Consider the following 57,258-nt stretch of genomic DNA (forward strand, 5'->3'; position numbering starts at 1 on the left):
GCAATAAAGGGTGCAAACGCTGACGGCTCAATTCCTGTCTACAGCGATGCGCCCACTCAGCCACCGGCGGGCTTTTCCGGCGAGGCCGGGCACTATCCAGATCCATTTGCCAACGAAAAGCCGCTGTACTCTGTGAGCAACGGTAACCAGGGCCAGTATGCTGACGTCCTCACTGACGGCGTTAAAGAACTTCTGAAACGATTCCCCAGCTATCGAGTTGATGTTTACCCGACCCATCGTACCCACCGCTATTCGACCTGGGAGCTTCAGCAGATTGCCAAGAACGCCACTTCAGCCAAGTTGGTAGGTGAAGGGGATGGTGTCGAAGGTTCCTACGGCCCCGTGCCGTTTCCTAAACCGAGCAACGGTTATGAAGTGCTGTGGAATCATTACAACCGGTCGGAACCGGCAGCCTTCCAGTTTCGTGCATGGGGTTACTTGGTGGATGCTTCGGGTCGGCCGACCCTCATCGAAGACCTTTCTCTAAAAACCCTCAAGCTGGTTCATGATCAGCGCAAGACTAGTCTGGAGGGCCCTTACAAGCAGAAAACTCGCATGACCTACCAAGGGCCTGCGTCTCAGTCCGGCACGCAGTTGCTGTGGTTCTACTCGCAGAACTACAGCAAGGATAATCAGATCTTTTATTCGTACACGCCTGGTCAGCGACGTGTGCGAATAGCTCCGGAGTTTGCCTATGACACTCCGGTAGCCAGCAAGGGAGGGGCAATTGTCTATGACGAAGTATCTCTTTTCGAGGGGCGTCCGGATCGCTTTGATTTCAAGATTGTAGGCCGCAAAGAAATAATTGTTCCCTATAACAACAACCGCATGAACGAACCATCTGCTACTAAGGAGTCCGTTCTCGGCAAGAATTTTATAAGCCCCGACTGGATGCGTTGGGAGAAGCATCGGGTATGGGTGCTTGAGGCGAACCTAAAACCCGGAAAGCGCCACATTTACAGTAAGCGCCGATTTTACGTGGATGAGGACAGCTGGGCGATCTTGGCTTCTGAATCCTATGATCAAGCTGGAAAGCTTTACCGTGTGGGTATGATGAACCCTGTACTGATGTATGACACCGGTACTCAATGGTGCAATTCGTTCATCATTTATGACTTAATCAAGAACAACTACTCAATCTCGGTTTGGTTGGGCGGCAACGAACGCAATTTCCTCAAGGCTCAAAAAGAGCTGTTTGCAGAGAAGGAGTTTACTCCCGAAGCAGTTCAGGCATCTGGCGTGCGTTGAAATTGCACAAAAAAGGCCCGCGTAACATTGCGGGCCTTTCATGGGATCAGGAGAGAGGAATGAAAGCTCTTGTTTATGCCGGGCCTCGGAAAATTACTTATACCGACATGCCTGACCCGATTATTGAAGAAGATCGGGATGTCATTGTGCAAGTCAGTGCCTGCAGTATTTGCGGTAGCGATCTTCATATTTATGCAGGTGAATCCTTTACAGGTGAATCGGGCGGCTTTTGCGTGGGGCACGAAGCTGTCGGCGAGGTGGTGGCAGTTGGCTCAGGGGTGCGTCACCGAAAGGTAGGCGACCGAGTCATGCTGCCAGCGGCGGTTGGTTGCGGCGAATGTCGTAAATGCCTGGCGGGCGATGTCCTGCAGTGCCTGAATTTCCGGCAGCAGTGCTACGGCTTGGGATCGGCTTTACAGGGTTGCCAAGCGCAACTGGTTCGAGTGCCAGTCGGTGACCTCAACAGCAGCATTATTCCCGATGGGCTGAGTGACGAGCAGGCGTTAATGCTGACCGACAGTATGGCCACGGCATGGTATGGCTGTCGCAACGCTGCAATTCGTCCTGGGGCGGATGTGGCTATTGTAGGGCTCGGTCCTATAGGTCTGATGGCTATTGAGGGCGCCTTTGCCATGGGGGCTGCCCGGGTGTTTGCTATTGACCCGGTGAAGGAACGGCGTGCATGGGCTCAGTCTCTGGGTGCCATTGCTCTGGAGCCGTTGACTGCAGCTGAGGTGATCCGCGACGCGACCGCCGGACAGATGCTGGATTGTGTTGTGGAGGCAGCAGGGACTACCCCTGCGTTGACGAACGCTTTGAAGTTGGCCGGACGAGAGAAAAATGTATCGGTTATCGGCGTCAACCTTTCACCCAACTTCCCCTTTCCACTTGGTGAAGTGCTCTTGCGTGGCGTGAATCTGGCGATTGGTACCTGCTCGGTCCCGCGTTACTGGCCCGAGCTGATTCCGCTGGTGCGGGAGGGACGGCTTAACCCCCATCGTTTCATCACCCATCGCGCTCCTCTGGCAGAAGGCGCCGCAATCTACACAGCTTTTGCCGAACGTCAGGAAGGCATATTGAAGGCGGTCCTTAGACCCTAAGGGGTCACAACTGAGTCCGCGGGCTCGGTACGAGGATTTGCTTGGTGCTTCGTGTCCCTCTTCAGGGGGGCAGACAGATCATGTGCCTTGCCTGAAGCTGGGGTCACGAGATGATGGCTGTGAATCGTGATTGCAGCAGATTTACCCAACCAAGGGCGCTCAAGTTCGAAGCTTGTGAAGCTGACTGACTTGTCTAGATCCGCTTGAATACGGCGCCACATTACAAGAACAACAGATGGTCCGGAGTGATGGTAGAGTGAAGAGCCTGCCTGGTAATACCTTTTCTTTGCGCCTGTTCCACCGTGGCGCATGTTCGTTCGGGCTGCGCAGCGGCGTTTTTATGGGTTTGCTGCTTAGCACAGCCACCTTGCTTGCGGCCGATTATCAATTTCGCGATCCATTGAGTCAGCCCGCATTATTTTCCCAATCGCCTCAAACACAGCCAGCTTTCGCGGTGGCCGAAGCGGGTACACGGCTAGTTGCTGTGGGGCCGCGTGGAATGATCTTGGTCTCTGAGGATAAGGGTACCAGTTGGCACCAGTCGCCCGTTGGGGTTAGCTCGGATTTGACATCTGTGTACTTCATCAACGGTCAGAAGGGATGGGCCGCAGGCCACGATGGAGTGATCTTACACAGCGAAGACGGCGGCGAGTCCTGGGTCAAGCAACTTGACGGGCGTCAGGCCGAATACGAGTTCATCCAGCATTACAAGCGCCGCGTGGACGCCGGCCAACTGGGTTACCAAAGATACTTGGACGAACTGGCGGCAAACTTCCGCAGCGGTCCTAGCCTTCCATACCTTGGCATTTGGTTCGAGAACGAGATGGTGGGCTATGCATTGGGTTCCTTCGGCATGCTCGTGGCCACGTTTGACGGCGGCAAGAGTTGGAAACCCTGGCTGGACCGCATTGATAACCCTCAGGCTCTGAACCTCAATGCCGTACGCGCTATCGATGGTGAACTCTACCTGGTCGGTGAGCGTGGCGCAGTGTTTCGTCTGGACCGCAGCCAGGGGCGCTTTGTTTCACTGCCCACTGGATATCAAGGAAGTTTCTTCGGCATCACTGGCGGCAGCGGGGTGCTGTTGGCTTTTGGTTTGCGAGGTTCTGTCTGGCGCAGTGCCGACAGCGGGCGGAGCTGGAACCGGGTAGAAAGTGGAGTCACTGGCTCCATTAGCGACGGTGACAGCAGCGCCGACGGAAGAAAAGTGCTGCTGGTCAGCGCCACTGGCGACGTGGTGGAAAGCCTTGATGCCGGACTTTCATTTCATTCGCTGACGGTACCGCCCAAGGCCTACACCGGAGCTCGGCTACTGCCTGGCAGCGCGGTGCTTGCCACCCTGCAGGGCATCTACCTCCTGCCGCTGAACCCTTGAACCATTGGCACCGAACTGAGTGGGACTTTCTTATGCGACCTGACAAACAGCAACCTGATGCTATGCCAACGGTGCCTCGTTTTGAGGATTTCAACCGGCATTCGGGAAATGTGATCGAGCGTATCGTGTTCAACAATCGACGGTCGATCATCTCGGTCTGTCTGTTGATCAGTTTGCTGCTGGGTTGGAACGCACTGCAACTGCGGATGAATGCTAGCTTCGAGAGAATGATTCCGCAGTCCCATCCCTACATCCAAAATTATTTGAACAATCAGGACGCCTTACGTGGTCTGGGCGACTCGGTTCGCATCGCAGTAGAGAATACCCAAGGCGATATTTACGATCCTGCGTACCTGGAAGTTTTGCGCACCATCAACGACCGGATCTTCCTGTTACCCGGTGTCGACCGTGCCTTCATGCGTTCGCTGTGGACGCCGCTGGTACGCTGGACTGAGGTCACCGAAGAGGGTTTTACCGGTGGTCCGGTTATGCCCGAGAGCTACGACGGTTCTGTAGCGAGTCTGGCCCAGCTGCGTGGAAATGTGCAGCGCGCAGGTATCGTCGGATCCTTGGTTGCCAACGATGGCCGCTCCAGCTTGGTCCTGGTGCCGTTAATGGAGCGCGATCCGCATACAGGGGAGCCACTAGACTACGCGGCGTTTTCCCGAGCGTTGGAGCATGAGGTCCGCAGTCTTGAGAACGCTCAGATCAAGATCCACATCATTGGTTTCGCGAAGCTGGCGGGGGATCTGATCGACGGCCTGGTTCAGGTGACGCTGTTCTTTGCTGGTGCGGCATTGATCGCACTGCTGATTATTTACCTCTACACCCGCTGCGTGCGTAGCACCTTGATTGTGGTGCTGTGCTCGGTGGTGGCAGTGGTCTGGCAGTTAGGCGTCATGCAAATCCTGGGGTTTGTCGCTGATCCCTATTCGATATTGGTGCCGTTCTTAGTGTTCGCCATTGGTGTATCTCATGGTGCGCAGAAAATGAACGGGATTATGGAGGACATCGGCCGTGGCACCCATAAGTACGTGGCTGCCCGATACACCTTCCGCCGTCTGTTCATTGCTGGCGTCACCGCATTGATAGCCGATGTCGTGGGTTTTGCGGTTCTGACCCTGATCGACATACCCGTGATCCGTGATTTGGCGCTCAGCGCCAGTATCGGCATCGGCATTCTGGTATTCACCAACTTGCTACTGTTACCGATACTGCTCTCGTACACGAGCGTCAGCCCTAAGGCTGCGGCGCGGAGTCTCAAGGCGCAGGCGAAGCAGGGCGGAGTCTACGCCGTCCTGGAAGGCTTTTGCGGGCGGCGGGGTGCGCTGCTAGCGGTAACGGCAGCGGCTTCGCTGTTACTGGTGGCTTTAGTCATCCGCACTGATTTGCAAATTGGTGATTTGGACGCCGGTGCGCCGGAGTTGCGCGCGGACTCACGATACAACCGCGATAACCAGTTCATTACCCAGAATTTTGGCCTGTCGAGTGATCAGTTCGCAGTTATCGTCAAATCTTCAGATGGTGGCCTTGGCCAGTTCCCCACGCTGATCGAGGAGGATCGCCTTGAGCAGTTACTGCTTGCTACGCCTGGCGTCCAGACCACAATGGCGGCGGCGAGCTTAGTGCGGCGCACCACGCCTGGCTTCTTCGAAGGCAACTTGAAATGGTTCACCCTGAATCGCGACCCAGCGGTAATCTCCGACGCTCTGAATCAAGTCAGTCTGGCCAATCCGGAGGTGATCAGCGAGGACCGCAGCGTCGGAACGGTAATTGCCTATCTTTCTGATCATAAGGCCGAAACTCTTCAGCGGGTGGTCAAGGCTACCGAGGCCTTCGCTGCTGCTAGTGAGGGCGGGCCGGCGCAGTTCTTGCTGGCCGCAGGCTCTTCCGGTATCGAGGCGGCGACCAATATTGTTGTTGCCGAGGCCAATCACCGTATGCTGTTGCTTGTATACCTGGCTGTGATGCTGTTGTGTTTTATCACTTTCCGGAGTTGGCGCGCAGTGATAGTGGCGGTGCTTCCGCTGATCGTGACCTCGATTTTATGTGAGGCGCTAATGGTGCTTCTGGATATTGGCATCAAGGTTGCTACCTTGCCGGTAATCGCCTTGGGTGTAGGGATCGGCGTGGACTACGCGCTGTACCTGCTTAGCGTGCAGTTGGCGCACCAGCGTAACGGCGTACCGCTGCGTGAGGCCTATAGCCGCGCCTTGCGCTTCACAGGCAAGGTCGTGGCGCTCGTGGGACTTACTCTGGCTGCGGGCGTGGTGCTCTGGGCCGTGTCACCAATAAAGTTCCAGGCAGATATGGGCATCCTGCTGACGTTCATGTTCCTTTGGAACATGGTTGGGGCCTTGGTCTTGATTCCGGCGTTGTCACATTTTCTGCTGCGTACCGAGCATGTATTCAAGCCGGGCTCTGTGAGCTTGACGGCCGCTTCCGCGACCTGAGCAGGCTTTCTGCGGGCTCGGGCTCTGTCCGAGCCGTGCCAGCTCAGCACACGTTCAGTGGTAGTTTTTCCACCAGTACCATAGTAGGGTGATTGCTAGGACGTATCAGCGCGATGGATACAGGCAAAAATAAGAATTACAAGCAATCGCTTGGGAGAATCCTATGCGAAGTTCTCACTTGGAGTCTCGCCAGAAATCAGGCCCGGTTGTCAGGATATTGGATCTGTTCCCGAATTCCTCTCAGCGTGCTACTCCTGGTGGACCGATAATCAACCGCGGCCGTCAGCCAACCCCTGCCAATCCTTTTGCCTTTAACGGATTCCTCGATCTAGTCAGCGCGATCGGCACGTCACGTATGCCTGAGAAGCTGCTGACTGTGCTGCAGGATGTTTGCGGTGCAGACCATTGCGCGGTGTTTGAGCAGCGTGCCGACCATCTAATACAACATGACTCTGCTGGCTTTGACGGAGGAAATCGCATCCTAGAAATGGGCATCACCTACGTCGAGGAGCAGTATTGGCGAGGCGATCCTGTCTACCAGCAGCTGCTGCATAGCCCCCAAGCGCAGGCGGCGGTTGTCTCAAGAATCAACACTGAGGCACTCGAAGACCAAAAATTGCGCACTCTGTACAGTCAAATCAATGCTGAACGCTTTGTCATTAGCGGTCTTCAGTCCGGAAGCGTGTATGGTCTGCATGTCCTGCGTGAGCGTCGTCGTGAAAGCATCAGCGACCTTGAAATCTGTTCCCTCAGTGGGATTGGTTCTTCGCTGATCAGCATTCTGGCCAAACACATCGAAGTGCTAGGGCAGAGACAGCGTATAGGTCGGGTTTGGCAGCTGTCGGAAATCGAGCTGCTGATCAACCAGCAGCCCTCCGATTTGAGCCTGCGAGAGCGCAGCGTATGCGCCAGGATTATCTACGGGATGTCGTCGGCAGGTATTGCGTTGGATTTGGGGATTGGCGAGGAAAGTGTGAAGACCTACCGTAAGCGCGCGTACCAGCGTCTGGGTATCGGTAGCTCTTATGAATTGGGTAAGTGGTTCACCACCTTGCAAGGCATTGCAATGGTCGAATGAGTACCGAAGATTGACGCAACGAGTCATCACTCCTCTCTGATTCCCCTAGGGCGCCGCGACAAACGCGCGCGGCGTTCTTGTTTTTTGCTCAAGAATCTCGCGATCGTAACCCGGTTCGTAAGCGTCTGCCCAACTCACCTTGCGTGAGTTAGGCGGGCTCCCACTGATGCGGCAGCAATTGCTCGATCTCACTCGGCCGCTGCGTCGGCAGCTGTGTGAGCACATCCTTGAGATAGGCATACGGATCGTGCCCGTTGAGGCGTGCTGACTGGATCAAGCTCATGATCGCCGCCGCCCACTTGAGCTGGCTGGTGCCTTTCGCAGAACGCCTGGTTCCTCTAATACTCCCCCCCCCGCTTTAGCACCCTTCTTGACGTCCCTAGCTAGGGGGACAGACAAGTTCTGTCCGCCAGCCGACCATTAACCCAACGAAAACGCCCTCGGGTGTCTCTCCGAAAAACAACAACATCGTTGGGTATTGATTATGGCTATTGCAACGCACAAAAGGCTTGTGGAACTGTCCAGCGCAGAACTCGGCTTTGATCCAGATTCGCTTCGCGAAAAATATCGCCAAGAGCGCGAGAAGCGACTCAAGCCTGAAGGCAATGAGCAATACATCGAGACTGGCGGGGAGTTTAGTCACTACGTTGATGATCCCTATGCCTCACCGGGCTTCACTCGTGAAGCATTGGATGAGGAAGTTGACGTGCTCATCGTCGGCGGTGGATTTGGAGGCTTGATTGCTGCGGCGCGTCTTCGCGAGGCAGGGCTGCACAACTTCCGAATTGTCGAGAAGGCTTCTGACTTCGGTGGTGCTTGGTACTGGAATCGCTATCCAGGCGTGCAGTGTGATATCGATGCTTACATTTACCTCCCCTTGCTTGAGGAAACCGGGTACATCCCCAAGGAGAAGTATTCCTATGGCCCCGAGATTTTCCAGCACGCGCAGCGTATTGGCAGGCATTTTGAGTTGTACCCAGTGGCGCTGTTTCAAACTCAGGTTTCTGGCGCTCAGTGGGATGAGAGCGCTGGTCGCTGGATCGTCACAACTGACCGCAATGACCGAATCCGGGCGCGCCATGTCGTAATGTCTGGTGGCCCGCTGAATCGGCCAAAGTTGCCAGGCATTTCTGGTATTCAGAAGTTCAAGGGGCACACCTTCCATACCAGCCGCTGGGACTACGAATACACCGGCGGCAATACAGAAGGCGGATTGCACAAGCTTTCGGATAAGCGGGTAGCTGTGATCGGTACAGGGGCTACGGCGATTCAGGCGGTTCCGCATCTGGGGCAGTATGCCCAGCATCTCTATGTGGTCCAGCGTACGCCCTCCTCTGTGGATGCCCGGGGCAATCGGCCGACCGATCCGGAATGGGTGAAAACCCTTACACCAGGTTGGCAGCGGCGCCGAATGGACAACTTCAACACCATTGCATGCGGTGCCCAGGCCTCGGAAGACCTGGTGCAGGATGGCTGGACAGATCTGTTTCTCAACCTGACCCAGGAAGATTTCGCCGGGTCGCCGCACGAGCTGATGCAGGCCATTGAGCTGGCGGACTTCAAGAAGATGAACCAGATCCGCGAGCGCACAGCATCTATCGTGAGCAAACCTGACACTGCGGACGCGCTGAAACCCTGGTATCGCCAGACCTGCAAGCGTCCAGCGTTCAATGATGGTTACCTCCCGACCTTCAATCGACCAAATGTCACGCTAGTAGACACGGACGGAAAGGGGGTCGAACGCCTCACCGAAAACGCGCTGGTGGTGAATGGGGTCGAGTACGAAGTTGATTGCATTGTGTTCGCCACGGGCTTCGAGGTAGGCACCAGCCAATCGCGTAAGGCCGGTTTCGAAATCGTTGGCAGTGGCGGCAAGACTCTCAGCGAGCATTTCTCCGAAGGGCCGCGCACGCTTCATGGCTACTACAGTCATGGTTTCCCGAACTTCTTCCATCTAGGCATTAGTCAGAACGGATACAAGGTCAACTTCATCGACATGCTCGAAGAGCAAGTTGGCCATGTAGTGAAGGTGCTGTCGCACCTTAAGCAACACAACGCAACTCGCATTGAGCCCACCGCCAAGGCCGAGGCCGAATGGGTCAAAACCATCCGTGATAAGTCCGAAGTCTTTGCAGCTTTCGTCGCCGAATGTACACCAGGGTACTACAACGGTGAGGGGGGCGACGTCCGCAAGGGCTTGCTGGTGGAGTGTTATGGCGGTGGCGCCGGTTCGTTGGAGTTCACTGAACTAATGGCCAGTTGGTATGCCGATGGTCGAATGAAAGGTCTCGATATCCGTTAGGTGCGTGCTGCAAGGCTGTCGTTGAAACAGTGACTACAGCCTTTTGTTTAACTCACCTATTCGGCTATCACATGAGGTCTAACGATGTCTTCGATTAATTATTCAGGTAAGTCCATCGTAGTTACCGGTGCGTATTCGGGGATTGGTGCGGCTCTGGTACCTCTGTTGCAGGCGTTTGGTGCTGAGCAGATCACTGTACTAGATGTGCGGCGCCCCACATATGAGGTGGCGCAGTTTATCGAAGTTGACTTGGGTGATCCTGACAGTATTGACGCGGCATTGCCGCTTCTGCCGTCCAGAATTGACGTTCTGTTTAACAACGCAGGTATCCCGGGAACCAGGCCAGTAGAGCAGGTTATGGGGGTCAACCTATTCGCCGTGCAGCGTCTGTCTCGAGCGTTGCTCCCACGGATCCCTCAAGGCGGTTCCATCGTTAATACCGCCTCCATTGCGGGAATAGGCTGGCCGGCAAACCTTTCGGAAATTCTATCGCTACTTCAGCTGGATGACTGGCAGGAGCAATTGGCCTGGCTGCGGGAAAAATCTGAGTTGGTTGGAAATGGCTACAACTTCTCAAAGGAGTGCCTGCAAGTTTACACGATGCTACTTGGGCGAAGTGCATGGTGTACTCGTGGTGTCCGGGTCAACTCAGTGTGTCCGTCCCCGGTAGATACGCCGATTCTCGCAGACTTCCGCGCCACCATGACCGACGCGGCTATTGATCAGGCGATCAGGGAAGGGGGTGGGCAACTCTGCACTCCCCGCCAACAAGCGCAGGTACTGGCGTTTCTCGGTTCTGAGCTCGCCTCTTACGTGAATGCCATCAATATCAATGTTGATGGTGGATACGGTGCTGGATTGATGCTCGGTGAAGTGCGGATTCCACCGTTGTCGGATTGAGTCGCCAGCACAGTCGCTTTACATTACAAGAGGCTCTCCATGTCTGAAATTTACAATCCGATACTCACCATCGGAGGCGAGTCTGTAAGTACTGCTCGCGCGCTAGAGGTAATAAATCCGGCCACTGGCGAAGTGGTTGGTCGGGTACCTGATGCTGGCCTGAAAGAACTGGAACAAGCGGTGCAAGCTGCACAGCAAGCGTTCCTTGTCTGGCGAGCGGCGTCCCTCGATGAGCGAAAAGTAGCGCTCAATGCCTTCGCCAAAGTGCTTGAGGATAACGTTGATGAACTGTCTCGCCTCCTGACACTTGAACAAGGACGTCCGTTAACCCTGGCAAGGGATGAAATTCTTGGTGCTGCATTTTGGATCAGAGGAATTACTCTCCTAGAACTTCCAGTCGAAGTTCAGTTGGAGACTCCGCTCAATCGAGTTGAGGTGCACCAGGAGCCACTGGGTGTGGTCTGCGGAATCGTACCGTGGAACTATCCGGTGATGCTGGGGGCTTGGAAGATCGCCCACGCGCTCTTTACTGGCAACACGTTGGTGCTAAAACCGTCCCCATTCACACCACTGACTACCCTACGGATCGGTGAACTTACCCGAGAGATATTGCCGCCGGGTGTGCTGAACATTATCAGTGGTGGAGATGCCTTGGGCCCAATGATGACCGGACATAAGGCCTTCGCCAAGATTGCATTTACCGGCTCGACCGCCACCGGTAAACGCATCATGGCTTCTGCAGCACAAGACTTAAAACGTCTGACTCTGGAGTTGGGGGGCAATGATGCAGCGATCGTGCTCGCCGATGTCGATGTTGACGATGTAGCTCAGGCGCTTTTCGACGGTGCATTCACCAACAGCGGACAGATCTGTGTTGCCTGCAAGCGTTTGTATATACACGACAGCATATACGACGTACTTCGCGACAAGCTTCATTCTCTGGTGAAGGCTGCCAAGGTCGGGAATGGATTGAATCCAGATGTGCGCTTCGGCCCAGTCCAGAACCTATCGCAATACCGCCGAGTACGACAGCTACGTGACGAGGCCCGCGAGAGTGGCCTGATCTTACTTGAAGGTTCTCCAGTTCCTGACAGTGGCTACTTCCTTCCCCTGACCCTGGTTGATAACCCGCCGGACACTGCGCCTGTGGTCACAGAAGAAGCCTTTGGTCCAATTCTCCCTTTGTTGCGCTTCCACGAAGTTGATGAAGTGATCGAACGGGTCAACCAAAGCGACTTCGGGCTGGCGGCCGCTGTCTGGAGCAGCGATATAGAGCAGGCAAAAGCAATCGCTATGCGCTTGGAGGTGGGCACGGTGTGGATCAACCAGAACCTTGTGTTGCAGCCGGATGTGCCAATGGCTGGATACAAACAGTCCGGCTTCGGCGTAGAGAACAGTGTATCGGGGCTCTTGGCTTTTACTCAGCCTAAAGCAGTTTTCGTTCCCAAGGTTGGGTGACTACATCACCCGAAGGAGAGAGACCATGAAGAAGTCTTACACACGCGGAACGCAGGATCAGCCCCTCCTCTGCCAGACCATTGGAGAAGCTTTTGACGAGGCCATCGTGCGCTATGGTAATCGCCCTGCTCTGGTTTCGGCGCGCCAAGGTCTGCGCTACAGCTGGAAGGAGTTGGGGGAGGTTGTGGAAATATGTGCCCGGGCCTTTCTTGCATTGGGAATTGGCCGTGGTGAGCGCATTGGCATTTGGTCGACAAATTGTGCTGAGTGGACTGTTGTACAGCTGGCCAGCGCAAAGGTCGGTGCCGTCCTAGTCAACATCAATCCGGCTTACCGACGTTCAGAGTTGGAGTACGTGCTGGCGCAATCGGGCTGTTGCTGGGTGATCTGCTCCGACTCATTCAAGTCGACCAACTATCACGAAATAGTCCGCGCTGTGGTTCCGTCGATTGTCTCCTCGAGTCCAGGCAATCTGAACGTAGGCGAGTTTCCCCAATTGCGTGGCGTCATCACGTTAGCCGACGAGGCTCCTGAGGGCTTTTTGCCTTGGGCGGCTCTCGCTGGTTTGGCCGAGCACATTGGCTCAGACCTGTTGCGTCAACGTGAGCTCACCTTGCAGTTCGATGACCCAATCAATATCCAGTACACGTCCGGGACTACGGGGTTTCCGAAGGGGGCCACGCTCAGCCACTACAACATTCTAAACAACGGTTACATGGTTGGTGCCCGGTTGGGGTTGACCCAGCAGGACAAGTTAGTAATCCCAGTTCCGCTGTATCACTGCTTCGGCATGGTTATGGGTAACCTGGCTTGCTTGACTCATGGCGCAACAATGCTTTACCCCGGTCCGTCATTTGAGCCTGATGCCACTTTGCGCATGGTCGCTGAAGAGCGTGCCACCGTGTTGTATGGCGTGCCGACTATGTTCATTGCGTTGCTGGATCACCCGGCGCGGGCCCAGGTTGATCTAAGCAGCCTGCGTACAGGCATCATGGCCGGTGCCACTTGCCCTATAGACGTGATGCGTAGGGTAATCGGCGAATTGCATATGACCCAGGTGCAGATCGCTTACGGAATGACCGAAACCAGCCCTGTGTCGTTGCAGACCCATTCCGATGATGATCTGGAACTACGGGTCACCACTGTTGGCACCACGCAGCCACACCTGGAAACCAAGATCGTTGACACCGAAGGTCGCATCTTGCCTCGTGGCATTGTGGGTGAGCTGTGTACCAGGGGCTACAGCGTAATGCTCGGCTACTGGAATAACCCCCAGGCAACACAAGAGGCCATAGATAGCGCCGGCTGGATGCATACAGGTGATCTCGCCGAGATGGACGACGCTGGCTACGTACGCATCGTAGGACGCAGCAAGGACATGATCATCCGCGGTGGCGAGAACATTTACCCGCGCGAGATCGAGGAGTTGCTTTATCGCCATCCGGCAATCGCTGACGCTCAAGTGATTGGCATTCCCGACTCGCGCTACGGGGAAGAAGTTGTGGCCTGGATCAAGTTGCGCTCAGGGCAAACTTTAAACGAAGAGTTACTGCGCACCTACTGCAAGGAAAATATCTCGCATTTCAAGGTTCCGCGCCATTTTACCTTTGTCGATGAATTCCCAATGACTGTGACCGGCAAAGTGCAGAAATTTCGCATGCGTGAAATCAGTTTTGCGGAGATAAACAAAATCTCTGATTCTCATTAATAACGTCTTGCTAATTATTGTTGTGTTTGGCAAGTGCTGTTTAAAACAATAAAGGACCTAGACTCATGCAAATACATGAAACATCTGCAGTTGTAACCGGCGGAGCTTCTGGCCTAGGCGAAGCGGTCGTACGTCGACTTTCCGCCGCTGGCGCAAAAGTGGCGATTATTGACCTGAACCGTGAACTGGGCCAACGACTTGCTGAGTCCATTGGTGGGGTATTTATTGAGACTGATGTCACCGACGAACTAGCGGTAGAGCGCGCCCTTGACGCCGCTGAGGAAGTAAATGGACTGCCTCGTATACTGGTAAATTGCGCTGGTATCGGAGCCCCGGCAAAGGCGATCAATCGCGACGGTACTGCTTTGCCGCTCCAGAAATTTAATCAGATTATCAACGTCAATCTCACGGGCAGCTTTAACGTTCTGTCGAAGTTTGCTGCGCGCTTACATGTGGCTGATGCACTGGGCGAAGAGCGTGGGGTGATAATCAATACTGCCAGTGTTGCTGCCTTTGACGGCCAAGTTGGACAACCGGCGTACGCGGCGTCTAAAGCAGGCATCGTTGGTATGACGTTGCCACTGGCGCGAGAGTTCGCCCGCTACGGCATTCGTGTGATGACTGTCGCTCCAGGTATTTTCCTTACGCCGCTACTCGCCACTCTGCCAGAAGAGGCTCAAGTTTCTTTGGGGCAGCAGGTCCCGTTCCCGAGCCGACTCGGGCAACCGGATGAATTCGCGCAGCTAGTCGAAGCGATTGTCGTGAATCCCATGCTTAACGGTGAAGTCATCCGCCTGGACGGTGCAATTCGGATGGCCCCGCGATGAACGACGATCTGCAACAGGCTGCGGTGATCGCTGATCGGGTGGAGCGGTTTGTGCGAGACGTGATTGTGCCCTATGAACAGGACTCTCGTCGTGATCACCACAATTGCCCTACGGACGCGCTCGCCATCGAACTGCGGGAGCTGGCTCGGGAAGCTGGCGTTTTAACACCTCATATCCTGGCTGACGGACGTCACCTGAGCCAACGTGGCACTGCGTTGGTTTTGGCAAAAACTGGTCTTTCCCCTCTTGGACCGCTGGCTTGCAATACTGCCGCGCCTGACGAAGGAAACATGTATCTGTTGGGCAAGGTTGGTAGCCCCACGATCCAAGAGCGCTTTTTGCGGCCGTTGATCGAAGGGCAAATGAGGTCGGCGTTCTTCATGACCGAACCGGCTGAAGAAGGTGGTGCCGGTTCTGATCCGTCGATGATGAAGACCACCTGTCACCGTGAAGGCAACGATTGGATCATCAACGGCCGCAAGGCATTTATCACCGGAGCTGAGGGGGCTGGCGTCGGGATTGTAATGGCCAAAGCTGAGGAAGGTGCTTGCCTGTTCCTGATTGAGCTGCCTAACCCGGCTATTCGGATTGAACGCATCCCGCGAACCATCGATAACTCAATGCCAGGTGGACACGCAGTAGTCCGCCTAGAAAACCTTCGAGTACCTGCGGAACAGATGTTGGGTGAGGCTGGTGAAGGTTTTCACTATGCGCAAGTTCGTCTCGCTCCAGCGCGTCTGTCCCATTGTATGCGCTGGTACGGCGCCTGCGTGCGAGCCCAGGAAATCGCTACTAACTACGCCAACAGACGCATGGCTTTTGGCAAGGTGCTTATCGAACACGAAGGCTGCGGCTTCATGCTCGCCGAGAATCTGATCGACCTGAAGCAAGCCGAATTGATGATCGACTGGTGCGCTGGGGTACTCGACAGTGGGGCTCAGGGCGGTACCGAAAGTTCGATGACCAAAGTTGCCGTTAGTGAGGCTCTCATGCGAGTGGCCGATCGTTGCGTACAGGTCATGGGTGGAAGCGGCCTCACCGAAGACACTGTTGTTGAGCAGGTATTCCGCGAGATTCGTGCCTTCCGTGTGTATGACGGTCCGACCGAAGTTCACAAGTGGTCACTGGCTAAGAAAATTAAGCGTGACTGGACCCGGAGGTAAACATGAGCTCGCACGAAGCAGTAGTAATCGCCGGTGCCGACAGCCTCGACGAACCGCTGAATTTCGACAGCGCTTCACTTGAACGTTGGATGATCGAACATGTCGACGGATTTATCGGCCCCCTGAATATCATGCGGCTTAAGGGCGGGCAGTCGATCCCCACGTATCGACTTGATTCACCGTCGGGGAGCTACATTCTGCGTCGTAAACCGTCTGGTCCTGTGCTCAAAGGAGCGCACAGCGTCGAACGCGAGGCACGGGTTCAGCTAGCTCTTTCCACTAAGGGCTTTGCGGTACCTCAGATCATGGGTGTCTGTGAAACCACTGATGTAATCGGCAGTGCGTTCTATGTGATGGAGCGGGTTGAGGGACGAATCTTCTGGGATGCGACCTTCCCAGGTGTGGAGCGGCGCGAAGCCTACTTCGATGCGATGAATACCACCCTTGCACAGTTGCATAGCATCGATCCTGTCACTGTTGGCTTGGCCGACTATGGCCGCCCAGGAAATTACTTCTCTCGACAGATCGAACGCTGGACGCGGCAATACCTGGATGACCCAGCTGCCGGGCGCGATGCAAACATGGACGCCCTGGTTGAATGGTTGCCGGCACACATCCCGGTCGGTGATGAATCGAGCATCGTGCACGGTGATTTTCGGTGCGACAACATGATCTTCCACCCCAGCGAGCCACGCATTGTGGCGGTGCTGGATTGGGAACTGTCGACTCTGGGAAACCCCCTGGCCGATTTCGCCTATCACGCCATGATGTACCGCATGCCTCCACACATCGTCGCCGGGCTCGCCGGGGCAGATTTGCATGCATTGGGCATTCCTTCCGAAGACGAATATGTCGCGGAATATTGTCGTCGAACCGGGCGCAACAACATTCCCGACTGGCCGTTCTACATCGCTTTCAATTTTTTCCGGCTGGCCGCGATTTTCCACGGTATCCAAGGACGCGTACTGCGTGGCACGGCAGCATCGACCAATGCCCGCGAGCGCGCCAGAAGCTTCCCGATGTTGGCTGAACTGGCGCGACGCGCCATGGAGGAGTGCAAATGAGCGCGCCTGTGCAGATGCGGATCGAAGGGGACATAGCCTATCTGACCCTGAACCGCCCTGAAGCTGGTAATGCCATCGACCTCACGCTTGCTCATGCACTGCTGCAGGCAGTGATTCGCTGTGATCAAGACGCAGGAATTCGTTGCGTAGTTCTTAGTGGCTCTGGTCGATTTTTCTGCACGGGAGGTGACCTTGGTGCCTTCAAGGCTGCAGGGGATGAAATCTCGGGGTTCCTCAGCGAGATTGCCGGTGTGTTGCACATGTCCATTTCACGCCTTATGCGGATGAACAAGCCCATGTTAGTGCTGGTGAATGGCCCGGCAGCCGGGGCTGGATTCAGTTTGGCGCTTGCAGGAGACATTGTGGTGGCCACTCGTGGGGCCAGTTTTGCTCCTGCATATGGCTCGGTAGGCCTGAGCCCTGACGGCGGGTTGACTTGGCATCTGCCTCGCCTCTTGGGTATGCGCAGAGCGCAGGAGGTGATTCTTCTGAACCAGCGCCTGAGCGCCGTGGATGCTGCTCAGCAGGGGCTGATAACCCTAGTGGTGGACGACGACGCTCTCCATTCAGAAGGCGCACGACTGGCACGCGCTCTGGCCGATTCAGCTACTGCCGCTATCGGCCGCACCCGCCGACTTTTGTTGGAAACCTACGGTGGCGGCCTCGAATCGCACCTGGAAAAAGAAGCCCGCTGTGTCGCTGAGTCTGGCGCCGGTCCTGAGGCCCGTGAGGGAGTCACGGCCTTTAGCGAAAAACGTCAACCGAATTTCCAAGTAGGAGTCTAATAATGGCTGAAGCCTATATTGTCGGGGCTGTACGTACTGCCGGTGCTCGGCGCAATGGTCAACTCGCATGCTGGCATCCGGCGGATATGGGGGGGGAGGTGATCAATGCGCTTCTGGAGCGAAGTGGCATTGATCCGGCGGTCGTTGATGATGTGATCATCGGTTGCGTCACGCAAGCCGGCGAGCAGTCTTTCGCCTTTGCTCGAAATGTGGTGTTGGCTTCGTCCCTTCCACAAAGTGTGCCGGCTGTAACCATCGATCGCCAGTGCGGTAGCTCTCAACAGGCGGTCCATTTTGCTGCTCAGGCAGTGATGTCTGGTGTGCAAGATGTGGTAATCGCTGGCGGCGTCGAAAGCATGAGCCGAGTCCCAATGTTCTCCAACCTGTCGTTCCATGAGCGTGAAGGTTTGGGGGTGGGCCCATTCAGTGAACGGATCAAGAAGCGGTTCGGCGTCGAGACCTTTAGCCAGTTTGAGGGCGCGGAGATGCTCGCGCAAAAATATGGCTTTGATCGAGAAACCCTGGATCGCTATGCGCTCCAAAGTCACCAGCGTGCGTCGCACGCAACCACATCTGGCGTATTCCAGGACGAGATAGTTCCCCTGACTACCGATACTGGGTTGCATTGTCGGGATGAGGGTATTCGACATGATGCGACTTTGGAGGGGATTTCTTCGGTTCGTCTAATCAGGGAGGGCGGTGTGATCAGCGCCGCCAACGCCAGCCAGATCTGCGACGGTGCATCCGCGCTCTTGATAGTGAGTGAGCGGGCGTTGAAGGAGCACAACCTGATTCCGTTGGCGCGGATTGTGTCGATGGCCGTCACCGCCGGTGATCCGGTGATCATGTTGGAAGAACCTATCCAAGCGTCCCGACGTGCACTGCAACGAGCTGGCTTGAGCATTGCTGATATTGATCTTTATGAGATCAACGAAGCTTTTGCTCCGGTGCCCCTGGCCTGGCTGCAGGCACTGGAAGCCAATCCGGACCAGCTCAATGTCAATGGCGGGGCTATTGCTCTCGGGCATCCATTGGGCGCCACCGGTACCAAGCTTATGACCACTCTGTTGCACTCGCTCAAAGCTCGCGGCTTGCGCTATGGCCTGCAGGCCATCTGCGAGGGTGGTGGCGTCGCAAACGCGACTATCGTGGAGGTGCTTTGATATGGCGCTCCACACCCGAGTCACAGAATTACTCGGCATCGACCACCCAATCGTTCAGGGCGGCATGATGTGGGTTGGCCGCGCCGAATTGGCCAGCGCCGTTTCGAATGCCGGAGGGCTTGGCATGCTTACTGCGTTGACTCAGCCGACACCGGATGATCTGCGGCGAGAAATCGAGCGCTGCCGGAAGATGACGGACAAGCCATTCGGCGTGAACCTGACCATCTTACCCTCGGTGAGCCCTCCGCCTTATGCAGAGTACCGCAAGGCCATCATCGACAGCGGCGTACGGGTCGTCGAGACGGCGGGAAACAAACCGCACGAGCATGTCGAGGACTTCAAGGCGCATGGGCTGACGGTGATTCATAAGTGCACTTCTGTGCGCCATGCACTTTCAGCGCAGAAGATGGGCGTCGACATCGTCTCTATTGACGGTTTCGAATGTGCCGGACACCCAGGGGAAGATGATATTCCTGGTTTGGTGCTCATTCCCGCTGCCGCTGACAAGATCCGGGTGCCGATGATCGCCAGCGGTGGATTTGGTGATGGTCGCGGCCTTGCTGCAGCGCTTGCGCTAGGCGCGGAGGGTATCAACATGGGTACGCGCTTCTGCGCAACTGTCGAGGCGCCAATTCATGATGCGATCAAGCTGTTCCTGGTGAACAACGATGAGCGTGACACGCGGCTGATATTTCGGCAGTTCCACAATACCGGACGCGTGGCCCGCAACAGCATCTCTGATCGCGTGGTAGCTATGTCGCAGCAACCGGGGGTGACTTTCGAGGATATTCGCCCGCTGGTAAGTGGAGCTTGTGGGCGTGAGGCCTTGGAGACAGGAAATCTCGATGCTGGTCTTGTCTGGGCAGGTCAGGTCCAAGGGCTGATTCATGACATTCCGACCTGCGCAGAACTGTTGACCAGAATCGTTGATGACGCAGGTGAAATCATTAACCGACGCTTACCCGGATTCTTTCGTGCCCACCAGGAGGTAACTGCATGAGCTACCAGTTTATCCGTGTAGAACGTGAAGGCCGTCTGACGACAATTATCCTCAACCGACCTGAGGCTCATAACGCACTCAACGCTGCGGCGCATCTCGAGCTGCAACAAGCGTTCGACGACTTTGGGGCCGATGAGGAACAGTGGGTCGCGATCGTTACGGGCTCGGGCAGCAAGGCATTCTGTGCTGGCCACGACCTCAAGCAGCAGGCAAGTGGTGGCGGCTTGGTTACTCCGGAGAAAGGTTTTGCCGGGCTGACCGCGCGCTTCGATTTGAGTAAGCCGGTAATTGCTGCTGTGAATGGAGTGGCCATGGGCGGCGGCTTCGAACTGGCGTTGGCTTGCGACATCATCGTTGCATCTGAGAACGCAGTGTTTGCTCTGCCTGAACCTCGCGTCGGCCTGGCAGCGCTGGCGGGTGGGCTACAGCGCTTGCCTCAGGTTATTGGTCTCAAGCGCAGCATGGGCATGCTGCTTACTGGGCGCCGGGTTAGTGCCCGTGAGGGAGTGGACCTTGGCTTCGTCAACGAGGTTTGCTCCGACGATGTGCTTTCCCTGGCTCGCTGTTGGGCTGCGGAGATGTTGGCGTGTAGTCCTCTATCCCTGCGAGCCACCAAAGAGGCAGTGCTTCGTGGACTTGATGTGCCCATCGAAACGGCCCTTGTTGAGGAATGGCAGTATCCGCAGGTAGTTTCGATGCTCGAGTCGATGGATGCCATTGAAGGGCCGCGTGCTTTCGCTGAAAAGCGGCCGCCACAGTGGTCAGGTCGCTGATAAGCGACTTGCTCCCCTAGTTCCCGATCAACGCTATGGATGAGCTCCAGAATTGCTCAGGCGAGATGGTTTTCTCTGCCTTGAGTTCCATTAGTTGACAAACCCGGGAACCAAATCTGGGCACAAAAATAAGGATAACCATCATGCATCCATCCATTCACGCACTTTCCGCGCCTGACAAGGCAGCCTGCATCCTTGCTTCGTCTGGCCAAATCCTAAGTTACGCAGAACTTGAGCGCTTCGCTAACCAGGGAGCACATCTGTTTCGTGCCCTTGGTCTGCAACGCGGAGACACCGTCGCGGTGCTTCTCGAAAACGGCCTTGATGTATTCACCATCTCCTGGGCGGCTCAGCGCTGTGGGCTTTATCTGACAGCTATTTCTAACCGCGCCTCTTCAAACGATGTCGCCTACATAGTCAGCGATTCTGGGGCACGAGTCTTGATAGCCTCAGACACGTTTTTTGAACTCGGTCTGAGTGCTATCCAGCGTCTGGAGGACAATGCACCACGGTTCTTCAGCACGACAGCCTTCGCTAAGGAGCGTGCAGCCAAGGCCGTAACTCGCATTGACGACGAAAGCCCGGGCGCTGACATGCTGTACTCGTCTGGAATGACTGGGCGCCCAAAAGGTGTGAAGCCGTCACTCCCCGAGGGGCCTGTCGCCAACGAAAGTCCATTGATGTCAATGGGACGTCAGTTTTATGGCATGGGATCGGATAGCATCTATCTGTCTACTTCGCCGCTCTACCATGCTGCGCCATTGCGCTGGGCGCTTGCGATCCAGGGGCTTGGTGGCACCGTGGTAGTCATGGAAAAGTTCGATGCCGAGCAGACGCTTCAGCTAATTGAACGCTACTCCGTTACACAAGCGACCTTCGTGCCGACGCACTTCGTTCGCATCCTCAAACTGCCAGCTGAGGTCCGCGACGCCTATGACTACTCATCGTTGCGTGCCGTGGTACATGCTGCGGGTCCGTGCCCTATTGAAGTTAAGCACGCCATGATCCAGTGGTGGGGACCGATCATTCACGAGTATTACTCGGGCACAGAGTGTTGCGGGCTTACCGCCCTTAATGCAGAGGAATGGCTTCGCAAACCGGGTTCAGTCGGACGTGCTGTGTTGGGGACAGTCAAGATCCTCGATGAGGAGGGCCAAGAGGTACCGGCCAGAACTGTGGGGGATATCTACTTTGCCGATGGTCCTCGCTTTGAGTACCACAACGACCCGGAGAAGACACGGAAGGCTTACGACCATCGAGGGTGGGCAACATTAGGTGATATAGGCTGGGTTGATGAGGACGGCTACCTTTTTCTCACTGACCGAAAGAGCTTCATGATTATCTCCGGGGGGGTAAACATCTACCCGCAAGAAATCGAAAATGTGCTCATGACACACCCCGATGTGGATGATGTGGCAGTGTTCGGTATAGCTGATGAGGAGATGGGTGAAAAGGTAGTGGCCGTTGTGAAGCCTCGCGATCAGCAAACAGCTGGACCCACCTTGGCGGAGCTCCTTCGTGCATTTGTGCGTGAGTCGCTGGGCGGAGTGAAATGCCCGCAGCGCGTCGATTTTCGCGATGAATTGCCGCGTGAACCCAACGGCAAGCTGATGAAGCGTCTGCTACGCGAGGAGTATCAGAAAAGAATGGACACCTCCTCTCCCGATTGAGCAGTGTCTGCGCCTGCAGGTAGGGCATCAGCGGCTTTGTATTGGAGTGAGGTTGTTTGGGCATCACTTTCCTCGATATGCCGAACTATTAACGACTGCATCGGCCAGGGATGGCATATGTCGGTCGTCGGCGGTGATCTGGACAGCGCAGAAAGCCCTAAACAACCAATTGCCCATGCCGAAGGCTATCCAATGATCGATGGCCCTGCACCTTCAGGGGGGCGTTTCTCACCGCACTCCATTCGCCTGTGCAATAAGGCTCGTCAGACCTCTCATGGCATAACGGAGCTGGATCATGCCCGGACTGCGCCAAGTTCCCATCAGCCACCGCCTGTGGCTGATTCTGTTGACTTCCCAGGTAATACTTCTCGCCCTAGCCGGTTTGTTGCTCATCCAGAACTTTGGAGACCTGCATACCGCGAAAGCGCTGAAAACCCAGCATGTGGTTGAAACCGCGAGCAGCATCCTGCGCTACTACCGAGAACAGGAAAACGCGGGGAAGCTCAACCGTGTGCAGGCGCAGAACCAAGCCATCGAACTGATGCGCAGCCTGCGCTACAACGGTAACGATTACTTCTGGCTAGAGGACCTCGAGACACGCATGGTCATGCACCCTAGCCCAAAAATCGAAGGCAAGGTGATGACGGGTACCCTTGATCCTGATGGCAGACCATTTTTCGACGAAATGGTGAGGGTCGCAAAGCACGATGGGGCTGGACTCGTGCACTACAGTTGGCCTCGCCCGGGCTCGGATGCGCCGGTGAAGAAGGTGTCCTACGTGGAGCTATTCAAGCCTTGGGGTTGGGTAGTTGGTTCAGGAATATACGTCGACGATGTACAGGATGAATTTCGCGCACACGTACTGAATACCTTGGGAATAGTGTTGCTGACGGGCCTTCTGCTCACTGTCCTCATCGTCCTGATCGCCCGCAGCATCACTTCGCCGTTATGCGAAGCGGTCAATGCTATGGCCAATATTGCCAGTGGGGAAGCTGACCTTACCCGTAGGCTGGACGACTATTGGCACGACGAACTCACCGATTTGGGCAATCATTTCAATACGTTCACCCTCAAGTTACAGGGGGTCATCGGCCATTCACTGGAAACTGCCGGCTCGCTCGACCATGCGTCACGATCCCTTGGCGTAATTGCAAGCGATGCCCAGTACCAGAGCCTACAGCAGTCGCGGCAGATGGAGTTGGTCGCCACCGCGGTGCAAGAACTCTCCTACTCCGTGCAGGAAGTGGCGGCAAACGCTAAGCACGCCGCCAGCGAAGTACGCGATGCCGAAGAACAGGCACACAGGGGGCAGAACAACATCGGCAGCAGCTTGGAACAGATCGACCAGCTCTCCAGTACCATTGGCAAGGCAGTCGAAGTGATTCAGTCACTGGCCCAGGAGAGTACCCAGATCAACTCTGTGCTCGAAGTCATCCGTTCCATCGCCGAGCAGACCAACTTGCTGGCCGTGAATGCCGCAATCGAGGCAGCTCGTGCCGGTGAACAAGGGCGGGGGTTCGCCGTCGTTGCCGACGAGGTTCGCTTACTGGCGCAACGCACGCAGAAATCCACTGCCGAAATCCAGACAATGATTGAGCGTCTCCAGGCCAATTCCGAGGCTGCCGTTCAGGTCATCGACGAGAGCAGCCATGCGTCCACCCAGACCGTCGATAAGGCGCGCCTGGCAGGCATTAGTTTGGAACAGATCGCACAGTCGCTGCGCAATCTGACAGACCTGAATGCATCTATAGCCAGTGCTACCTTGCAGCAGTCCCAAGTGGTAGAGGGAATCAACCAGAACGTGACGCAGGCGGCCTCACTGGCTGAAGCGAATGCCGTGGCCGCTAGCCAATCGAAAGAGGCAAGCTGCCACCTTGACGCTCTAGCTAGCCAGTTGAATCAGACCCTACGGCAGTTCCGCGTATAGGCTCGTACTGGATTCCTGGTACATGACGAAACGGCGTACCGGCAAGCACCTGGTTTAGCGCCTTGCGTTTGAAGGATTCGGGAAAAACGGAGCTGCCCTACTAGTAAACAGGGCCAGCGAGCAATGCTCGCCGGCCCTGTTGTTTACTCTTTGATGCCCTCTATTCCTTCGGGGCCAATGGTCTCGACCTAACTGCGAAAGCCAGTTTTGGATGGCTGGCGCCGCTGCCTCCCCAGGCAGCGGCCATGCACCGTCTCGGTGCATCCGTTTCAACATTCAGTGAAAAAGTTTCAGTGTTTGTTGAAAAACTACGTGACCCGGATTCAATCCCAGCTCAGCGCACCGCCGGTCTGGTATTCAATAACGCGAGTTTCGAAGAAGTTCTTCTCTTTCTTCAGGTCCATGATTTCGGACATCCACGGGAACGGGTTGGTCGCGCCCGGGTATTCCTCTTTCAGGCCGATCTGGGTCAGGCGGCGGTTGGCGATGAATTTGAGGTAGTCCTCCATCATGGCCGCGTTCATGCCCAGTACGCCGCGCGGCATGGTGTCGCGAGCGTATTCGATCTCGAGCTGGGTGCCCTGCAGGATCATCTGGGTGGCTTCGTCCTTCATCTGGGCATCCCACAGGTGCGGGTTCTCGATCTTGATCTGGTTGATCACGTCGATGCCGAAGTTCAGGTGCATGGACTCGTCACGCAGGATGTACTGGAACTGCTCGGCAGTGCCGGTCATCTTGTTGCGGCGGCCCATGGAGAGGATCTGGGTGAAGCCGCAGTAGAAGAAGATGCCTTCCAGTACGCAGTAGTAGGCGATCAGGTTGCGCAGGAACTGGCGGTCGGTCTCCGGGGTGCCGGTCTTGAACTCGGGGTCGGAGATCGAGCGGGTGTACTTGAGGCCCCAGGACGCTTTCTTCGCGACGCTCGGAATCTCGTGGTACATGTTGAAGATTTCGCCTTCATCCATGCCCAGCGACTCGATGCAGTACTGGTAGGCGTGGGTGTGGATCGCCTCTTCGAAGGCCTGGCGCAGGATGTACTGGCGGCATTCGGGGTTGGTGATCAGGCGGTACACGGCCAGCACCAGGTTGTTGGCAACCAGGGAGTCGGCGGTGGAGAAGAAGCCGAGGTTGCGCATCACGATGCGGCGCTCGTCTTCGGACAGGCCGTCCTTGCTCTTCCACAGAGCAATGTCGGCGTTCATGTTCACTTCCTGCGGCATCCAGTGGTTGGCGCAACCATCCAGATACTTCTGCCAGGCCCAGTCGTACTTGAAGGGTACGAGCTGGTTGAGGTCGGCGCGGGCGTTGATCATCTGCTTGTCGCCAACCTGCACGCGCGCGGCGGAGCCTTCGAGGTCGTCCAGGCCTTCCTGGATGTCGAGGGCGTCGAGGGCCTTCTTGGCGCGGGCGACGGCGTCGGAGTCGTCGGCCGATACGGCGCGGGCGTCTTCAACGGAGCCGGCGGCTTCGTCGTCGAGCTTGTCGATGTTCTTGGCTGCGGCCTGGGCAACGGCGGGGGCTGCCTTGGCTTCGGTGGGGTCTTCTTTGTCGAATTCGTCCCAGCTGAGCATTGTTCCTCTCCTGGTCTGCGGACCGGTCTGTGCCGGCCTGGGTGTTTGGGTGCGTGGATGGATGCACGCGAAAGCGTTGGATCAAGGACGGGGCGGTGGTTTGCCCTGGCCTGTGCACACCCGGTTTGTGGGTGTGACTGTTCGGATATCGGTGCTGCCTTTTTACCCTCTCCCCCGGCCCCTCTCCCGCAAGCGGGAGAGGGGAGGGAAGAGCCCTCTCCCGGAGGAGAGGGGGCGGCCCGTGCGATGCCTTATTGGCAGGCTTCGCAGTCCGGGTTGTCGATGGAGCACGCGCTGGGCACCGGAGCCGGTGCCGGCGCTGCAGCCGGAGCGGCTTGCAGGGTGTCGCTGCCGCCTGCCGATACGGCGTTCAGCTTGCCGGTGTTGATGGTCGACTTCTCGGTGCTGGTGGCGGCCAGGGCGCGGAGGTAGTAGGTGGTTTTCAGGCCACGGTACCAAGCCATGCGGTAGGTCACGTCCAGCTTCTTGCCCGAGGCGCCGGCGATGTAGAGGTTCAGGGACTGGGCCTGATCGATCCACTTCTGACGGCGGCTGGCGGCGTCGACGATCCACTTGGTTTCGACTTCGAAGGCGGTGGCGTACAGGTCTTTCAGGTCTTGCGGGATGCGCTCGATCTGCTGCACGGAGCCGTCGTAGTACTTCAGGTCGTTGACCATGACCGGGTCCCACAGGCCACGAGCCTTGAGGTCGTGTACCAGGTAGGGGTTGATCACGGTGAACTCGCCGGAGAGGTTCGATTTCACGTAGAGGTTCTGGTAGGTCGGCTCGATGGACTGCGATACGCCGGTGATGTTGGCGATGGTCGCGGTCGGCGCGATGGCCATGATGTTCGAGTTACGAATACCTTTCTTGACGCGCTCGCGAACCGGGGCCCAGTCCAGGGACTCGGTCAGGTCGACGTCGATGTACTTCTGGCCACGGGCCTCGATCAGGATCTGCTGGGAGTCCAGCGGCAGGATGCCTTTGGACCACAGGGAGCCGTCGAAGGTCTCGTAGGCGCCGCGCTCGTCGGCCAGGTCGCAGGAAGCCTGGATGGCGAAGTAGCTCACCGCTTCCATGGACTTGTCGGCGAACTCGATGGCCGCGTCGGAGCCGTAGGCGATGTGCTGCAGGTACAGAGCGTCCTGGAAGCCCATGATGCCCAGGCCAACCGGACGGTGCTTGAGGTTCGAGTTGCGAGCCTGCGGAACCGAGTAGTAGTTGATGTCGATAACGTTATCGAGCATGCGTACTGCGGTCTTGACGGTCTTCTCGAGCTTGGCGGTGTCCAGCTTGCCATCGACGATGTGGTTCACCAGGTTCACAGAACCCAGGTTGCAGACCGCGATCTCGTCCTTGTTGGTGTTCAGGGTGATCTCGGTGCACAGGTTGGAGCTGTGGACCACGCCCACGTGCTGCTGCGGGCTACGCAGGTTGCACGGGTCCTTGAAGGTCAGCCACGGGTGGCCGGTCTCGAAGAGCATCGAGAGCATCTTGCGCCACAGGTCTTTGGCCTGGATGGTCTTGAACAGCTTGATCTTGCCGTACTGGGTCAGGGCTTCGTAGTACTCGTAGCGCTCTTCGAAGGCCTTGCCGGTCAGGTCGTGCAGGTCCGGTACTTCGGACGGCGAGAACAGGGTCCACTGGCCATCGTCGAATACGCGCTTCATGAACAGGTCCGGAATCCAGTTCGCGGTGTTCATGTCGTGGGTACGGCGGCGGTCGTCACCGGTGTTCTTGCGGAGTTCGATGAACTCTTCGATGTCCATGTGCCAGGTTTCCAGGTAGGCACAGACAGCGCCCTTGCGCTTGCCACCCTGGTTAACGGCGACGGCGGTGTCGTTCACGACTTTCAGGAACGGAACCACGCCCTGGGACTTGCCGTTGGTGCCCTTGATGTAGGAGCCCAGTGCACGTACCGGGGTCCAGTCGTTGCCCAGGCCGCCTGCGAATTTGGACAGCATGGCGTTGTCGTGGATGGCGCTGTAGATGCCCGACAGGTCGTCCGGAACGGTGGTCAGGTAGCAGGACGACAGCTGCGGACGCAGGGTGCCGGCGTTGAACAGGGTCGGGGTCGACGACATGTAGTCGAAGGAGGACAGCAGGTTGTAGAACTCGATGGCGCGTTCTTCTTTCTGCTTCTCTTCGATGGCCAGGCCCATGGCCACGCGCATGAAGAAGACCTGCGGCAGTTCGAAGCGGATGCCGTCCTTGTGGATGAAGTAGCGGTCGTACAGGGTCTGCAGGCCGAGGTAGGTGAACTGCTGGTCACGCTCGTGGTTGATGGCCTTGCCCAGTTTTTCCAGGTCGAAGGTTTTCAGCTGCGGGTCGAGCAGTTCGAACTCGACGCCTTTTTCCACGTAGGCCGGCAGGGCCTTGGCGTAGAGGTCGGCCATCTCGTGGTGAGTGGCGCTCTCGGCAACACCGAGGAAGCCCAGCGCTTCGGCGCGCAGGGTGTCCATCAGCAGGCGAGCGGTGACGTAGGAGTAGTTCGGCTCGCGCTCTACCAGGGTACGGGCAGTCATCACCAGGGCGGTGTTGACGTCCTTCTCGGCTACGCCGTCGTAGAGGTTCTTCAGGGTTTCACGCTCGATCAGCTCGCCGTCGACTTCGGCCAGGGCTTCGCAGGCTTCGCTGATGATGGTGTTCAGGCGGCCCATGTCCAGCGGCTGCTGGCTGCCATCGGCGCGGGTGATGCGGATGCTCGGGTGCGGCTGGGCGACGTCGCCGCCGGCGCTGCGCTTGGAGCGCTCCTGGGCGCGGGACTCGCGGTAGATCACGTAGTCACGGGCGACTTTCTGCTCGCCGGCGCGCATCAGGGCCAGTTCGACCTGGTCCTGGATTTCTTCGATGTGGATGGTGCCGCCGGAGGGCATGCGACGCTTGAAGGTCGCGGTGACCTGTTCGGTCAGGCGGGCGACGGTTTCATGGATACGCGAAGAAGCTGCGGCAGTACCGCCTTCCACAGCGAGGAACGCCTTGGTGATGGCAACGGTGATCTTGTCGTCGGTGTAGGCGACAACGGTGCCGTTGCGTTTGATCACGCGCAGCTGGCCGGGCGCGGTGGCGGCCAGATCCTGATTGGAATCTGCTGCCTGCGGCGCGGTGGCCTGCGGGTTCTCGCGAGTGGTGTCGGTCTGCATGGGGTTCTCCATGTTCTGATTTATGTAAGGGCGCCTGAATCGCCTTCGTTCCCTTTTCACAACGCAATACGCACGGCAACGGCGCCGGGCGCGAACACGTGGTGCTTCGGGGCTGAAGGACAGGACTCAAGTGCCTTCCTGGCCCTACAAGTCAATCGCCACGGTGTTAAAGATCCGTGACAACCACAATACCTAGTGGTGGGCGCTGTTGGCGCCTCACCTGCTTCCGACCCCCAGTCACGTTCTTTGTGTCCTGGGCCGGCACCACTCGCCAGAGGCGTTTGGTGGGTGAAATACCGCTTGTGACACACCGGTGGTCAGGCTCGGAAAAAGCCTTTAGCGCTTGATTCTAATTAGTGTCCGGTGGTACGCCCTCACCCCTATATGTAGGGGCTGAGCTCGATGGGGGTACAAGATAATGCGCTGTCGGGGGTATTGCAAGGCGAGCCACAACATCTAGCCTGTGGATAACTTGTGGGTGATTTGTGGGTGACTGCAGGGTAACGGATGCAAAGGCCCGGTGGCTCTAGGCTCTGCCGTTCGTCGCCGCCGAATGGACGGTTTTCGAGGTAGTGTGGCGCTGTCGATGGCGTCGCAAGCTAACACAATATCTTGTGTTTTCGCTCGTATCTGGCATGCGCTGTGCTATCCATCCGGCATTGATACAATGCGGACCCGTTTTTCGATGGTCCTGACGCTGTCTAGGGAGTGCGTGGTGGAGCAAGAAGCCTGGCGAATCCTCATAGTCGAAGACGATCAGCGACTGGCCGATCTGACCCGTGAATACCTGGAAGGCAACGGCCTGCAGGTCTCCATCGAGTCCGATGGCGGCCAGGCGGTGGCGCGCATCCTCAAGGAGCGCCCGGATCTGGTGGTGCTGGACCTGATGCTGCCGGGGGAGGATGGCCTGTCCATCTGCCGCAAGCTGCGTGGCCAGTACGAGGGGCCGATCCTGATGCTCACCGCACGCACCGATGACATGGATCAGGTACTGGGCCTGGAGTTGGGGGCCGATGACTATGTGTGCAAGCCGGTGCGCCCGCGAGTGCTGCTGGCGCGCATCCGTGCCTTGTTGCGGCGCAGCGAGGTAGTCGCCGAGGTGCCCGTTGTGGAAAACCAGCGCCGCCTGGAGTTCGGTCCGCTGGTGATCGACAACGCCATGCGCGAGGCCTGGCTCAACGAGCGCAGCATCGAGCTGACCAGTGCGGAGTTCGACCTGCTCTGGCTGCTGGCCGTGAACGCTGGGCGCATCCTGTCCCGCGAGGAGATCTTCAATTCCCTGCGTGGCATCGAGTACGACGGCCAGGACCGCTCCATCGACGTGCGCATTTCGCGCATCCGCCCGAAGATCGGTGACGACCCCATGCATCCGCGCCTGATCAAGACGGTGCGCAGCAAGGGCTATCTATTTGTCAGGGAGGCCGCCGAAGGCCTCTGACGCTGGCGACAGTCCATGAACTCGATCTTCCTGCGCATTTACGGCGGCATGCTGGTGACCCTGGTGCTGGTGGCGCTGCTTGGCGTCTTCACTATCCACCAGGTCAACCAGGTGCGTTCTGACCAGTACCGCGAGAGCCTCGCCCGCGGCACCTTCCGCCTGATGGCCGACAACCTCCAGCCCATGAATGAAGTGGAGCGCCGCCGCGCGGTGGTGCTCTGGGGGCGCCTGCTGGGCATTCCCCTGGAACTGCAGCCCATGGAGGGCTCGAAGCTGGACAACAGCGCGCGCAATCGCCTGACACGCGGCCAGGTACTGGTGGAACAGACCGGCCCCCATGCGGCGCGGGTGTTCGCCCTGGTGAGTGTGGGCGAGCGGCTGCTGCTGACTGGTGATGTGGAGCAGATCAGCGAGCAGTTGGCGCGGGCCACCGTCTATCTATTGATGGATGAGCTGGTGCGCTTCCCGGTGAACGAACAGCCCCAGCGCCTGGCGTCCATCAAGGAGAACAAGCAGTTCGGCTTCGACATGCGGCTGATCCCGCTGAAGGACGCTGACCTGGACGTCGATCAGCGTCGCCGGGTGGACGAGGGCGATACGGTGATGGCGCTGGGCAAGGATGGTGACTCCATCCGCGTATTCTCCGGCATGGTGGACACGCCCTGGGTGCTGGAGATGGGCCCGTTGCATCAGATGAACCCTTATCCGCCACAGATGCTGGTGCTGATCGGCTTTCTCGGCCTGACCCTGATCGGCCTGACCGTGTATTTCCTGGTGCGTCAGCTGGAGCATCGGTTGATGGGGCTGGAGAGCGCTGCCACCGACATCGCCCAGGGCAAGCTGGATGCGCGGGTTCCTACCAGGGGCGCCGACTCAGTGGGGCGCCTGGCCGCTGCTTTCAATGGTATGGCCGAGCAGTTGCAGCGCCTGCTGATGCTGCAACGCGAACTGATCCGCGCGGTGTCCCATGAGCTGCGTACCCCGGTGGCGCGGCTGCGCTTCGGCCTGGAGATGATCGGCGACGCCGACAATGACGAGTCCCGGCGCAAATATATGGAAGGCATGGACGGCGACATCCAGGAACTGGACAAGCTGGTGGACGAGATGCTGACTTACGCGCGCCTGGAGCAGGGCTCGCCGGCCCTGCATTTCCAGCGCGTGGACCTGGATGCGCTGTTCGACCAGGTGATCGCCGAACTGTCCCCCTTGCGTGCCTCGGTACGCATCGAGCGCGGCCTGTGCCTGAACGTCGGCAACGACGGGGCCTGGGTCGAAGCCGAGCCGCGCTACCTGCACCGCGCCCTGCAGAACCTGGTGAGCAATGCCATGCGCCATGCGGAATCACGCGTGCAATTGAACTACCAGATTGGCCACAAGCGCTGCCGCATCGACGTCGAGGACGACGGTCCTGGCGTGCCGGAAAGCCAGTGGGAGAAAATCTTCAAACCCTTCATGCGGCTGGACGACAGCCGCACTCGCGCCTCCGGCGGCCACGGCCTGGGGCTGTCCATCGTGCGGCGGATCATCTACTGGCACGCCGGCCGCGCACAGGTCGGCCGCAGCGAGTCATTGGGCGGCGCGCGGTTCAGCCTGGTATGGCCGCGCCGGCAGAGCGAGGCGGAGACGCTGTAACACGGCCCGTCTGGGCACATCTTGTGGGGGCGAACTCATTCGCGATTGAAATCGCCCCCACAAGGGAGGGCGAACCGCCGGTGTGATTCCGATATCGGTGTGCATTGCGCCCCGTTGGCTGGGTACTTGAGGGGATGGTCTGTCTTGCAGAATTCGGGACAGCTGCGCTGTCCTCAGCGAATGAATTCGCCCCCACAGGAGTTCCGAGCGGATTCAGTTCGTCGGATGGGTGGAGCGGAGCGATACCCATCAATGCCTTGTGGGAGCGAATTTATTCGCGATTGAAATCGCCCCCACAGAGGCGATTGCCAGCCGCTCGCTTCAGGCGGCGACTGCCACCAGGCTCAACAACCGCCCCTGGAAGTCGCAATGCCAGCCTTCCAGTTCACTCCCTGCCTTCCATTCCGCCGACAGGTCGATCAGCAGCCTCAGGCGCGCTCGGGCGTCATCGCAATCCAACAGCTCCGCATCGTGGAAGTAGAAGCGCTTCCGAACGATGGGATAGAGCGCCTTGAACAGGCTCTCCTTGATGGAGAAGGTCAGGGTGATGCGCTCGGCCTTCTGCTCGGGCGTGAGGCCATCCAACCGTTGCAGTTCGGCGGGGGTGAGGATTTCTTTTGCCAGGCGCAGGGCGCGCTCGGCTGACATGCGTTCTTCAAGGTCCAGGCCCAGGCCGAGCCATTGACTGCCATGGGCGACCAGGGCAGTGGCCAAGCCATGGCTGTGGCTGATGGAACCGGTGATCCCGGCGGGCCAGACCGGTGCGCGGTCTTCACCAAGGGCAGGCACATCGGCGCGGCCGGTCAGGGCGAGGAGGGCGCTGCGGGCGCAGAGGCGGCCGGCGAGGAATTCCGTCTGCCGCTTGGCCACCGAACGCTGGATATTGGCCGGTGCGGCAATGACGCTGCGGGCAAAGTCGTCGGCGGCGAGCAGGGTCGGGTCGAAGCGGCAGGAGCGCATGACCACACCCGGCAAGGCTTCAGGGAAGGGCCAGGTGGCGTCGAAGGGACTGCAGCAGGCGGGGTGGTTCGAAGTCATGGCGGCATTCTGCCCGGCGTCGTTGGAATCGGCCAGCGGAGCGGCCGTTTACATATGTTTGCAAATGGCAAACAAAGCGAAACGGAAGCCGGGCCCTGGTTTTTGCCAGACTAGCCGGGCGTTTCTTCTGGAACGCAGGTGAGGTTGTAGTCTGGAAGCCTGGCAGTGCCGGTTCCGGACATTTTCTCTGAATTGAGTGCGGGAGCCCGGATGGGCTCCCGTTTTTTTTGCCTGCGATTCAGGGGGGGCGGGCTGAAAGTGTCTTAGGACGGTGTAAGAGGTTTCGTTCAGCTCAGGTTCAAGAAGGGTTCAGGAGCGGTTCAGTGGGTGGCGAGCAATCTAGCTCCGAGTTCAGCCAACTACTCGACCACTCGAAGAGGAATCACATCATGAACCCTATCTTCAGCCGTATCGCCCTCGCTTCCGCCCTGGCCCTCGCCGCTGCTGGTGCCCAGGCCGCCGACAACTTCGTTGGCCTGACCTGGGGCCAGACCAACAACAACATCCAGAAGTCCGATTCGCTGAACGCGAACCTGAACAACCCCAAGCTGGACAAAGTTATCCACAAGACTGACACCTGGGGTGTGCGTGCCGGCCAGATGACTGATAGCGGCCGCTATTACATGACCTACGAAAACTTCTCCGATACGGACAGCGGCAACAAGCTGCGCCAGCAAAACCTGCTCGGCAGCTACGATGTGTTCGTACCCGTGGGTGACTACAACACCAAGCTGTTCGGCGGTGCCACCCTCGGCCTGGTGAAGCTGGAGCAGGAAAGCAAGGGTATGAGCCGCGACAGCAACATCAACTACGCTGCTGGCCTGCAGGCCGGTATCCTCCAGGACCTGAGCAAGAACGCGTCGATCGAAGCCGGCTACCGTTACCTGCGTACCAACGTCAGCACCGACATGGGTGAACACGGCGGCCCGCGCCTGGGCTCCCTGGACCTGCACAGCAGCGGCCAGGCCTACATCGGCGCGAACTACAAGTTCTGATCCGCCCTTGTTCAGCATCGGCCGGGCTTTTGCCCGGCCAACTCATAGAAAGGGAGAACTGCCCATGAAACTGCTGGTTGTGGAAGACGAAGCGCTGCTGCGCCATCACCTCTACACCCGCCTGGGCGAACAGGGCCACGTGGTGGATGCCGTTCCCAACGCCGAAGAGGCGCTCTATCGCGCCGCCGAATACAACCATGACCTGGCCGTGGTCGACCTCGGCCTGCCTGGTATCAGCGGGCTGGATTTGATCCGCCAGCTGCGCAGCCAGGGCCAGAACTTCCCCATCCTCATTCTTACCGCCCGCGGTAACTGGCAGGACAAGGTCGAAGGCCTGGCCGCCGGCGCCGACGATTATGTGGTCAAGCCATTCCAGTTCGAGGAGCTGGAGGCGCGGCTCAATGCCTTGCTGCGGCGCTCGTCCGGCTTCGTCCAGTCCACCATCGAAGCAGGGCCGTTGCTGCTGGACCTGAATCGCAAGCAGGCACAGCTGGATGGAGAGCCGATTGCGCTCACCGCTTACGAGTACCGCATCCTCGAATACCTCATGCGGCATCACCAGCAGGTGGTGGCCAAGGAGCGGCTGATGGAGCAGCTGTATCCGAATGACGAGGAACGCGATCCCAATGTGATCGAAGTGCTGGTGGGACGTCTGCGTCGCAAGCTGGAGGGTGGCAGCGGCTTCAAACCCATCGACACCGTGCGCGGCCAGGGCTACCTGTTCACCGAGCGCTGCCGATGATCCGCAGTTGGCGCAAGCTGGGATCGTCGCTGCGCCTGCGGCTGATGCTCGGCGCCGCGGCGATGGCGGTGCTGTTCATGCTTGCCCTGCTGCCGGCCCTGCGTGGGGCTTTCGTTATTGCCCTCGACCAGTCCATCCAGCAGCGCCTGGCCGCCGACGCCAGCGCGCTGATCGCTGCGGCCCGGGTGGAAAACGGTCAGCTGGAAATGCCCGACAAGCTGCCCAACGAGGAATTCGACAACCTGGAAGCCAGCCAGCTCGGCTACATCTATGACAGTGAGGGGCGGCTGGTCTGGCAGTCGCTTTCGTCGCGGGATGAGCGCGTCGAGTACAGCCCGCGCTACGACGGCCAGGGGCACGAGTTCCTCCGGGTCGCGGACGCCAGGGGGCGCGAGTTCTTCGTTTATGACGTGGAGGTGGACCTGCTGCGCGGGCAGAAGGCGGCCTACAGCGTCGTCACCATGCAGCCGGTGAGCGACTACCAGTCCATGTACGACGGCTTCCTCAAACAGCTCTATGTCTGGTTGGGCGGTGCGTTGCTGGTGCTGCTGGGGCTGCTCTGGTTCGGCCTGACCTGGGGCTTTCGCAGCCTGCGCGGGCTCAGCGCCGAGCTGGACCAGGTGGAGTCCGGCAGCCGCGACAGCCTGAGCGATGAGCATCCCCGAGAGCTGCTGCGCCTGACCAAATCCCTAAACCGCCTGCTGGACAGCGAACGCCGCCAGCGCGAGCGCTACCGCCATTCCCTGGACGACCTGGCCCACAGCCTGAAGACGCCGCTCTCGGTATTGCAGGGCGTGAGCGAGAACATCGCCGCCCGCCCCGACGATCGCGAACAGGCGCGGGTGCTGCAGAGCCAGATCGAGCGTATGAGCCAGCAGATCAGCTACCAGTTGCAGCGCGCTTCCCTGCGCAAGAGCGGCCTGGTGCGCCATCGGGTGCAACTGGCGCCTTTGCTGGACACCCTCTGCGATGCGCTGGACAAGGTCTACCGGGAAAAACGCGTGCGCGTGGAGCGGGACTTCGACAAGGCCCTGATGATCCCCATGGAGCAGGGCGCCTTGCTGGAGTTGCTTGGCAACCTGCTGGAGAACGCCTTCCGCCTGTGCCTGGGGGAAATTCGCGTCAGTGCGCGGGTGCGCGATGGTTATTGCGAACTGAAGGTGGAAGACGACGGCCCCGGCGTGCCGGTGGACCAGCGCGAGCGCATCCTCAAACGCGGCGAACGCCTGGACGCCCAACATTCGGGGCAGGGCATCGGTACGGCGGTGGTGAAGGACATCATCGAGAGCTACGACGGCGAGCTGTTCCTCGAAGAGTCGCCGCTGGGCGGGGCGGAGTTCAGGATTCGGTTTCCGTTGATTTGATCTGCTTTTCTCCCCTCTCCCTCTGGGAGAGGGGCGGGGGTGAGGGGGGTTGGGTGGATTGAGCTGTTGGGCCTCGTTCCTCGGCGCCAACCTGCGGCAGGACTTCGTCCTGCTTGGCGAATGAATTCGCCCCTACACAGACATTTCCCGCCAGTCGCTCAAGCCTCCTGCGCCCGATAGACCCCCGGCGTCAGCCCGGTCCACTTCTTGAACGCCCTATGGAATGCTGAAGGCTCGGAGAAACCGAGCTGTTCGGCGATGTCCTGGATCGACAGTTCATCCCGGCCCAGGTGGTAGATGGCCAGGTCGCGGCGCAGGTGGTCCTTCAGTTCCTGAAAACTCGACCCTTCTTCACGCAGGTGGCGGCGCAGGGTCTGCGGGCTGGTGTGCAGCTGCTGGGCCACCGCTTCCAGGTCCGGCCAGGTGCGGCAGTCGCGACCGAGCAGGCGGCGGATCTGGCTGGTCAGGCTGTCGCCGCCATCCGGACGGGCCAGCAAGTCGGCTGGGGAATGTTCGAGGAAGTGCCTGAGGGTGCGTTCGTCCTGCAGCAGCGGCATTGCCAGATAGCGCGCATGGAAGCGCAGGCTGGTGCGCGGCGCAGCGAACTGGCGGCTGGTGGGAAAGAGCAGTTCGTACTCGGCGGCATGGGCCGGTTCGTCGTAGCTGAACGTGGCTTCTTCCAGGCGGATGCGCTGACCGATCAGCCAGCTGCCCAGGCGGTGCCAGATCACCAACAGGCTTTCCACCAGGAAGTGGTCCGGGTCCGACAGCGTCGCGTCGTCCACCGTCAGCACGGCGAAGTCGCCATCCCGCGCAAGGCTGATGCGCGGTGCGTCGGGAAACAGCCCGTAGAAGAGGGTGCCCCGGCCGAGCGCCTTGTCCAGGGTGCGGCAGTGGATGATGGCGTGGCACATCATGGCGAAGGTGCCGCGCTTGCTGCGCTGCAGGCCGAAGCCCATGTACTCGTCGTCCAGCACTTCCCAGAGCAATTGCAGCAGCCGGGTGAACTGCTCGGGGGCCACCCGTGCCCGAGGTTCATCCAGCAGCGCCGGCTGGATGCCGGCTGCACGCAGGACGGGCGCGCAATCCACGCCCTGGCGCATGGCGCCGCGCAGGGCGGCCCGGACGAAATGGCTGGCGATGGTGCGCTCACGCATGGGGGCGATCCGTGGTCGGGGAGGCCGATGGTAGGGCCCGGCCAAAGGCGGCCACAAGGGCGCAAGTGGCGGAATTCCCCCCGGGTGCTTGGCGGAAATCCGCCCGATGTCGATCGGAACGCAGCTTTGGTGTGTATTTAAAGTGTTGAAATATAAGGGTTTTATTGAAAATTAAGACTTGGCATAGCGGCTGCAATAGGGACTGTGCCGTCCATTCGACTGGACCGCACAACAACAAAAGTCTCCCAGACAGGGAGATACGTCGATCACAGTGACGCCAGGCCTTACGGAACAGGTCGGGATCACTTGAAAGGAACACTGCCATGTCCCGCCAACCGTTCTACAAGAGCCTGTACGTACAGGTCATCGTCGCCATCGCCATCGGTATCCTGCTGGGTCACTTCTATCCGGAAACCGGCGTCGCCCTCAAACCCCTGGGTGACGGCTTCGTCAAACTGATCAAGATGGCCATCGCGCCCATCATCTTCTGCACCGTGGTCAGCGGCATCGCCGGCATGCAGGACATGAAGGCAGTGGGCAAGACCGGCGGCTACGCGCTGCTGTATTTCGAAATCGTTTCTACTGTTGCCCTGCTCATCGGCCTGGTCGTGGTCAACATCGTCCAGCCTGGCGTCGGCATGCATGTCGATCCGTCCACCCTGGACACCAAGGGCATTGCCGCCTTCGCCGCCGCCGGCGAACAGCAGAGCACCATCGCCTTCCTGCTGAACGTGATCCCGAGCACTATCGTTGGTGCCTTCGCATCGGGCGACATCCTGCAGGTGCTGTTCTTCTCCGTGATCTTCGCCTTTGCCCTGCAACGCATGGGTGACCACGGCAAGCCGGTGCTGGAGTTCATCGACCGCATCGCCCAGGTCATGTTCGGCATCATCAACATGATCATGAAGGTCGCCCCCATCGGCGCCTTCGGTGCCATGGCCTTTACCATCGGCCAGTACGGCGTGGGTTCGCTGGTGCAGCTCGGCCAGCTGATGCTGTGCTTCTACATCACCTGCGTGTTCTTCATCCTGGTGGTCCTGGGCGGCATCGCCCGCGCCCATGGCTTCAGCATCCTGCGCTTCATCAAGTACATCCGCGAGGAACTGCTGATCGTGCTCGGCACCTCGTCGTCCGAGTCGGCCCTGCCGCGCATGCTGAACAAGATGGAAAAGCTGGGTGCCAAGAAGTCCGTGGTCGGCCTGGTCATCCCCACCGGCTACTCCTTCAACCTGGACGGCACCTCCATCTACCTGACGATGGCTGCGGTGTTCATCGCTCAGGCCACTGACACCACCATGGACATCACCCACCAGCTGACCCTGCTGGCCGTGCTGCTGATCGCCTCCAAGGGTGCCGCCGGTGTCACCGGTTCCGGCTTCATCGTGCTGGCTGCCACCCTGTCCGCCGTTGGCCACCTGCCGGTTGCCGGCCTGGCGCTGATCCTCGGCATCGACCGCTTCATGTCCGAAGCCCGCGCCCTGACCAACCTGATCGGCAACGGCGTTGCCACCATCGTGGTCGCCAAGTGGTGCAAGCAACTGGACGAAGACACCCTGCAGCGTGAGCTGGCTTCCGGCGGCAAGGCCGAAGCCCCGTCCGCTCCGCAGACCGCTGCCTGATCGACACCTGCTACAGCGTTCTCCTCCTGGTGAGGAGACTTTCTCAAGCCCGGCCCCCGTAGCCGGGCTTTTTTTTGCCTGCATTGTTCCTTGTGGGAGCGAATTCATTCGCGAATCCCGGCTGAATTCGGGCACCGGCCGAGCGGCGCCGCGCCTGGCCGAATGCGTCAATTCGCTCTGAGCGCTTGCGTCATTGAGGGGGCCAGCGGCTGGCGCCTAACCTGCGGCACGACTTCGGCCCAGGGAGGCAACCCCATGCAGCGCATTCATTTCGAAACCGAGCACAACCTGTTCCGCGACGCTTTTCGCGCCTTCCTGCAGAAGGAAGTGGTGCCGCATCAGGAAGAGTGGGAGGCCGCCGGCGTGGTCGACCGCAGCGTCTGGCAGAAGGCGGGGGAGATGGGCTTCCTGCTGCCCTGGGCGGACGAGGAATATGGCGGTGCTGGGCTGAAGGACTTCCGCTACGAGCAGATCATGTGTGAGGAGCTGGCCTACATCAACGAGCCGGGTTTCATGATTCCGCTGCATTCGGCTCTCTGCGGCCCCTACATCGCCGAGTACGGCAATGCCGAGCAGAAGGCGCGCTTCCTGCCGGGGATCATCCGTGGCGAAACCATTCTCGCCGTGGCCATGACCGAACCCTCTGCCGGTTCCGACCTGGCCGGCATGCGCACCACCGCTGTGGATAAGGGCGACCACTTCCTGCTCAACGGCTCCAAGGTGTTCATCTCCAACGGTCTGCTGGCGGACGTGGTGATCGTCGCCGCCAAGACCGACCCGGCGAACAAGCACGCCATGGGCCTGTTCCTGGTGGAGCGGGGCATGGAAGGCTTCGAGCGCGGCCGCAACCTGAAGAAGCTGGGCATGAAGAGTCAGGACACCGCCGAGCTGTTCTTCAACAACGTCAAGGTGCCGAAGGAGAACCTGCTGGGCGATGCCAAGGGTGGCTTCTTCTACCTGATGAACATGCTCGCCCAGGAACGCCTGACCAACGCCTGCGGTGCAGTGGCCGGTGCCGAAGCGGCGCTGCTCACCACCATTGACTACGTGAAGGAGCGCAAGGCCTTCGACCGGCCGGTGGCGCACTTCCAGAACACCCGCTTCAAGCTGGCGGAAATGCGTACCCAGATCGACGTCGCCCAGGTGTTCACCGACCGCTGCGTGATGGATCACAACCAGAAGAAGCTCACCCCGGAGGTGGCCGCCGAGGCCAAGCTGTTCACCACAGAGTTGCTGTGCAAGGTGGTGGACGAGGGCGTGCAGCTGCATGGCGGCTGGGGCTACATGTGGGAGTACCCCATCTGCAAGATGTACGCGAACGCGCGTATCCAGCGCATCTTCGCCGGCACCTCGGAAATCATGAAAGAGATCATCAGCCGCGGGATGAAGCTCTGAGGCAAGCGGTGCGCATGGCGCACCCTACCTGTGGGTGCGCCGTGCGCACCTTCGACTGACTCACGCGAGGCAATCGTCATGACTCATGCAAAAGGCGCCATCGATGCCTGGGCCCAGCTGGCCACCGGCCGTACCCGAGAGCTGATACCCGAGGCGGTGCGGCTGTTCGAGAAGTCCGGGACCACAGCGCTGCTCGACAAGGGCCTGAGCCCGGAAGAAACCGTGGCCGAGATGGACCGCGCCGGCATCGACAAACTGATGGTCAGTGCCTGGTGCCGGCCGGAGCGCTGGGTCAGCACCAACGACGAAGTGGCCGAATACACCCGCGCCTTCCCGGACCGCTTCGTCGGCGTTGCCGCGGTGGACATGAGCAAGCCCATGGCCGCGCTGCGTGAGCTGGACCGCGCGGTGAACGAGCTGGGCTTCAAGGCGCTGCGGGTGGTGCCCTGGCTGTGGAAGCTGCCGCCCAACCACCGGCTCTACTACCCGCTCTATGCGAAGTGCATCGAGCTGGACATTCCCTTCTGCACCCAGGTCGGCCACACCGGCCCGCTGATGCCTTCGGAAACCGGTCGGCCTGTGCCCTACCTGGACGAAGTGGCGCTGGATTTCCCCGAGCTGCGCATCGTCGCCGGTCACATCGGCCATCCCTGGACCGAGGAGATGATCGGCGTCGCCTGGAAGCACGACAACATCTATATCGACACCTCAGCCTACCTGCCGCGCTACTACCCGCAGGCCCTGCTGCAATACATGAAGACCTACGGCCAGGACAAAGTGATGTTCGGCAGCAACTTCCCGCAGCTGTCGCTTGCCCGCTGCATGGAGCAGGTGGCCGAACTGGGGTTGCCGGACGAGGTGCGGGATAAGTTTCTCCAGGCCAATGCGCGGAGGGTGTTCAAGCTCTAGAGTGACGGACCATCGGAGATTGAGCCGACAACAAGAACAAGAGGGCTGAAGGATGAGCGAGCAACTGCCGTTGCACTGTTTTGCCCATTGGGTGGCGACCACGCCGGACCGCGTCTGGCTGCGCCAGCCGGTGGAGCGGAGCTGGCACCCGATCACCTGGCGTGAGGCCGACGACCGTGCCCGGCGCCTGGCCAGTGCACTGCGCGCGTTGGGCTGCGGGCCGGGGGACCGGGTCGCGATCCTGGCGAAGAACTGCGCCGAGTGGATCCTGAGCGACATGGCGATCATGCTCGCCGGGTTGGTCAGCGTGCCGCTCTATCCGCTGCAATCGGCGGACAGCATCGACTATGTGCTGCGCCACTCGGCGTGCAAGGTGATCATCCTCGGCAAGCTGGATGATGCCGAGAGCCTCGAACCGGGCATTCCCGCCGAGGTGGTACGCATTGCCATGCCCTATCCGACCTTGCGTGCCGATCACTCCTGGGGAGAGCTGTTGGCGCGCCACGAGCCGCTGCGCGAAACTCATGAACAGCGCCCCGACGACCTGCTCAGCATCCTCTATACCTCCGGCACCACCGGCCAGCCCAAGGGCGTGATGCAGACGGCGCGGGCATTCGCCTTCGCCTCCAGCCGCTCGGTGGCGGAGACGGGGCTGGGACAGGAAGACCAGTTCTTCTCCTATCTGCCGCTGTCCCATGCCGCCGAGCGCTTCCTGGTGGCCACCAACAGCCTCTATTGCGGCGGTGGCATCGCCTTCGTCGAGTCCCTGGAGACCTTCGCCGAGGACCTGCGGGAAATCCGCCCGACCCAGTTCTTCTCGGTGCCGCGCCTATGGACGCGCTTCCAGCAGGGCGTGCTGGAGAAACTGCCGCAGCGTCGGCTCGACCGCCTGCTAGCGATTCCGCTGCTCGGCGCCCTGGTGGCCTGGAAGATCCGTCGTGGCCTGGGGCTGGACCGGGCGCGGGTGCTGGTGAGCGGAGCAGCGCCGATCCCCGTGGCATTGCTGGAGTGGTACCAGCGCATTGGCCTGACCATCTGCGAGGGCTATGGCATGACCGAGAACTTCGCCTACGGCAACTTCAACCGGCCGGGGCAGGTGCGTTTCGGCACCGTGGGACGGGTGATGCCGGACAACGAACTGCGCATCGCCGACGACGGTGAAATTCTCTACCGCAGCCCCTCGCTCATGACGGGCTATTACCTGGAGCCGGAGAAGAGCCAGGAAACCCTTCGCGATGGTTGGCTGCACACCGGTGACAAGGGGCAGATCGATGCCGATGGTTACCTGCGCATCACCGGCCGGGTGAAAGACATCTTCAAGACCAGCAAGGGCAAGTACGTGGCGCCCGCGCCCATCGAAGGCGAGATTGCCAAGAGCCACTGGGTGGAGCAGGTGTGCCTGATGGGCAGCGGCCTGGACCAGCCGCTGGCGCTGGTCGAACTGAGCCCGGCAGCCCGCGAGCAGGCCCGCGCCCAGGTGGAGGCGGACCTGCTGGCTACCCTCGCACAACTCAACGACCGGCTTCTGCCCCATGAACGCGTCAGTCATCTGCTGCTGGTGCGCGAGCCCTGGACGGTAGATAACGGCTGCATGACCCCCACCATGAAGATTCGCCGCAACGTGCTGGAAGCCCGTTACGCCCCGGCGGTCGACCGTCTCGATGCGCGCCAGGCGCTGCATTGGGAATGACCGCTCGAACACACGCATCAGGAGTTGCCATGAAAGGCCCGTTGTCCTCGCTGAAAATCCTCGATTTCTCCACCCTGCTGCCGGGGCCCTTCGCCTCGTTGCTGCTGGCCGACATGGGCGCCGATGTGCTGCGGGTCGAGTCGCCCACGCGCATGGACCTGGTGCGCGTGCTGCCGCCCCACGATGGCGGCCAATCCACCAGCCACGCCTACCTCAACCGCAACAAGCGCAGCATCGCCCTGGACCTGAAACAGACGGACGCGGTGGAGCTGGTCAAGCAACTGGTGCGCGACTACGACATCGTCCTCGAACAATTCCGCCCCGGCGTGATGGAACGCCTGGGACTGGGCTATGAGGCGCTGAAGGCGGTCAACCCGAAGCTGATCTACGTCTCCATCACCGGCTATGGCCAGACCGGCCCCTATCGGGATCGCGCCGGGCACGACATCAACTACCTGGCCCTGGCCGGCATCGCTTCCTACACCGGCCGCCGTGACAGCGGGCCGCTACCCCTGGGGGTGCAGCTGGCGGACATCGGCGGCGGTTCCCTGCACGGGGTGATGGGCCTGCTGGCGGCGGTGATCCATCGCCAGGCGACAGGGGAGGGGCAGCACGTGGATATCAGCATGACCGACTGCGCCTTCGCCCTGCACGGTATGGCCGGCGCCGGCTATCTCGGTGCGGGCGTGGAGCCGGACATGGAAAACCAGGCCCTGAACGGTGGCAGCTTCTACGACTACTACCGCACCCGCGATGATCGCTGGTTCTCGGTGGGCAGCCTGGAGCCGCAGTTCATGCAGCAATTCTGCGCCGCCATCGGCCGTCCCGAGCTGGCGGCCAAGGGGCTGTCGCCGAAGCCCGAGGATCAGCGCGAGCTGAAACTCGCCATTGAAATCGAGTTCGAGAAGCGTGACTTCGCCGAGTGGGTGGAGATCTTCGCCGCCCTGGATGCCTGCGTGGAGCCCATGCTGCCGTTGTCCGAAGCGGTGGAGCATCCGCAGATCAAGGCTCGTGGACTGGTGGTGGAGGTGCCGCGCGACGGCCAGCCGCCGCAGAAGCAGATCGCCTGCCCGATCAAATTCTCCGCCGGCTTGCCTGCGCCGCGCCATGCCGGCGGCCCCGTGGGTTCCCATACTGCCGATGTGCTGGCCGAACTGGGCTTGAGCCCCGAGCGGATCGAAGCGCTGAAAGCGGCGAAGGTGGTGGGGTAGGGCGCTGGCGCTGAAATTCCTGTAGGGGCGAATTCATTCGCCAAGCAGGTCGAAGGCCTGCCCAGCGAGATTTCACGGGTCAGCTGCGCTGCCCTTGGCGAATGAATTCGCCCCTACACCCGGCTCTGTTCCCCACTGAACACCAGCGTCACCCGGCAGCGCCTGCAGTAATAGCGCCTGCCGCGCGCCACCAGGGCGTGGCGTTGGGCGGAGAAGGGATGGCCGTCAGGGCACGCGCAGCGATAGAGGTAGCGCGTCACCTTGCGCCGATTCACTTCGTAGTTGTGGCAACGGTTGGGCGGCAGTTCGTAGACCCCGCGCATGATCAGCTGCCATTCCTCGCCATGGGGCTGGATGCGTGGGCCGAACAATTGGTGGGCGACCAAGTGCGCCACTTCGTGGGCGACGGTCTGGCGCAGGAAGTCTTCCTGGTTCTCGCGGTAGAGCTGCGGATTGAAGCGCAGCTTGTTCTCGTCCAGATGGGCGACGCCGGCCTTCTGCCCGCGTAGCTTGAAACTCACTTCGGGGCGGGTGAACCGGCATTTGAAAAAGGCTTCGGCCTGTTGATAACAGGCCTCGACGCGGGCAAGTAGCTGCTCGGGCATAGGGCACTCCGTTGGCGCGGAATTATGCCGTAAAGCCGGGTGCTGCCGAAGTTGATGGCGCCGAGCGGTCATTCCCGGCCAAAAGAAAAGGCCGCCCGCAGGCGGCCCTTCTGTCTGCGGATGTCGTCAGCTGGTGTACACCGGACCCAGGCCGAAGCCCCAGAGGATCACGGCGGAGGCGATCATCGCCACCAGCACTACCAGGCCCACCGCCAGCACCGAGCTGGAGAACAGGAAGCCTTCGTCCTTCGGAATATTCATGAACGTCGGTATGCCCACGTAGAGCAGGTAGACCGTGTAGCAGATGGCCAGTGTGCCCACCGTTGCGCCGAACCAGAGGTGCGGGTAGAGCGCCGCGAGGCCGCCGATGAACAGCGGGGTCGCGCAGTAGGCGGCGAAGACGATGCACTCGGTAATGCTCGGGTTGGCGTCATAGGTGCGCGCCATCCAGTGGATGAACGCGCCCATCACCGCCACGCCGGCGAGCATCGCCAGGTACGACATGATGGACATCTGCAACGCGCTGGCCTGGGTGAGCATCACGGGATCGCCCTTACCCAGTACCCAGCCGACCTGGGTTGTGCCGATATAGGCGGAAATTACGGGAATTGCAGCAAGGATCAGGACGTGGGTGAGGTACATGTGGCCGACGCTTTCGTCTTCGCCACGGATCTCTTGCCACTCTTGATCGGGATGGGTGAAGAGCCCCCAAACGTGGTGGATCATGCTGAACACCTCCTCATTATTATGAGGTCGCCCCCCAGCGAAGCGCCGGCAGCGCGTGGACAGCGCCGACCGGTGCCCGACCGACTTATGCGACCTTATGTCGCAGTATAGGCAGGTCATCCGGCGTCGCCTTAGAGCGAATCGAAGATTCGGCGTCAGCTGTAATAGCGTTGAAGTATTTCCATGGCCTTGTTGATCGATTGCAGGCGCGAGGTGCTGCCGCCCCGATCGGGGTGATGCTGGCTCACCAGCTGGCGGTAGCGCTGCTTGATCACGGCCAGGCTGAGGGGCTGGCTGCCGTTGTGCAGGCCGAACAGCTCCAACGCCGCGAGCTTTTCCTCGCTGCCCTGCATGCGCGTCCAGAAGCTCGCCAGCAGCCGTTCCACGTCTTCCTCTGTGGTGTCCCGCAGGTTCTTCAGGTTCAGGTAGTAGTCGCGCAGCGGGTCGAGCTCACTGAGGGCCGCTGCCGTGCCGGGCACGTAGGGCAGCAGCTGCACGCACAGCGGGCTGATGGAGAGCTGGGCGTCGCCCGAGCCGTTCAGACGGTCGCGAAGATGATAGAGGGCGTTGAATACCAGGAAGTGGGTGCGGAACAGCACCAGCTTGTCGGTGAGTTCCAGGTGGGGGATGTGGGTGGAGTGGCGGGCCTTGAGGGCCAGGATCAGCTGATGCTCGCTCAGGCCTTCGGGGGCCCCGCGCAAGAGTTCGAGGAGCTGGTCGCTGAGGTCGAGAGACGGGTCGAGGTCGCTGTTCATCGGCGCAAGCCTAGCACGGCCCGTCGATGGGGCTGGGGCCGCGCCCGCTTTGTGCGTAAAATAGCCAGCTTTTCGCATCTCCCCCGGATTTCAGAGCACCATGGGCACCCTTTCGGTCAACCAGAACAAACTGCAGAAACGCATCCGCCGCCTGGCCGGCGAAGCCATCGCCGACTTCAACATGATCGAGGATGGCGACAAGGTCATGGTCTGCCTGTCCGGCGGCAAGGACAGCTACACCATGCTGGACGTGCTGCTGTACCTGCAGAAGGTCGCGCCGATCAAGTTCGAGATCGTGGCCGTGAACATGGACCAGAAGCAGCCCGGCTTCCCCGAGCACGTGCTGCCGGCCTACCTGGAATCCATCGGCGTGCAGTACCACATCATCGAGAAGGACACCTACTCGGTGGTGAAGGAGAAGATCCCGGAAGGCAAGACCACCTGCTCGCTCTGCTCGCGCCTGCGCCGTGGCACGCTCTACACCTACGCCGACGAGATCGGCGCGACCAAGATGGCCCTGGGTCACCATCGCGACGACATCCTGGAAACCTTCTTCCTCAATATGTTCTACGGCGGCACCCTCAAGGCCATGCCGCCGAAGCTGCGCGCGGACGATGGCCGCAACGTGGTGATCCGCCCGCTGGCCTACTGCAACGAGGCCGACATCGAGGCCTACTCCATTCTCAAGGAGTTCCCGATCATCCCGTGCAACCTCTGCGGTTCCCAGGAGAACCTGCAGCGCCAGGTGGTCAAGGAAATGCTCAACGAGTGGGAGCGCAAGTCGCCGGGCCGCACCGAGATCATGTTCCGCGCCCTGCAGAACGTGGTGCCGTCGCAGCTGGCGGACCGCAATCTGTTCGACTTCGTCAATCTGCGCATCGACGAAACCGCGGCGCCGCGCACCCTGGACGTCGTCAACATCTGACTGTGCCCATGTAGGGGCGAGCTTGCTCGCGAAGGTTCGCCAGCAAGCTGGCTCCTACAGGGAATCGTTCTGCCTCGAAAGGACTCCCCATGCGCGATTACCGCTGGCTCCAAGAGTATTGCCTGAACCGCTTTGGCTCGGCCGAGGCCCTGGAAGCGCGTCTGCCGCAGCCGCGCAGTGATGCCGAGCTGCGGGCGCTCAGTGATGACCGCTACCTGTCGCTGATGGCGTTGCGGGTGTTCCGTGCGGGCCTCAAGCACAGCCTGGTGGATGCCAAGTGGCCGGCCTTCGAGGAGGCGTTCTTTGGCTTCGACCCGCAGAAGGTGGTGCTGATGGGGGCCGAGCACCTGGAGCGGCTGATGCAGGACACGCGCCTGATCCGCCACCTGGGCAAGCTCAAGAGCGTGCCGCGCAATGCCCAGTTCGTGCTGGATGTGGCGCGGGAGAAGGGCAGCTTCGGTGCCTTGATCGCCGACTGGCCGGCGACCGACATCGTCGGCCTGTGGAAATACCTGGCCAAGCACGGCAACCAGTTGGGCGGACTGTCGGCGCCGCGCCTCCTGCGCATGGTCGGCAAGGACACCTTCATCCCTACCGATGACATGGTCGCGGCCCTCAAGGCCCAGGACATCATCGACAAGGCACCCACCAGCCAGAAAGACCTGGCCCAGGTGCAAGCCGCCTTCAACCAGTGGCACGCCGAAAGCGGCCGTCCCCTCTGCCAGCTTTCCGTGATGCTGGCGCACACCGTCAACCACTGAGCCGGCGGTTGCACCGCCCGTTCCTGCGGGCGGACACTGGGCGCCGAGCGGAACAGGGGGACGAATCATGTCGGATATCCAGCGTGTAGCGGCAGTCCTGAAGGCTGCCAAACGAATTCTGGTGATCACTGGGGCCGGGTTGTCGGCGGATTCGGGGCTGCCTACCTACCGGGGCCTGGGCGGCCTCTACAACGGCGTGACGGAGGAGGGCCTGCCTATAGAGGAAGCGCTTTCCGGCCCGATGTTGCGTCGCAATCCGGCGCTCTGCTGGAAATACCTCGCCCAACTCGGCCGCGCCTGCCTCGATGCCCGGCCGAACGCCGGTCATGAAGCCATCGCACAACTGCAACAGCTCAAGCCGGAGTGCTGGGTGCTGACCCAGAACATCGACGGCTACCACCGCCAGGCGGGTTCGCCGCCGGAGCGGCTGATCGAGATCCATGGCGAACTGTCGCCGCTGTTCTGCCAGTCCTGCGGGGCGGAAAGTTCCGACCTTGCCCGACATCTGGCAGGGGAAATGCCTCCCAAATGTCATGACTGTGGTGGTATTCTCCGCCCACCCGTGGTGCTGTTCGAAGAAATGCTCCCTGAGCAAGCCATCGACAGACTCTACGCCGAGCTACGCAAGGGATTCGATGCGGTGATCTCGGTGGGAACCACGGCGAGCTTTCCTTACATCATCGAGCCCGTCATCCGCACCCGCCAAGCAGGCGGCTTCACTGTGGAGATCAATCCGGCGCTCACCGACCTCAGCCCCGTCGTCGATGTTCACCTCAGAGGAAAGGCCTTAGATGTTTTGCAGGGACTCCTAAGTCACATTTCAGTCGATTAAATTTGCAAATGGGTTTGATAGAGGGCATAGTCGCGCCTTCATCAAAAACTATTCGACACGGTCGTGCCCATGCTGAAGCGCTTCGCACCCCTCGTGCCTCTCACCTTCGCCCTGTTTCTCGCCGCTTGCGCAAACAACGTGCAGCAGCAACCCCAGTTCCAGACTGCGGCTCCCGTAGCCGACGGCGCTCCTGATTCGCTGCTGGCGGATCGTGAACCGACTGCTCTGGACCTGGCGAACCTCACCGATGATGAGCCGTATCAGATGCCGTCCCTGTCGGATGGTCTGCTGGAGCGCGGTTTCGAGCTGGTGGGCACCCCCTACCGCTTCGGTGGCCGTTCCCTGAAGACCGGCTTCGACTGCAGTGGCTTCGTGGGTTACCTGTTCAAGGAAGAAGCCGGTATCCAGCTGCCGCGCTCCACTCGCGAGATGATCAACCTGGATGCCCCGGTGATCGCCCGCAGTGAGCTGCAACCTGGCGATATCGTGTTCTTCAACAACCGTGGCCGTGGCCGCGTCAGCCACGCCGGCATCTATATCGGCGACGACCAGTTCATTCACTCCAGCAGCAGCCGCAGCGGCGGTGTGCGCGTCGACAGCCTCGACGACCGCTACTGGAAGGCCAGCTACATGGAAGCCAAGCGCGTCCTGGCCATGAACACCGCGACTCGCCACCCGCTGCATCGCTGATCCAGCCGGGTTCGAGACGACAAGCCGAGGCGGCCTTCATGGCCGCCTCGGCTTTTTTGTGCACAATCGCACAGCTACCTCTTGCAATATCACTGTGAGATCAGCAAATTAGCGAGCATTCTTCAAGTCAGGACTGACTTGCCATGCTCGCACCGGACCGCCTTGCCATTCTTGCCCTGGCCTCGCTGCTCACCGCTTGTGCGAGCAAGGCGCCGCCGCCTTCCCCTCCTGTCGTCACCACCCTTGTCCAGCAGTTCTCGCCGGCCGCCGAAGACGTGCTGTTCCGCGCTCTCGGCCTGGTAGGCACGCCCTATCGCTGGGGCGGCAACACCCCGGACAGCGGTTTCGACTGCAGTGGCCTCATCGGCTACGTCTACCGCGACGCCGCGGGCATCAGCCTGCCGCGCTCCACCCGCGAACTGATTTCCATGCGCGCCCCCAGCATTGGCATCAATGCCCTGCAAAGCGGCGATCTGGTGTTCTTCGCCACCAATGGCGGCGGCCAGGTCAGCCACGCCGGCATTTATGTGGGCGAGGGGCGCTTCGTCCATGCGCCACGCACCGGCGGAACGGTGCGACTCGACAGTCTGTCGAACAGCTACTGGCAACGAAGCTATCTCAGTGCCAAGCGCGTAATCTTCGATCCACGTCTGGCGCAATCCCACTGAGGTATCCATGACCAACCGCACGCTGAACCTGGACGACGCCCTCTACGGCTATCTCCTCAAGGTTTCGCTGCGGGAGTCGCCTCTCCTTGAGCGTCTGCGCGCTGAAACCGCCGCATTGCCCATGGCCCGCTGGCAGATCGCGCCGGAGCAGGGGCAGTTCATGGCCATGCTGGTCAAGCTCACCGGCGCTCGGCGCATCCTCGAGGTGGGCACCTTCACCGGCTACAGCGCCCTGTGCATGGCCGCCGAGCTGCCTGACGATGGGCAAATGATCTGCTGTGACCTGCCCGGCGACTACAACGCCGTCGCCCGTCGTTATTGGCAGGACGCTGGCCTTGCCGGGCGCATCGAGCTGCGCCTCGCCCCCGCGCTGGACACTCTCGCGGGTCTGCAAGACGGCAGTTTCGACCTGATCTTCATCGACGCCGACAAGGCCAATTACCCGGCCTATCTGGAACAAGCCCTGCGCCTGACGCGCACGGGCGGGCTGATCCTGTTCGACAACGTGCTGTGGAGCGGTCGGGTCCTGGAACGACAGCCGGATGACCCCGACACCCGCGCCATCCAGGCGCTCAATCTGGCCCTGAAGAACGATCAGCGCGTCGACCTCTCGATGTTGCCGGTGGGCGACGGCCTGACCCTCTGCCGCAAGCGCTGAAGGGCATGCCCGAGCCAATCCGCCTTCCACCCCAGCCCGATGCCTGCGAACTCTGTGGCCGCGCATCGACGCTGACCCGCCATCACCTGATCCCCAAGGCGCTGCACGACAAGCCCTATGTGCAGAAGCGCTTCGGCAAGAGCGAGCGCATCACCGCCACCCTCTGGGTCTGCCGCCCCTGCCATAACCAGATCCACAAGCTGTTCAGCGAGAAGGAGCTGGCCCTGACCTACAACAACCGCGATGCCCTGCTGGGCGACGAACGTTTGCGCACCTTCGTCGACTGGCTTGCGGGCAAGCCGGCGGGCTTCACCCCGAGGCACTGAATGACACGCATCCCCGACGACCTTGTCTCCCGCCTCCGGAATACCCGCCATCTGGTGATCTTCACTGGCGCCGGCGTTTCCGCCGAGAGCGGAATCCCGACCTTCCGTGACGCCCAGACCGGCCTCTGGGCGAAATACCGCCCCGAGGAACTGGCCAGCCCCGAGGGCTTCCGCGCTGATCCGCAGACGGTCTGGGATTGGTACGCCTGGCGCCGTGAGCGCTGCCTGGCGGTACAGCCCAACCCGGCGCACCTGGCTATCGCTGCACTGGAACAGCGGCTGCCGAAGGTCACCCTGATCACCCAGAACGTCGACGGTCTCCACCAGCGCGCCGGCAGCACCGCGCCCCTGGAACTGCACGGCAATATCCATCGCCTGAAATGCTTCAAGTGCCGGCGTGATGGCGGCGACTGGCCGGAAGATGTTCGCGGCATCCCGTGCTGCGAATGCGGTGGCCTGCTACGCCCGGCAGTGGTCTGGTTCGGCGAGAGCCTGCCTGAAACCGCGCTGGAGGCAGCTGCCGAGGCCAGCCAGGACACCGACCTGTTCCTCAGCATCGGCACCTCCAGCCTGGTTTACCCAGCGGCTGAACTGCCGTTCCTGGCCAAACGCCACCGCGCCTACCTGGTGGAAATCAATCCGCACCCCACGCCCCTCAGCGCACGCGCCGATCTTTGCCTGCAAGGTGCGGCGGGGGAGGTGATGGCGGCGCTATTGGCAACCGCCTGGGCTGGTTCGCAGACGTAGGATGCGGTAGAGCGAAGCGAAACCCATCATCGGGGCGTTGGATTGCGCTGCGCACTGGCGGAGCGCCTGCACCTGAGATTCGCTTGACGCTCGACTTCAACGCATCAGGCAATAGTTGACGAGCTGTTCCTCGATGCTCTGCTTCTGGCGCAGGAATAGTGCCACTACGACTCGTGCCTCGGGCTCAAGGTAGCGATAGAGGATGCGGTATTCGCCGATATGCAGTTCTCGATAATGGCGAATGCCGAGGAGGGCGGCCTGCTCGCATATCGGGGCGGCAAGCGGGTGTGACTTCAGGCGTTTTTCGGCGCTCCTGACCAGCTGGATCAGTCGCAACTGGGCTTCTTCGGGTCCATGGTAGGGCGTGAGGTGGTGAATCTGGGCGATCAGGCTTTCCTCGGCTGTCGAGGCGTAGGCGATCTCAATCGTTTTGCTCATCCTGGGCGTCTCCCGGCGTTTCCTGAGCAGCAGGGCTGCGCTGCTTGAGTCGTTCCAGCAGGGTGTCACCCGAGATCAAGCGGTCTTCTGCCACATCGCGGTCGGCGAAGGACAGCAACTTGATCAGCGCCAACGCTTCGTCACGGCGCTGGCGTTCGGCGTAGGACTCGACCACATAGGCCGGTACGCCATTCTGGGTGATCACCATGGGCTCGCTGAGGTCCAGCGAGGCAGCATGCTGCTTCAGATAGCTGATGGTCTGGATTTTCATGGCATCTCCCAGGTGGTGAGGACGTTGCATCCCGGCGGGATGAAGCGCCCCAAAGAGCGTGAATCGATCGGTCCGTTTATAGTCTGAATTCAGGCTTTCATCAATTGGAAGTTCGGGCCGAAATTGCCAGGTGAATTGAATGCCGTGCCGTAGCGCTGGTGGAAGTGGAAGGCGCCTTCCACCCTACGGGATCGATTCGTTGGGAAATTGCCTGACCTGCCGTACGCCCTGTCCGATTTGACGCTACCCCGCGCACCCTCTAACCTTCGCCGCTGCCTCAGGTGCCCCTTGGCTTTGGCCTACGGGGTGAAACAGGGAAGCCGGTCCATTCCTTCGAAGAATCCGGCGCTGCCCCCGCAACGGTAGGCGAGTCGAATGCCGCAATCGGCCACTGTGCTCCAGCATGGGAAGGCGCGGCACAGGAGCACATCGCTCCACTCGCAAGCCCGGAGACCGGCCTGTCGCACATAGGGCATCGCGGATGGTTCCGCATGCAGTACCCACTGAGATGTCGCGCGGGTGGCACGACGGAGATCCAACCTTGATTCGCAAGCCTTTCTTCAGGCCGGCGGCGCTTGCGCTGCTCGGCGGTACTTCCATTTCCCCCTTCCTGGCCGCCGCGCCCCTGACGCTGGACGAGCAGGTGGTCACCGCGACCCGTAGCGAACGGCCGGTACGCGCCAGCCTGGCCGCCAGCACCGTGATCGAACGCGAAGAGATCGAGCGCAGCCAGGCCCGCTCGGTGCCCGAGCTTCTGCGCAGGGTGCCGGGCGTGACCCTCAGCAATAACGGCGGGCCGGGCAAGCAGACCACGGTATCCATCCGTGGCACCGAGTCGGACCACGTGCTGGTGCTGATTGACGGCGTCAAGGTGGGCTCGGTCAGCAACGGTCTCACCGCCTTCCAGGATCTGCCGGTGGAGCTGATCGACCGCATCGAGGTGGTTCGCGGTCCGCGCTCCAGTCTCTACGGCTCCGAAGCCATCGGCGGCGTGATCCAGATCTTCACCCGCAAGGGTGGGCAGGACGGCGCCAAGCCCTGGTTCTCGGCAGGCTACGGCACCCACGACAGCTATGACGGCAGCGCCGGCGTTTCGGGCGGCGACAGCCAGGCCTGGTACAGCCTCGGCGTCAGCAGCCAGGACACCGACGGCATCGACGCACTCAATGCGCGCAGCAGCTATCACGAGCCTGATGCAGACGGTTATCGCAACCTGTCCGGCAACCTGCGCGCCGGCTATCGCTTCGACAATGGCCTGGAACTCGACGGCACCCTGATGCGCGCCAAGGCCCACAACGACTACGACCTGGTCAGCCCCTACAGCGTGGGTGGTGGGTGGAACGCCAATGCCGACAACGAGCAGCGGCTCATCGGCGGTCGCGCACGCTTCAGTCCGCTGGAGCCCTGGGACGTGACCCTGCAAGCGGGCCGCAGCGAAGACCTGTCCCGCGAGGAGACCGGCGGTCTCTTCTCGTCGCAATTCGATTCCCAGCGCAACTCGGCATCCTGGCTGAACGACCTGACCCTGGCTGCAGGTCACGTGCTGACCCTGGGCTACGACTGGCAGCTGGACGAAGTCAGCGGTTCCACCGCATTCGCCAAGGACTCGCGGCTGAACAAGGGCTGGTTCGCCCAGTACCTCGGTGAGCATGGGCGCCAGGACTGGCAGCTCAGCCTGCGCCGCGACGACAACGAGCAGTTCGGCACCCACGACACCGGCAACGCCGCCTGGGGTTACGCCCTGACCGATGCAGTGCGCTTTAGTCTGAGTTACGGCACCGCCTTCAAGGCACCGAGCTTCAACGAGTTGTACTTCCCCGACTACGGCAACCCGAACCTGGACGCGGAAACCTCCGAGACCTTCGAGGTCGGCCTGGCCGGTGAGCACGACTGGGGGCGCTGGTCCGCGAACGCCTTCCGCACCAATGTCGATGACATGATTGTGCATGACGCGAACTCCGGGCTGGGGCTGTTCGGTAGCCCCAACAACATCGGCAAGGCACGCATCGACGGCATCGAACTGGTGCTCGGCAGCCATTGGCTGGGCTGGGACTGGCAGGCCAACGCGACCCTGCTCGACACCGAGAACCGCGCCCGCGACGCCAACCACGGCAATGAACTGCCGCGCCGTGCCCGCGAGGTCTTCAACCTGGACCTCGATCGCCGCATCGGGCGCTTCGGCCTCGGCGCCACCCTGCATGCCGAAGGTCGGCGTTTCGACGACGTGGAAAACGACGACCGTCTGGCCGGCTACGCCACCGTCGACCTGCGTGGCGAATACTGGCTGACCGAGGAATGGCGCCTGCAAGTCAAGGTGACCAACCTGTTGAACGCCGACTACGAAACCGCGCTGGACTTCAACCAGCCGGGACAGGCAGTGTTTTTCACCGTCCGTTACCAAGCTCTGTGACGAGGACCTTCTGATGACCGAATCCGCCGACCGCGACGCCCGCCACAAGGCCCGCATGCAACGCAAGAAGGCCGTGATCGACGAGAAGATCGCCCAGGCCCAGGATGAGTACGGCCTGCTGCTGGTGCACACCGGCAATGGCAAGGGCAAGAGCAGCTCGGCCTTCGGCATGGTCGCCCGCGCTCTCGGCCACGGCCTCAAGGTCGGCGTGGTGCAGTTCATCAAGGGCGGCATGTCCACGGGCGAAGAGAACTTCTTCCGCCGTTTCCCTGAAGAAGTCAGCTACCACGTGATGGGCGAGGGCTACACCTGGGACACCCAGGACCGCCAGCGCGACATCGAGAAAGCACGCGCTGCCTGGGCCGTGGCCCGTGGCCTGCTGGACGATCCGCAAGTAGGCCTGGTGGTACTGGATGAGCTGAATATCGCCCTCAAGCACGGCTACCTGGAACTGGATGACGTACTGCGGGACATCGAATCCCGCCCCGAGCGCCAGCACGTGGTCGCCACCGGCCGTGGCGCGCCCCAGGGGCTGATCGACGCCGCCGACACCGTCACCGAAATGACCCTGGTCAAGCACGCCTTCAAGTCCGGCGTGAAAGCCCAGAAGGGCGTGGAGTTCTGATGATCGGCACCGTCGCTGCTTTTGCCCCCTCTCCCTTCAGGGAGAGGGGCGGGGAGAGGGCTCGCAATGTCTGACCTCACCCGGAGCTGCCCCGCACTCCTGATTGCTGCCCCCGCCTCCGGCCAGGGCAAGACCACCGTCACTGCCGCCCTGGCCCGCCTGCACGCCCGCCAGGGCAAGCGCGTGCGGGTGTTCAAGTGCGGACCGGACTTCCTCGACCCGATGATCCTTGCCCGAGCATCCGGAGCTCCGGTCTACCAGTTGGACCTGTGGATGGTGGGCGAGGCGGAAAGCCGCCGCTTGCTCTGGGAAGCGGCGGGGGAGGCCGACCTGATCCTGATCGAGGGCGTGATGGGGCTGTTCGACGGATCGCCCTCGGCCGCTGACCTGGCGCGCCACTTTGGTGTGCCGGTGCTCGGCGTGATCAATGGCGCCGCCATGGCCCAGACCTTCGGCGCCCTGGCCGTAGGCCTGGCCACCTACCAGCCGGACCTGCCCTTTGCCGGCGTGCTCGGTAATCGTGTTGGTAGCCAGCGTCACAGCGACCTGATCCGCGACAGCCTGCCGGACTGGATTCGCTGGTACGGCGCCTTGCCGCGCAGCGCGGAAGTGGAACTGCCCAGCCGTCACCTGGGCCTGGTACAGGCCGAAGAACTGGCGGACCTGGACGCGCGCCTCGACGCCGCCGCCGATGCCCTGGCCGCCAGCGCCGAAGTAGCCTTGCCGCCGGCGGTGAGCTTCGCCGCGCCCGAGGTGCAGGACATCGGTGAAGAGCTGGCCGGCGTGCGCATCGGCGTCGCGCGGGATACCTCCTTCGCCTTCCTCTATCAGGGCAACCTCGACCTGCTGCAGCGACTGGGGGCCGAGCTGGTGTACTTCTCGCCGCTGGCCGATGAGCACCTGCCCGAGGTGGACAGCCTTTACCTGCCCGGCGGATATCCCGAACTGCATCTGCGCCAACTGCAACGCAACCGTGCCATGGCCGAGGCCATCCGCGCGCACCATGGGGCGGGCAAGCCGATTCTCGCCGAGTGCGGCGGCATGCTTTACCTGCTCGACGCCCTGACCGATGCGAGCGGCGAGAGTGCTGAGCTGGTTGGTCTGCTACCCGGCCGCGCCACCATGCAGAAGCGCCTGGCGGCGCTGGCCCTGCAGGAAGCACCGCTGCCGGAAGGCAAGCTGCGTGGTCACACCTTCCACCATTCGTTGCTGGATTCACCGCTGGAACCCCTGGTTCGCGGCCTCTGCCCGAATGACAAACCGGTGGCCGAGGCGGTGTTCCGCAGCGGCCGGCTGACCGCCTCCTACATTCACTTCTACCTGCCGTCCAATCCCCGGGCGGCCGTGGAGCTGTTCCGACCATGAGCGAACACGCCTTCAGCCCGGATGAGCGCGCAGCGGTCTACCGGGCCATCGCCGAGCGCCGCGACATGCGCCACTTCAGCGGCGGCGAGGTAGCCCCCGAGCTGCTTGCGCGCTTGCTGGAGGCGGCCCACCAGGCGCCCAGTGTCGGGCTGATGCAGCCCTGGCGTTTTATCCGCGTCACCGCCAATGAGTTGCGGGAAAACATTCATGCCCTGGTGGAAGCCGAGCGGGTACGCACCGCCGAAGCCCTGGGCGAACGCTCCGACGAATTCATGCGGCTCAAGGTGGAAGGTATCCGCGACTGCGCTGAACTGCTGGTGGCGGCCCTGATGGATGGTCGCGAAGCCCACGTGTTCGGTCGCCGCACTCTGCCGGAAATGGACCTCGCCTCGCTTTCCTGCGCCATCCAGAACCTCTGGCTGGCGGCTCGCGCTGAAGGCCTGGGGATGGGCTGGGTGTCCCTGTTCGATCCTGCGGCCCTGGCCGAACTGCTGGGGATGCCCGAGGGCAGCAAGCCCCTGGCGGTGCTCTGCCTGGGGCCGGTGACCGAGTTCTACC

At 60.5% G+C, this 57,258-nt stretch carries 49 protein-coding genes, 1 pseudogene and 1 riboswitch (2 of these 51 cut by a window edge); of the genes and pseudogenes, 40 read left to right on the plus strand and 10 right to left on the minus strand.

From position 1 onward, the window contains the following. The 5 genes from E8E91_RS27160 to E8E91_RS27180 all read left to right on the plus strand — a co-directional run. Window positions 1–1,248, plus strand: the 3' portion of a protein-coding gene (locus E8E91_RS27160) for a DUF1329 domain-containing protein (RefSeq protein ID WP_280347770.1). The gene continues 93 nt to the left of window position 1, outside the view; 1,248 of the gene's 1,341 nt are visible here — the last part of the coding sequence; its start codon lies off the left edge, out of view; it ends in the stop codon at window positions 1,246–1,248. Between the two features lie 59 nt (window positions 1,249–1,307). Continuing rightward, window positions 1,308–2,348, plus strand: a complete 1,041-nt coding sequence (locus E8E91_RS27165; protein ID WP_280347771.1) for an alcohol dehydrogenase catalytic domain-containing protein — start codon at window positions 1,308–1,310, stop codon at window positions 2,346–2,348. Window positions 2,349–2,604: 256 nt separating this feature from the next. Then, the gene (locus E8E91_RS27170; protein ID WP_280347772.1) at window positions 2,605–3,723 is read left to right on the plus strand and encodes a YCF48-related protein; all 1,119 of its coding nucleotides are present in this window, start codon (window positions 2,605–2,607) and stop codon (window positions 3,721–3,723) included. Between the two features lie 32 nt (window positions 3,724–3,755). After that, window positions 3,756–6,176: an MMPL family transporter gene (locus tag E8E91_RS27175; RefSeq protein ID WP_280347773.1), complete on the plus strand. Its 2,421-nt coding sequence runs from the start codon at window positions 3,756–3,758 to the stop codon at window positions 6,174–6,176. Between the two features lie 163 nt (window positions 6,177–6,339). After that, a complete protein-coding gene (locus E8E91_RS27180; protein ID WP_280347774.1) occupies window positions 6,340–7,254 on the plus strand; it encodes a helix-turn-helix transcriptional regulator in 915 nt (304 codons plus the stop codon). A gap of 148 nt (window positions 7,255–7,402) precedes the next feature. On the opposite strand, the pseudogene E8E91_RS27185 reads toward E8E91_RS27180, so the two are convergent. Next, window positions 7,403–7,549 (minus strand): annotated as a pseudogene (locus E8E91_RS27185) (transposase domain-containing protein); the annotation flags it as partial. Window positions 7,550–7,738: 189 nt separating this feature from the next. Here E8E91_RS27185 and E8E91_RS27190 point away from each other — a divergent pair. From E8E91_RS27190 to E8E91_RS27250, 13 genes are all read left to right on the plus strand, one after another. Further along, a complete protein-coding gene (locus E8E91_RS27190) occupies window positions 7,739–9,556 on the plus strand; it encodes an NAD(P)/FAD-dependent oxidoreductase (protein WP_280347775.1) in 1,818 nt (605 codons plus the stop codon). An 84-nt stretch (window positions 9,557–9,640) separates the two neighbouring features. Next, a complete protein-coding gene (locus tag E8E91_RS27195; RefSeq protein ID WP_280347776.1) occupies window positions 9,641–10,456 on the plus strand; it encodes a coniferyl-alcohol dehydrogenase in 816 nt (271 codons plus the stop codon). Between the two features lie 39 nt (window positions 10,457–10,495). Continuing rightward, window positions 10,496–11,914: an aldehyde dehydrogenase family protein gene (locus E8E91_RS27200; protein WP_280380211.1), complete on the plus strand. Its 1,419-nt coding sequence runs from the start codon at window positions 10,496–10,498 to the stop codon at window positions 11,912–11,914. A 25-nt stretch (window positions 11,915–11,939) separates the two neighbouring features. Beyond that, window positions 11,940–13,622, plus strand: coding sequence for an AMP-binding protein (locus E8E91_RS27205; RefSeq protein ID WP_280347779.1), 1,683 nt, complete (start codon window positions 11,940–11,942; stop codon window positions 13,620–13,622). Window positions 13,623–13,687: 65 nt separating this feature from the next. After that, a complete protein-coding gene (locus tag E8E91_RS27210) occupies window positions 13,688–14,449 on the plus strand; it encodes an SDR family NAD(P)-dependent oxidoreductase (RefSeq protein WP_280347781.1) in 762 nt (253 codons plus the stop codon). After that, window positions 14,446–15,612, plus strand: coding sequence for an acyl-CoA dehydrogenase (locus tag E8E91_RS27215; RefSeq protein ID WP_280380213.1), 1,167 nt, complete (start codon window positions 14,446–14,448; stop codon window positions 15,610–15,612). The genes E8E91_RS27210 and E8E91_RS27215 overlap by 4 nt, the downstream gene beginning before the upstream one ends. A gap of 2 nt (window positions 15,613–15,614) precedes the next feature. Beyond that, the gene (locus E8E91_RS27220; protein ID WP_280347785.1) at window positions 15,615–16,676 is read left to right on the plus strand and encodes a phosphotransferase; all 1,062 of its coding nucleotides are present in this window, start codon (window positions 15,615–15,617) and stop codon (window positions 16,674–16,676) included. Further along, window positions 16,673–17,461 (plus strand): enoyl-CoA hydratase-related protein, encoded by a 789-nt coding sequence (locus tag E8E91_RS27225; protein WP_280380215.1) that lies wholly within the window; start codon window positions 16,673–16,675, stop codon window positions 17,459–17,461. Before E8E91_RS27220 ends, E8E91_RS27225 begins: the two co-directional genes overlap by 4 nt. A 2-nt stretch (window positions 17,462–17,463) precedes the next feature. Beyond that, window positions 17,464–18,624 carry an acetyl-CoA C-acetyltransferase gene (locus tag E8E91_RS27230; RefSeq protein WP_280380218.1) on the plus strand — a complete coding sequence of 387 codons (1,161 nt, stop codon included), beginning with the start codon at window positions 17,464–17,466 and terminating at the stop codon, window positions 18,622–18,624. Window position 18,625: 1 nt separating this feature from the next. After that, window positions 18,626–19,624, plus strand: a complete 999-nt coding sequence (locus tag E8E91_RS27235; RefSeq protein WP_280347791.1) for a nitronate monooxygenase family protein — start codon at window positions 18,626–18,628, stop codon at window positions 19,622–19,624. Continuing rightward, the gene (locus E8E91_RS27240; protein ID WP_280347793.1) at window positions 19,621–20,397 is read left to right on the plus strand and encodes an enoyl-CoA hydratase-related protein; all 777 of its coding nucleotides are present in this window, start codon (window positions 19,621–19,623) and stop codon (window positions 20,395–20,397) included. Before E8E91_RS27235 ends, E8E91_RS27240 begins: the two co-directional genes overlap by 4 nt. Before the next feature lie 143 nt (window positions 20,398–20,540). Then, entirely contained in the window at window positions 20,541–22,067 is a 1,527-nt protein-coding gene (locus tag E8E91_RS27245) for an acyl-CoA synthetase (RefSeq protein WP_280380220.1), read from the plus strand. A 295-nt stretch (window positions 22,068–22,362) separates the two neighbouring features. Then, window positions 22,363–23,994: a methyl-accepting chemotaxis protein gene (locus E8E91_RS27250; protein ID WP_280380222.1), complete on the plus strand. Its 1,632-nt coding sequence runs from the start codon at window positions 22,363–22,365 to the stop codon at window positions 23,992–23,994. A 323-nt stretch (window positions 23,995–24,317) separates the two neighbouring features. Here the strand turns inward: E8E91_RS27250 and E8E91_RS27255 are convergent, their stop codons facing one another. Continuing rightward, window positions 24,318–25,565: a ribonucleotide-diphosphate reductase subunit beta gene (locus E8E91_RS27255; protein ID WP_028628950.1), complete on the minus strand. Its 1,248-nt coding sequence runs from the start codon at window positions 25,563–25,565 to the stop codon at window positions 24,318–24,320. 251 nt (window positions 25,566–25,816) lie between these two features. Then, window positions 25,817–28,708 carry a ribonucleoside-diphosphate reductase subunit alpha gene (locus tag E8E91_RS27260; protein WP_280380224.1) on the minus strand — a complete coding sequence of 964 codons (2,892 nt, stop codon included), beginning with the start codon at window positions 28,706–28,708 and terminating at the stop codon, window positions 25,817–25,819. Between the two features lie 715 nt (window positions 28,709–29,423). On the opposite strand from E8E91_RS27260, the gene E8E91_RS27265 reads away from it, so the two are divergent. Further along, window positions 29,424–30,146: a response regulator gene (locus tag E8E91_RS27265; protein WP_280368911.1), complete on the plus strand. Its 723-nt coding sequence runs from the start codon at window positions 29,424–29,426 to the stop codon at window positions 30,144–30,146. A gap of 15 nt (window positions 30,147–30,161) precedes the next feature. Further along, window positions 30,162–31,778 carry an ATP-binding protein gene (locus E8E91_RS27270; RefSeq protein WP_280368913.1) on the plus strand — a complete coding sequence of 539 codons (1,617 nt, stop codon included), beginning with the start codon at window positions 30,162–30,164 and terminating at the stop codon, window positions 31,776–31,778. Window positions 31,779–32,099: 321 nt separating this feature from the next. Here E8E91_RS27270 and E8E91_RS27275 read toward each other — a convergent pair whose 3' ends face one another. After that, window positions 32,100–32,816, minus strand: coding sequence for a 4'-phosphopantetheinyl transferase superfamily protein (locus tag E8E91_RS27275; protein ID WP_280380226.1), 717 nt, complete (start codon window positions 32,814–32,816; stop codon window positions 32,100–32,102). A 389-nt stretch (window positions 32,817–33,205) separates the two neighbouring features. Between E8E91_RS27275 and E8E91_RS27280 the strand changes: the two genes are divergently transcribed. The 3 genes from E8E91_RS27280 (at window position 33,206) to E8E91_RS27290 (ending at window position 35,917) form a co-directional block, all read left to right on the plus strand. Further along, complete coding sequence (locus E8E91_RS27280) at window positions 33,206–33,811, plus strand: outer membrane beta-barrel protein (protein ID WP_280380228.1); 606 nt, start codon at window positions 33,206–33,208, stop codon at window positions 33,809–33,811. Between the two features lie 64 nt (window positions 33,812–33,875). Next, the gene (locus tag E8E91_RS27285; protein ID WP_280380230.1) at window positions 33,876–34,553 is read left to right on the plus strand and encodes a response regulator; all 678 of its coding nucleotides are present in this window, start codon (window positions 33,876–33,878) and stop codon (window positions 34,551–34,553) included. A 17-nt stretch (window positions 34,554–34,570) separates the two neighbouring features. Then, window positions 34,571–35,917 (plus strand): ATP-binding protein, encoded by a 1,347-nt coding sequence (locus E8E91_RS27290; RefSeq protein WP_280380369.1) that lies wholly within the window; start codon window positions 34,571–34,573, stop codon window positions 35,915–35,917. A 158-nt stretch (window positions 35,918–36,075) separates the two neighbouring features. Here the strand turns inward: E8E91_RS27290 and E8E91_RS27295 are convergent, their stop codons facing one another. Beyond that, window positions 36,076–37,074, minus strand: coding sequence for an AraC family transcriptional regulator (locus E8E91_RS27295; protein WP_280380232.1), 999 nt, complete (start codon window positions 37,072–37,074; stop codon window positions 36,076–36,078). 323 nt (window positions 37,075–37,397) lie between these two features. Between E8E91_RS27295 and E8E91_RS27300 the strand changes: the two genes are divergently transcribed. From E8E91_RS27300 to E8E91_RS27320, 5 genes are all read left to right on the plus strand, one after another. Further along, the gene (locus E8E91_RS27300) at window positions 37,398–38,693 is read left to right on the plus strand and encodes a dicarboxylate/amino acid:cation symporter (RefSeq protein WP_280368921.1); all 1,296 of its coding nucleotides are present in this window, start codon (window positions 37,398–37,400) and stop codon (window positions 38,691–38,693) included. Between the two features lie 255 nt (window positions 38,694–38,948). Further along, a complete protein-coding gene (locus tag E8E91_RS27305) occupies window positions 38,949–40,088 on the plus strand; it encodes an acyl-CoA dehydrogenase family protein (protein ID WP_280368922.1) in 1,140 nt (379 codons plus the stop codon). A 78-nt stretch (window positions 40,089–40,166) separates the two neighbouring features. Further along, window positions 40,167–40,997, plus strand: a complete 831-nt coding sequence (locus tag E8E91_RS27310; protein WP_280380233.1) for an amidohydrolase family protein — start codon at window positions 40,167–40,169, stop codon at window positions 40,995–40,997. Window positions 40,998–41,049: 52 nt separating this feature from the next. Further along, window positions 41,050–42,687 (plus strand): AMP-binding protein, encoded by a 1,638-nt coding sequence (locus E8E91_RS27315; protein ID WP_280380235.1) that lies wholly within the window; start codon window positions 41,050–41,052, stop codon window positions 42,685–42,687. 29 nt (window positions 42,688–42,716) lie between these two features. Beyond that, complete coding sequence (locus tag E8E91_RS27320; RefSeq protein WP_280380237.1) at window positions 42,717–43,898, plus strand: CaiB/BaiF CoA-transferase family protein; 1,182 nt, start codon at window positions 42,717–42,719, stop codon at window positions 43,896–43,898. Between the two features lie 113 nt (window positions 43,899–44,011). Here the strand turns inward: E8E91_RS27320 and E8E91_RS27325 are convergent, their stop codons facing one another. The 3 genes from E8E91_RS27325 to E8E91_RS27335 form a co-directional block, all read right to left on the minus strand. Further along, a complete protein-coding gene (locus tag E8E91_RS27325) occupies window positions 44,012–44,503 on the minus strand; it encodes a SprT family zinc-dependent metalloprotease (RefSeq protein ID WP_280380239.1) in 492 nt (163 codons plus the stop codon). A 126-nt stretch (window positions 44,504–44,629) separates the two neighbouring features. Continuing rightward, window positions 44,630–45,229 (minus strand): Yip1 family protein, encoded by a 600-nt coding sequence (locus E8E91_RS27330; RefSeq protein ID WP_280380240.1) that lies wholly within the window; start codon window positions 45,227–45,229, stop codon window positions 44,630–44,632. 155 nt (window positions 45,230–45,384) lie between these two features. Further along, the gene (locus tag E8E91_RS27335) at window positions 45,385–45,984 is read right to left on the minus strand and encodes a DNA-J related domain-containing protein (RefSeq protein WP_280380241.1); all 600 of its coding nucleotides are present in this window, start codon (window positions 45,982–45,984) and stop codon (window positions 45,385–45,387) included. A 100-nt stretch (window positions 45,985–46,084) separates the two neighbouring features. On the opposite strand from E8E91_RS27335, the gene ttcA reads away from it, so the two are divergent. From ttcA to E8E91_RS27375, 8 genes are all read left to right on the plus strand, one after another. Further along, complete coding sequence (ttcA, locus tag E8E91_RS27340; protein ID WP_151135525.1) at window positions 46,085–46,909, plus strand: tRNA 2-thiocytidine(32) synthetase TtcA; 825 nt, start codon at window positions 46,085–46,087, stop codon at window positions 46,907–46,909. Window positions 46,910–46,998: 89 nt separating this feature from the next. After that, window positions 46,999–47,670, plus strand: coding sequence for a DNA-3-methyladenine glycosylase I (locus E8E91_RS27345; protein ID WP_280380243.1), 672 nt, complete (start codon window positions 46,999–47,001; stop codon window positions 47,668–47,670). Window positions 47,671–47,737: 67 nt separating this feature from the next. Beyond that, entirely contained in the window at window positions 47,738–48,502 is a 765-nt protein-coding gene (locus E8E91_RS27350; protein ID WP_280380245.1) for an NAD-dependent deacylase, read from the plus strand. Between the two features lie 69 nt (window positions 48,503–48,571). Then, entirely contained in the window at window positions 48,572–49,192 is a 621-nt protein-coding gene (locus E8E91_RS27355; RefSeq protein WP_280380248.1) for a C40 family peptidase, read from the plus strand. Window positions 49,193–49,335: 143 nt separating this feature from the next. Beyond that, window positions 49,336–49,860 carry a C40 family peptidase gene (locus E8E91_RS27360; protein ID WP_280380249.1) on the plus strand — a complete coding sequence of 175 codons (525 nt, stop codon included), beginning with the start codon at window positions 49,336–49,338 and terminating at the stop codon, window positions 49,858–49,860. A gap of 7 nt (window positions 49,861–49,867) precedes the next feature. Then, on the plus strand, window positions 49,868–50,518 hold the full coding sequence (locus E8E91_RS27365) for an O-methyltransferase (protein ID WP_280380251.1): 651 nt from the start codon (window positions 49,868–49,870) through the stop codon (window positions 50,516–50,518). Window positions 50,519–50,523: 5 nt separating this feature from the next. Continuing rightward, on the plus strand, window positions 50,524–50,844 hold the full coding sequence (locus E8E91_RS27370; protein WP_280368951.1) for a hypothetical protein: 321 nt from the start codon (window positions 50,524–50,526) through the stop codon (window positions 50,842–50,844). Continuing rightward, a complete protein-coding gene (locus tag E8E91_RS27375; protein ID WP_280380253.1) occupies window positions 50,845–51,591 on the plus strand; it encodes an NAD-dependent deacylase in 747 nt (248 codons plus the stop codon). Window positions 51,592–51,687: 96 nt separating this feature from the next. Here E8E91_RS27375 and E8E91_RS27380 read toward each other — a convergent pair whose 3' ends face one another. After that, window positions 51,688–52,029: a type II toxin-antitoxin system RelE/ParE family toxin gene (locus E8E91_RS27380; RefSeq protein WP_280380254.1), complete on the minus strand. Its 342-nt coding sequence runs from the start codon at window positions 52,027–52,029 to the stop codon at window positions 51,688–51,690. Then, a complete protein-coding gene (locus E8E91_RS27385; protein WP_280380256.1) occupies window positions 52,013–52,300 on the minus strand; it encodes a type II toxin-antitoxin system Phd/YefM family antitoxin in 288 nt (95 codons plus the stop codon). Before E8E91_RS27385 ends, E8E91_RS27380 begins: the two co-directional genes overlap by 17 nt. 262 nt (window positions 52,301–52,562) lie before the next feature. Then, a riboswitch (cobalamin riboswitch) is annotated at window positions 52,563–52,777 on the plus strand. 31 nt (window positions 52,778–52,808) lie between these two features. Between E8E91_RS27385 and btuB the strand changes: the two genes are divergently transcribed. The 4 genes from btuB to bluB form a co-directional block, all read left to right on the plus strand. Further along, complete coding sequence (gene btuB, locus E8E91_RS27390) at window positions 52,809–54,710, plus strand: TonB-dependent vitamin B12 receptor (RefSeq protein ID WP_280380257.1); 1,902 nt, start codon at window positions 52,809–52,811, stop codon at window positions 54,708–54,710. Window positions 54,711–54,723: 13 nt separating this feature from the next. Further along, a complete protein-coding gene (cobO, locus tag E8E91_RS27395) occupies window positions 54,724–55,335 on the plus strand; it encodes a cob(I)yrinic acid a,c-diamide adenosyltransferase (RefSeq protein ID WP_280380259.1) in 612 nt (203 codons plus the stop codon). 66 nt (window positions 55,336–55,401) lie between these two features. Beyond that, complete coding sequence (locus E8E91_RS27400) at window positions 55,402–56,700, plus strand: cobyrinate a,c-diamide synthase (protein WP_280380261.1); 1,299 nt, start codon at window positions 55,402–55,404, stop codon at window positions 56,698–56,700. Then, window positions 56,697–57,258, plus strand: partial view of a 5,6-dimethylbenzimidazole synthase gene (gene bluB, locus E8E91_RS27405; RefSeq protein WP_280368964.1) — the 5' portion only. It continues 89 nt past the right edge of the window; the window shows 562 of its 651 coding nt (coding positions 1–562); the start codon lies at window positions 56,697–56,699; the stop codon falls past the right edge of the window. The genes E8E91_RS27400 and bluB overlap by 4 nt, the downstream gene beginning before the upstream one ends.

The sequence above is a fragment of the Pseudomonas sp. BN515 genome (assembly GCF_029873155.1).
Lineage (GTDB): Bacteria > Pseudomonadota > Gammaproteobacteria > Pseudomonadales > Pseudomonadaceae > Metapseudomonas.

Bases quoted from the DNA above. Each gene is read 5' to 3' on its own strand.
- E8E91_RS27310 (WP_280380233.1), top strand. From the start codon at position 40,167: ATGACTCATGCAAAAGGCGCCATCGATGCCTGGGCCCAGCTGGCCACC.
- E8E91_RS27295 (WP_280380232.1), bottom strand. From the start codon at position 37,074: ATGCGTGAGCGCACCATCGCCAGCCATTTCGTCCGGGCCGCCCTGCGC.
- E8E91_RS27260 (WP_280380224.1), bottom strand. From the start codon at position 28,708: ATGCAGACCGACACCACTCGCGAGAACCCGCAGGCCACCGCGCCGCAG.
- btuB (WP_280380257.1), top strand. From the start codon at position 52,809: ATGTCGCGCGGGTGGCACGACGGAGATCCAACCTTGATTCGCAAGCCT.
- E8E91_RS27245 (WP_280380220.1), top strand. From the start codon at position 20,541: ATGCATCCATCCATTCACGCACTTTCCGCGCCTGACAAGGCAGCCTGC.
- E8E91_RS27225 (WP_280380215.1), top strand. From the start codon at position 16,673: ATGAGCGCGCCTGTGCAGATGCGGATCGAAGGGGACATAGCCTATCTG.
- E8E91_RS27305 (WP_280368922.1), top strand. From the start codon at position 38,949: ATGCAGCGCATTCATTTCGAAACCGAGCACAACCTGTTCCGCGACGCT.
- E8E91_RS27400 (WP_280380261.1), top strand. From the start codon at position 55,402: ATGTCTGACCTCACCCGGAGCTGCCCCGCACTCCTGATTGCTGCCCCC.
- E8E91_RS27275 (WP_280380226.1), bottom strand. From the start codon at position 32,816: ATGACTTCGAACCACCCCGCCTGCTGCAGTCCCTTCGACGCCACCTGG.
- E8E91_RS27250 (WP_280380222.1), top strand. From the start codon at position 22,363: ATGCCCGGACTGCGCCAAGTTCCCATCAGCCACCGCCTGTGGCTGATT.
- E8E91_RS27230 (WP_280380218.1), top strand. From the start codon at position 17,464: ATGGCTGAAGCCTATATTGTCGGGGCTGTACGTACTGCCGGTGCTCGG.
- E8E91_RS27365 (WP_280380251.1), top strand. From the start codon at position 49,868: ATGACCAACCGCACGCTGAACCTGGACGACGCCCTCTACGGCTATCTC.
- E8E91_RS27315 (WP_280380235.1), top strand. From the start codon at position 41,050: ATGAGCGAGCAACTGCCGTTGCACTGTTTTGCCCATTGGGTGGCGACC.
- E8E91_RS27180 (WP_280347774.1), top strand. From the start codon at position 6,340: ATGCGAAGTTCTCACTTGGAGTCTCGCCAGAAATCAGGCCCGGTTGTC.
- E8E91_RS27205 (WP_280347779.1), top strand. From the start codon at position 11,940: ATGAAGAAGTCTTACACACGCGGAACGCAGGATCAGCCCCTCCTCTGC.
- E8E91_RS27210 (WP_280347781.1), top strand. From the start codon at position 13,688: ATGCAAATACATGAAACATCTGCAGTTGTAACCGGCGGAGCTTCTGGC.
- E8E91_RS27345 (WP_280380243.1), top strand. From the start codon at position 46,999: ATGCGCGATTACCGCTGGCTCCAAGAGTATTGCCTGAACCGCTTTGGC.
- E8E91_RS27195 (WP_280347776.1), top strand. From the start codon at position 9,641: ATGTCTTCGATTAATTATTCAGGTAAGTCCATCGTAGTTACCGGTGCG.
- E8E91_RS27350 (WP_280380245.1), top strand. From the start codon at position 47,738: ATGTCGGATATCCAGCGTGTAGCGGCAGTCCTGAAGGCTGCCAAACGA.
- E8E91_RS27385 (WP_280380256.1), bottom strand. From the start codon at position 52,300: ATGAAAATCCAGACCATCAGCTATCTGAAGCAGCATGCTGCCTCGCTG.
- E8E91_RS27235 (WP_280347791.1), top strand. From the start codon at position 18,626: ATGGCGCTCCACACCCGAGTCACAGAATTACTCGGCATCGACCACCCA.
- E8E91_RS27220 (WP_280347785.1), top strand. From the start codon at position 15,615: ATGAGCTCGCACGAAGCAGTAGTAATCGCCGGTGCCGACAGCCTCGAC.
- E8E91_RS27270 (WP_280368913.1), top strand. From the start codon at position 30,162: ATGAACTCGATCTTCCTGCGCATTTACGGCGGCATGCTGGTGACCCTG.
- E8E91_RS27375 (WP_280380253.1), top strand. From the start codon at position 50,845: ATGACACGCATCCCCGACGACCTTGTCTCCCGCCTCCGGAATACCCGC.
- E8E91_RS27325 (WP_280380239.1), bottom strand. From the start codon at position 44,503: ATGCCCGAGCAGCTACTTGCCCGCGTCGAGGCCTGTTATCAACAGGCC.
- E8E91_RS27280 (WP_280380228.1), top strand. From the start codon at position 33,206: ATGAACCCTATCTTCAGCCGTATCGCCCTCGCTTCCGCCCTGGCCCTC.
- E8E91_RS27335 (WP_280380241.1), bottom strand. From the start codon at position 45,984: ATGAACAGCGACCTCGACCCGTCTCTCGACCTCAGCGACCAGCTCCTC.
- E8E91_RS27190 (WP_280347775.1), top strand. From the start codon at position 7,739: ATGGCTATTGCAACGCACAAAAGGCTTGTGGAACTGTCCAGCGCAGAA.
- E8E91_RS27240 (WP_280347793.1), top strand. From the start codon at position 19,621: ATGAGCTACCAGTTTATCCGTGTAGAACGTGAAGGCCGTCTGACGACA.
- E8E91_RS27360 (WP_280380249.1), top strand. From the start codon at position 49,336: ATGCTCGCACCGGACCGCCTTGCCATTCTTGCCCTGGCCTCGCTGCTC.
- E8E91_RS27215 (WP_280380213.1), top strand. From the start codon at position 14,446: ATGAACGACGATCTGCAACAGGCTGCGGTGATCGCTGATCGGGTGGAG.
- cobO (WP_280380259.1), top strand. From the start codon at position 54,724: ATGACCGAATCCGCCGACCGCGACGCCCGCCACAAGGCCCGCATGCAA.
- ttcA (WP_151135525.1), top strand. From the start codon at position 46,085: ATGGGCACCCTTTCGGTCAACCAGAACAAACTGCAGAAACGCATCCGC.
- E8E91_RS27255 (WP_028628950.1), bottom strand. From the start codon at position 25,565: ATGCTCAGCTGGGACGAATTCGACAAAGAAGACCCCACCGAAGCCAAG.
- E8E91_RS27300 (WP_280368921.1), top strand. From the start codon at position 37,398: ATGTCCCGCCAACCGTTCTACAAGAGCCTGTACGTACAGGTCATCGTC.
- E8E91_RS27355 (WP_280380248.1), top strand. From the start codon at position 48,572: ATGCTGAAGCGCTTCGCACCCCTCGTGCCTCTCACCTTCGCCCTGTTT.
- E8E91_RS27175 (WP_280347773.1), top strand. From the start codon at position 3,756: ATGCGACCTGACAAACAGCAACCTGATGCTATGCCAACGGTGCCTCGT.
- E8E91_RS27285 (WP_280380230.1), top strand. From the start codon at position 33,876: ATGAAACTGCTGGTTGTGGAAGACGAAGCGCTGCTGCGCCATCACCTC.
- E8E91_RS27380 (WP_280380254.1), bottom strand. From the start codon at position 52,029: ATGAGCAAAACGATTGAGATCGCCTACGCCTCGACAGCCGAGGAAAGC.
- E8E91_RS27165 (WP_280347771.1), top strand. From the start codon at position 1,308: ATGAAAGCTCTTGTTTATGCCGGGCCTCGGAAAATTACTTATACCGAC.
- E8E91_RS27330 (WP_280380240.1), bottom strand. From the start codon at position 45,229: ATGATCCACCACGTTTGGGGGCTCTTCACCCATCCCGATCAAGAGTGG.
- E8E91_RS27320 (WP_280380237.1), top strand. From the start codon at position 42,717: ATGAAAGGCCCGTTGTCCTCGCTGAAAATCCTCGATTTCTCCACCCTG.
- E8E91_RS27370 (WP_280368951.1), top strand. From the start codon at position 50,524: ATGCCCGAGCCAATCCGCCTTCCACCCCAGCCCGATGCCTGCGAACTC.
- E8E91_RS27200 (WP_280380211.1), top strand. From the start codon at position 10,496: ATGTCTGAAATTTACAATCCGATACTCACCATCGGAGGCGAGTCTGTA.